At 70.8% G+C, this 57,671-nt stretch carries 38 protein-coding genes, 1 tRNA gene and 1 pseudogene (1 of these 40 cut by a window edge); 19 read left to right on the top strand and 21 right to left on the bottom strand.

The window, feature by feature from the left end; translation table 11 throughout:
• Positions 1 to 174: 174 nt before the first annotated feature.
• From F0344_RS37035 to F0344_RS03330, 5 genes are all read right to left on the bottom strand, one after another.
• A complete protein-coding gene (locus F0344_RS37035) occupies positions 175 to 423 on the bottom strand; it encodes a dihydrofolate reductase family protein (RefSeq protein WP_445585667.1) in 249 nt (82 codons plus the stop codon).
• Positions 383 to 775: a dihydrofolate reductase family protein gene (locus F0344_RS03315; RefSeq protein ID WP_445585668.1), complete on the bottom strand. Its 393-nt coding sequence runs from the start codon at positions 773 to 775 to the stop codon at positions 383 to 385. Before F0344_RS03315 ends, F0344_RS37035 begins: the two co-directional genes overlap by 41 nt.
• Positions 772 to 1,635, bottom strand: coding sequence for a metalloregulator ArsR/SmtB family transcription factor (locus F0344_RS03320; protein WP_185297333.1), 864 nt, complete (start codon positions 1,633 to 1,635; stop codon positions 772 to 774). The genes F0344_RS03315 and F0344_RS03320 overlap by 4 nt, the downstream gene beginning before the upstream one ends.
• Before the next feature lie 90 nt (positions 1,636 to 1,725).
• Entirely contained in the window at positions 1,726 to 2,409 is a 684-nt protein-coding gene (locus F0344_RS03325) for a response regulator (RefSeq protein WP_185297334.1), read from the bottom strand.
• Positions 2,406 to 3,209 (bottom strand): sensor histidine kinase, encoded by an 804-nt coding sequence (locus F0344_RS03330; RefSeq protein ID WP_258049631.1) that lies wholly within the window; start codon positions 3,207 to 3,209, stop codon positions 2,406 to 2,408. The genes F0344_RS03325 and F0344_RS03330 overlap by 4 nt, the downstream gene beginning before the upstream one ends.
• A gap of 28 nt (positions 3,210 to 3,237) precedes the next feature.
• On the opposite strand from F0344_RS03330, the gene F0344_RS35375 reads away from it, so the two are divergent.
• From F0344_RS35375 to F0344_RS03375, 10 genes are all read left to right on the top strand, one after another.
• The gene (locus F0344_RS35375; protein WP_258049633.1) at positions 3,238 to 3,510 is read left to right on the top strand and encodes a hypothetical protein; all 273 of its coding nucleotides are present in this window, start codon (positions 3,238 to 3,240) and stop codon (positions 3,508 to 3,510) included.
• A gap of 475 nt (positions 3,511 to 3,985) precedes the next feature.
• Complete coding sequence (locus tag F0344_RS35380; protein WP_258049635.1) at positions 3,986 to 4,375, top strand: hypothetical protein; 390 nt, start codon at positions 3,986 to 3,988, stop codon at positions 4,373 to 4,375.
• The gene (locus F0344_RS03340) at positions 4,368 to 4,910 is read left to right on the top strand and encodes a hypothetical protein (RefSeq protein WP_258049637.1); all 543 of its coding nucleotides are present in this window, start codon (positions 4,368 to 4,370) and stop codon (positions 4,908 to 4,910) included. Before F0344_RS35380 ends, F0344_RS03340 begins: the two co-directional genes overlap by 8 nt.
• Positions 4,911 to 5,159: 249 nt before the next feature.
• Entirely contained in the window at positions 5,160 to 5,633 is a 474-nt protein-coding gene (locus tag F0344_RS03345) for a hypothetical protein (RefSeq protein ID WP_185297335.1), read from the top strand.
• A 192-nt stretch (positions 5,634 to 5,825) separates the two neighbouring features.
• On the top strand, positions 5,826 to 7,358 hold the full coding sequence (locus F0344_RS03350; RefSeq protein WP_185302494.1) for a TIGR02677 family protein: 1,533 nt from the start codon (positions 5,826 to 5,828) through the stop codon (positions 7,356 to 7,358).
• Complete coding sequence (locus F0344_RS03355; RefSeq protein WP_185297336.1) at positions 7,355 to 8,617, top strand: TIGR02678 family protein; 1,263 nt, start codon at positions 7,355 to 7,357, stop codon at positions 8,615 to 8,617. The genes F0344_RS03350 and F0344_RS03355 overlap by 4 nt, the downstream gene beginning before the upstream one ends.
• Complete coding sequence (locus F0344_RS03360) at positions 8,614 to 12,774, top strand: TIGR02680 family protein (RefSeq protein ID WP_185297337.1); 4,161 nt, start codon at positions 8,614 to 8,616, stop codon at positions 12,772 to 12,774. Before F0344_RS03355 ends, F0344_RS03360 begins: the two co-directional genes overlap by 4 nt.
• Positions 12,771 to 14,033 (top strand): TIGR02679 family protein, encoded by a 1,263-nt coding sequence (locus F0344_RS03365; protein WP_185297338.1) that lies wholly within the window; start codon positions 12,771 to 12,773, stop codon positions 14,031 to 14,033. The genes F0344_RS03360 and F0344_RS03365 overlap by 4 nt, the downstream gene beginning before the upstream one ends.
• Positions 14,034 to 14,037: 4 nt before the next feature.
• Positions 14,038 to 15,075, top strand: coding sequence for a sphingomyelin phosphodiesterase (gene sph / locus F0344_RS03370; RefSeq protein WP_374940060.1), 1,038 nt, complete (start codon positions 14,038 to 14,040; stop codon positions 15,073 to 15,075).
• A 124-nt stretch (positions 15,076 to 15,199) separates the two neighbouring features.
• Positions 15,200 to 15,337 (top strand): hypothetical protein, encoded by a 138-nt coding sequence (locus F0344_RS03375; RefSeq protein WP_185303023.1) that lies wholly within the window; start codon positions 15,200 to 15,202, stop codon positions 15,335 to 15,337.
• 27 nt (positions 15,338 to 15,364) lie between these two features.
• Here F0344_RS03375 and rbsD read toward each other — a convergent pair whose 3' ends face one another.
• The 6 genes and pseudogenes from rbsD to F0344_RS03405 form a co-directional block, all read right to left on the bottom strand.
• Entirely contained in the window at positions 15,365 to 15,754 is a 390-nt protein-coding gene (gene rbsD, locus F0344_RS03380; RefSeq protein WP_185297340.1) for a D-ribose pyranase, read from the bottom strand.
• The gene (locus tag F0344_RS03385) at positions 15,751 to 16,671 is read right to left on the bottom strand and encodes a ribokinase (RefSeq protein ID WP_185297341.1); all 921 of its coding nucleotides are present in this window, start codon (positions 16,669 to 16,671) and stop codon (positions 15,751 to 15,753) included. The genes rbsD and F0344_RS03385 overlap by 4 nt, the downstream gene beginning before the upstream one ends.
• Positions 16,672 to 16,732: 61 nt before the next feature.
• Positions 16,733 to 18,688 carry an ABC transporter permease/substrate-binding protein gene (locus F0344_RS03390; protein WP_185297342.1) on the bottom strand — a complete coding sequence of 652 codons (1,956 nt, stop codon included), beginning with the start codon at positions 18,686 to 18,688 and terminating at the stop codon, positions 16,733 to 16,735.
• Positions 18,678 to 20,219, bottom strand: coding sequence for a sugar ABC transporter ATP-binding protein (locus F0344_RS03395; RefSeq protein ID WP_185297343.1), 1,542 nt, complete (start codon positions 20,217 to 20,219; stop codon positions 18,678 to 18,680). The genes F0344_RS03390 and F0344_RS03395 overlap by 11 nt, the downstream gene beginning before the upstream one ends.
• Positions 20,216 to 21,232: a LacI family DNA-binding transcriptional regulator gene (locus tag F0344_RS03400; protein ID WP_185297344.1), complete on the bottom strand. Its 1,017-nt coding sequence runs from the start codon at positions 21,230 to 21,232 to the stop codon at positions 20,216 to 20,218. The genes F0344_RS03395 and F0344_RS03400 overlap by 4 nt, the downstream gene beginning before the upstream one ends.
• Before the next feature lie 239 nt (positions 21,233 to 21,471).
• Positions 21,472 to 21,708: pseudogene (locus F0344_RS03405) on the bottom strand (MFS transporter); the annotation flags it as partial.
• A 385-nt stretch (positions 21,709 to 22,093) separates the two neighbouring features.
• Here F0344_RS03405 and F0344_RS03410 point away from each other — a divergent pair.
• Positions 22,094 to 23,770, top strand: coding sequence for a hypothetical protein (locus F0344_RS03410; protein ID WP_185297345.1), 1,677 nt, complete (start codon positions 22,094 to 22,096; stop codon positions 23,768 to 23,770).
• Positions 23,771 to 23,866: 96 nt separating this feature from the next.
• On the opposite strand, the gene F0344_RS03415 is transcribed toward F0344_RS03410, so the two are convergent.
• Positions 23,867 to 25,585: an N-6 DNA methylase gene (locus F0344_RS03415; protein WP_185297346.1), complete on the bottom strand. Its 1,719-nt coding sequence runs from the start codon at positions 25,583 to 25,585 to the stop codon at positions 23,867 to 23,869.
• Positions 25,586 to 25,904: 319 nt separating this feature from the next.
• Here F0344_RS03415 and F0344_RS03420 point away from each other — a divergent pair, with 319 nt between their 5' ends.
• Genes F0344_RS03420 through F0344_RS03430 form a run of 3 tightly spaced genes read left to right on the top strand, consistent with a single transcriptional unit; the run spans position 25,905 to position 39,450 of the window.
• On the top strand, positions 25,905 to 32,321 hold the full coding sequence (locus tag F0344_RS03420; RefSeq protein WP_185297347.1) for a protein kinase domain-containing protein: 6,417 nt from the start codon (positions 25,905 to 25,907) through the stop codon (positions 32,319 to 32,321).
• Between the two features lie 44 nt (positions 32,322 to 32,365).
• On the top strand, positions 32,366 to 35,329 hold the full coding sequence (locus tag F0344_RS03425) for a DEAD/DEAH box helicase (protein WP_185297348.1): 2,964 nt from the start codon (positions 32,366 to 32,368) through the stop codon (positions 35,327 to 35,329).
• On the top strand, positions 35,329 to 39,450 hold the full coding sequence (locus F0344_RS03430) for an Eco57I restriction-modification methylase domain-containing protein (RefSeq protein WP_185297349.1): 4,122 nt from the start codon (positions 35,329 to 35,331) through the stop codon (positions 39,448 to 39,450). Before F0344_RS03425 ends, F0344_RS03430 begins: the two co-directional genes overlap by 1 nt.
• An 80-nt stretch (positions 39,451 to 39,530) precedes the next feature.
• On the opposite strand, the gene F0344_RS03435 is transcribed toward F0344_RS03430, so the two are convergent.
• Together F0344_RS03435 and F0344_RS03440 are read right to left on the bottom strand one after the other, a co-directional pair.
• Positions 39,531 to 39,722 carry a DUF397 domain-containing protein gene (locus F0344_RS03435; RefSeq protein ID WP_185297350.1) on the bottom strand — a complete coding sequence of 64 codons (192 nt, stop codon included), beginning with the start codon at positions 39,720 to 39,722 and terminating at the stop codon, positions 39,531 to 39,533.
• Positions 39,719 to 40,621 carry a helix-turn-helix domain-containing protein gene (locus F0344_RS03440; RefSeq protein ID WP_185297351.1) on the bottom strand — a complete coding sequence of 301 codons (903 nt, stop codon included), beginning with the start codon at positions 40,619 to 40,621 and terminating at the stop codon, positions 39,719 to 39,721. Before F0344_RS03440 ends, F0344_RS03435 begins: the two co-directional genes overlap by 4 nt.
• Positions 40,622 to 40,801: 180 nt before the next feature.
• Between F0344_RS03440 and F0344_RS03445 the strand changes: the two genes are divergently transcribed.
• Entirely contained in the window at positions 40,802 to 41,242 is a 441-nt protein-coding gene (locus F0344_RS03445) for an ATP-binding protein (RefSeq protein WP_185297352.1), read from the top strand.
• Between the two features lie 143 nt (positions 41,243 to 41,385).
• Here the strand turns inward: F0344_RS03445 and F0344_RS03450 are convergent, their stop codons facing one another.
• From F0344_RS03450 to F0344_RS03470, 5 genes are all read right to left on the bottom strand, one after another.
• Positions 41,386 to 42,615, bottom strand: coding sequence for a hypothetical protein (locus F0344_RS03450; RefSeq protein WP_185297353.1), 1,230 nt, complete (start codon positions 42,613 to 42,615; stop codon positions 41,386 to 41,388).
• Between the two features lie 70 nt (positions 42,616 to 42,685).
• A complete protein-coding gene (locus F0344_RS03455) occupies positions 42,686 to 43,789 on the bottom strand; it encodes an AAA family ATPase (protein WP_185297354.1) in 1,104 nt (367 codons plus the stop codon).
• Positions 43,786 to 45,681, bottom strand: coding sequence for a DUF1998 domain-containing protein (gene drmB, locus F0344_RS03460; RefSeq protein WP_185297355.1), 1,896 nt, complete (start codon positions 45,679 to 45,681; stop codon positions 43,786 to 43,788). Before drmB ends, F0344_RS03455 begins: the two co-directional genes overlap by 4 nt.
• The gene (locus F0344_RS03465) at positions 45,678 to 48,845 is read right to left on the bottom strand and encodes a helicase-related protein (protein ID WP_185297356.1); all 3,168 of its coding nucleotides are present in this window, start codon (positions 48,843 to 48,845) and stop codon (positions 45,678 to 45,680) included. The genes drmB and F0344_RS03465 overlap by 4 nt, the downstream gene beginning before the upstream one ends.
• Positions 48,846 to 48,930: 85 nt before the next feature.
• Positions 48,931 to 49,809 (bottom strand): sigma-70 family RNA polymerase sigma factor, encoded by an 879-nt coding sequence (locus tag F0344_RS03470; RefSeq protein ID WP_258049643.1) that lies wholly within the window; start codon positions 49,807 to 49,809, stop codon positions 48,931 to 48,933.
• Positions 49,810 to 49,992: 183 nt separating this feature from the next.
• Here F0344_RS03470 and F0344_RS03475 point away from each other — a divergent pair, with 183 nt between their 5' ends.
• The 4 genes from F0344_RS03475 to F0344_RS03490 all read left to right on the top strand — a co-directional run bounded on the left by F0344_RS03475 (position 49,993) and on the right by F0344_RS03490 (position 56,238).
• Complete coding sequence (locus F0344_RS03475; RefSeq protein ID WP_185303024.1) at positions 49,993 to 50,184, top strand: hypothetical protein; 192 nt, start codon at positions 49,993 to 49,995, stop codon at positions 50,182 to 50,184.
• A gap of 778 nt (positions 50,185 to 50,962) precedes the next feature.
• On the top strand, positions 50,963 to 52,741 hold the full coding sequence (locus F0344_RS03480) for a DUF4357 domain-containing protein (protein ID WP_185297358.1): 1,779 nt from the start codon (positions 50,963 to 50,965) through the stop codon (positions 52,739 to 52,741).
• A complete protein-coding gene (locus F0344_RS03485) occupies positions 52,738 to 54,048 on the top strand; it encodes an McrC family protein (protein WP_185297359.1) in 1,311 nt (436 codons plus the stop codon). Before F0344_RS03480 ends, F0344_RS03485 begins: the two co-directional genes overlap by 4 nt.
• Positions 54,049 to 54,096: 48 nt before the next feature.
• On the top strand, positions 54,097 to 56,238 hold the full coding sequence (locus F0344_RS03490) for a UvrD-helicase domain-containing protein (protein ID WP_185297360.1): 2,142 nt from the start codon (positions 54,097 to 54,099) through the stop codon (positions 56,236 to 56,238).
• Between the two features lie 384 nt (positions 56,239 to 56,622).
• Here F0344_RS03490 and F0344_RS03495 read toward each other — a convergent pair.
• Positions 56,623 to 56,707: transfer RNA gene (locus tag F0344_RS03495), tRNA-Leu, on the bottom strand.
• Positions 56,708 to 57,146: 439 nt separating this feature from the next.
• Positions 57,147 to 57,671 carry the 3' portion of a sugar phosphate isomerase/epimerase family protein gene (locus F0344_RS03500; RefSeq protein ID WP_185297361.1) on the bottom strand. Its footprint extends 495 nt past the window's final position, so only the last 525 of its 1,020 coding nucleotides appear in the window; the start codon falls outside the window, past its right edge; it ends in the stop codon at positions 57,147 to 57,149.

Consider the following 57,671-nt stretch of genomic DNA (forward strand, 5'->3'; position numbering starts at 1 on the left):
AGCGTCGGCATTCGCGCAGGAGGTAAGGAGCAGTACGGCACAGAGAGCCGCGAACAGGCGTGTCCAGTGGGCGGAGCGAGTGTTCACCCTTGGCCTCCCCTGACCTCTACGGCGCATGTGCGGTGCACCGGCCATCACTACGTGCACCGGCCATCACTACGTGTGCCGGGCCGCTCAGCGGGCCCGGTCGTAGACCATGGCCATCTCGCCCAGTTCGCCGGTCTGCTGATGGGTGAGCCTCCACTGCGACGGCGGCAGGCCGTCGTCGAAGAGCCGCTGTCCGCCCCCGGCGATCTCGGGAAAGATCATGAGATACAGCCGGTCGAGCAGGTCCGCCGACAGCAGCGCCTTGATCACGCTCGCGCTGCTGTTGACGAGGATGTCACCCCCCGCCGTCGGCCTTGAGTGCGGCGACGACGTCATCGGCGGGGGCGTTCACCACCCGGCTGCGTTCCCAGGGAGCTTCGGTGAGAGTGGTCGAGAAGACCACCTTTTCCGTGCCGACCAGCCACTTCGCATAGCCGCGGTCACGCGGGTCGGCGCTCTCGTCGTCGGCGACCGTCGGCCAGTACGCCAAGAAGCCTTCGGCGTTGACCCGGCCGAGCACCGCCGTCGTCGCTCCCTCCCAGATGCGGGTGAGGTGGTCGCGCGCCACCTCGGTGGTCACGTACGGGGCGAACATCCCGAAGTCGCTCGGCCCGCCCGGACCGTGGTAGCGCCCGTCGAGGGTGAGGGCCAGGTTCGCGGCCACTCGGCGGCCGGTCGGGTCTGTCATTGCGTGCTCCTCGTCCCGGTTCCGTGCGAGCCCGCGGCGAGGGTCGCCGCGAGTTTGTCGAGGCTCTGGCCGAAGCCGGTCTCGATGCCTGCGATGAAGTCCGCGGATTCGACGGTGCTGTCGGTGATCCGCCAGTGGACGTCGAGCTCCGTGCCGGTGCCGGTGGCGGTGCCCGTGCCGGCGGGCCGGAGGCCGTAGGCGACGTGCGCGGTGAAGGCGGGGCCGCCGTCGGGCAGCAGCGGGGAGAGCCGGTAGACGAGGCGCTCTCCCGGGCGTACGTCCTCGACGAATCCCTCCGCGCGCCCGGCGGCCACGTCGGAGCCGTCGGCGTCCTCCACGTCGCGGTACTCGTGGACGATCCGCCCGCCCGGCCGGGCCTCGAAGAGGAGCTCGGAGACGCGCAGATCGTCGGGCGTCCACCACCGAGCCAGCAGCGAGGCTTCGGTCAGGTGGCGCCAGACCAGGTCGGGGCGTCCCGCCAGCGACCGGCGGAACGTGAACGAGCGGCCGTCGGCCCACCCCGGTTCCTCCGCGGCGAGCCGCTCGGCGCGGAGAGCGCTCCCGTACCGGTCATAGGTCGCACGTGGGCCGTCGGGCTGCTCCGCCGTATCGGCGAGACGGCTGAGCACGTCCGCGAGGTCCCGCAGGGGACCGGGCCGGAGAGCGTAGATGCGGCGCTGACCGGTGCGCTGGGAGGTGACGACGCCCGCACGTTCAAGGGTTTGCAGGTGCTTGGTCGTCTGCGGCTGGCGCGCCTCTGCCAGCTGGGCGAGGACGCCGACCGAGCACGGTCGCTCGGCCAGCAGGCTCACGAGCCGCCAACGGGCCGGGTCGGCCAACGCGGTAAGGAGTGCTTCCATGACCCGTACATTCCCCCACAGGAATATTCCTGTCAAGGAATGTTAGAGGACAGGGTGGGAGAGTCACGGAAGCTCCCGGGGGTGCGGTGCCTACCGTGGGAGCCGGTCGGCCAGGCCGCTCCCCCAGGCCCAGGCGGCGATACCCACCCGGTTGCGGGCCTTCAACTTCGCCTGGATGTTAGCGATATGGGTCTTGGCCGTGCCCGCCGAGATGAAGAGCGTCCCGCCGATCTCGGCGTTGGTGAGGCCCTCGGCGACCAGACGCGCGATCTCCTCCTCCCTGGCCGTGAGAGGCGACGGGGCAGCGGGCGCCGAACGGTCCGGGGCAGCGGGGGCGGCGAGGGTCTGGAGCAGGCGGACCGTGATCTGGGGGCTGATGAGGATGTCCCCGGCCATCGCCGCCCTGACCCCCTCGATCAGCAGCCCGGGGCCCGAGCGCTTGAGGAGGAACCCGCAGGCGCCGTCACGCAGTGCGGTGCGTACGTAGTCGTCGTGGTCGAAGGTGGTGACGACGAGGACCCGCGTCGGATCGGGTACGCCGGGGCCGGCGAGGCGACGGGTGAGTTCGAGGCCGTCCAGACCCGGCATACGGATGTCGGCGAGGACCAGGTCCGGCCTCAGCTCGTGGGCGAGGCCGACGGGGATGAGGCCGTCCGCCGCCTCGCCGACCACCGTCATGTCGGGCTGGGAGTCGAGGATCAGACGGAAGCCGCTGCGGACATCGTCCTGCTCGTCGGCGATGAGGATGCGGGTCGGACCTGGGGCGTTCGTCATGGCGTCTCCTTCGGGAGGACGGCCGGCAGGACGGCGGTGAGCCGCCAGCCGCCGTTTCCGTGCGGTCCCGCCGAGAGGGTTCCGCCGAGGGCCTGGGCGTGCTCGGTGAGGGCGGGGAGGCCGAGGCCGCCCTGGGAGGCACGGCGGCGGGCAGGGGCGGGGCGGGCTCCGCGGTCGTTGGTGACCCGGATCTCCACGGTGGTGGCCGTGGGGAAGAGTGCGACGGTGGCGCGGGGCGCGTCGGGTGCGTGCCGTCGGATGTTGGTCAGCGCCTCGACGACGATGCGGTACGCCGCCGCACCCGCCTCGCGGGAGAGAGCTTCCACGGCCGGGGCGGGTAGGTCCAGATGCGCCTCCGTGGCTCCTGCGGACGTGAAATCCGATACGAGAGAAGGGAGTTGGGAGACTCCTGGCAGTGGTTCCGTGGCATGGGCCTCCGGACCGTGCAGCATCCGCACGGTCCGGTCCATCGCGGCCAGGACGTTCAGGCCCGCCTTCTCGATGCGCTCCAGGGCGAGCACCGCCTGGACGGGGTCGGTGGCGGCCACGAAGCGGGCCGCCTGGGCCTGGACGACGATCCCGCTGATGTCATGGGCCACGAAGTCGTGCAGATCGCGGGACAGGTGCAGGCGCTGGGCGCTGCGGGCCTCCGCCACGGCCCGCCCGCGGCGGAGTTCCTGGCTGCGGGGGTAGGCGCCCGCAGCCACCGCGGCGGCTGCGGGAAGGAGCCAGAACGTGGCGATCCCCACGTCCTCGAGGAAGGACTCGCCCGTGACCAGCGGCACGGGCCAGAGGGTCACGGCGAGGACGGCCGGGGGGAGGGCCCACATGAGTGCGCGCAGCGGGGGACCAGCGGGTGACCGCTGCCAGGAAGAGCAGGAGGACGACGGCGTCCCCCAGCTTCCAGCCGGAGTCGATACGGCCCGGGGGTACGACGAAGCTGGTGATCAGGGAGAGAACCGCGCAGGCCGTGGCCGGACCGGCGAGACGGCCGAGCCGCTGACGAACTCCGGCGCGGGGTCGGGCAACCGCCCACAGCAGCGCGCCGACAGCCACGAACGACGGCAGAGCGCCAAGCGCCTCGACGGCCCGGTCGGTTGATTCCCCCATGGTGATCAGCGTACGGGCGGGCGGCCCCGCGGGCTCTCTGCCGAACGGCATAGGAAGGCCGGCCGACGGCGCGGTCTTTGTGCCGATCGGCGGATGGGTGCGCAGGGGTGCCGACGGCGAAGCTTGAGCCGTCCCACCGGTTTCGTGGACAGACACCCGTTCCGTACAAGGGAGTTCCTCATGCGCACCACCGCAGTCGGCGCCACGGCGGCCGTCGCCGTCCTCGCCGGACTCATCGCTGCCGGGCCTGCCCCCGCGGCCCCGCCTTCATCCGCCGGGAGACAGCCCGCGAAGACGGAGAGGACGTCGAACACGGAGAGGACGGAGAGGACCGCGAGCGTGCACGGCACGCATCTCCTACGTCGAGTCGGCCGACGACGTCATCCGCTTCAGCGTCCACGCCGAACAGAAGCCGTTCAGCAGGCCGTTGCCCTCCGTCGCCCCCGAGGGGATGTCCACGGACGCCGTGGGCACACTGAAGTTCTCCCACACCTCCCCTGACGGTGGAGAAACGGGGTGGGCGCAGGCCCGGGTGGACTGTCTGGTCACCAGTCCCCGGATGGCGACCCTGACGGCGGTCGTGACGAGATCGAACGTATCGGAGGCCGGTGCCCGGTTGGGGATCAGCGTCCAGCAGGGGACCAGGGGCGAGCCCGACCGGCTCGGCTTCTCCTGGGGGGTGGTGAACTTCGACCCCGGGAACGTCGATGAGAGCGGCACGCCCGTAGTGCCGCCGGCAGGCACGTGCATGGCCCCCGCCCCCTTCACGACCGTGATCAACGGCGGTTACGAGGTCGTCCACGCGGAGATCAAGAAGTCTCCCGGGTCCCCCGAGGGAGCCGACCGCCGTGACTGACACCCTGACCGCCGAGCCGCCCGTGGCGCACGCGCTCCAGGTCCCCCGCTCCGTCCGCCTGTCGGCGCAGGCCGCCGCGCTGACGCTCGTGCCGTCCGGACTGTGGCGTATCGCGATGGCTCTGGGCTGGGACTCCGGATTCACCGATGAACTCGGGCCGGAGCACTTCCCCGGCAAGGGGTCCTTCTACCTCGTCGGACTCAGTCTGCTCGCCGAGGCGTTCGGGCTGCTCACGCTGGGCCTGATCCACCGCTGGGGCGAGGAGCTCCCGCGCTGGGTACCGGTCCTGGGCGGACGGAACGTTTCCGTATACGCCGCGGTCGTCCCCGCCTCGCTGGGTGCGGCGCTCGTCACCTCCGTCACATGCGCCGGTGCCTTCAGCTGGAACAGTGCGGAGAACATGGGCGCCGCCGGCTCCCCCGACGGCATCCACTACTGGGTGATGACCGCCTGCTACGCACCCCTGCCGGCCTGGGGGCCACTGCTCGCGGTGGTCACGGTGGCCTACTACCGCCGTCGGCGCCGGGTGCGCTGAGAACGCGGTCGGGCATCGGTCAGGAATCACGTGACTGATGTCAGGTGGTGCACCCGCCGGCAAGGGCCGTCCGGAAGGCGCGCGCCGGCTGGGCGGCGCTCCAGTCACAGGGGTTACCCCCCAGACGGTATGGGGGGTAACCCCCCCCAGCGAACTCGGGGATAAACCCGGTCGCTCGGTTGACGACTGATCCGTAGGTTCTGGGGTGGAATCGAAACATCGCTTTCTCACGACCTCCGGAGGACCCCCGTGACCGCCCCCTCGCACACGCCGACGCGCACCGTCCACCCGGTTGTCGCGGCCTTCGTGCGCTTCGTCGTGTGTGGCGGTGGTGTCGGGCTGGCTTCCAGCGGGGTGCTGGTCCTGCTCAACGACCGGATGCCGATGGCGGTCGCCAACGCGCTGGTCACCGTCGTCTCCACCCTGATCGCGACCGAGTTGCACAGCCGGGTGTCCTTCCGGAGCGGGCGGCGCGGCTGGGGGGTCCATCTCCAGTCCGGGCTGACGGTGGCCGTGAGTTACGCGTTCACCACCGGAGCCCTCCTGTGTCTGTACGCGGCACGGCCGGAACCCTCCGCCCTCGTCGAGCAGACCGTCTACCTGTCGGCCTCCGCCCTGGCGGGTGTCGGGCGGTTCGCCCTGCTGCGGGTCGTCGTCTTCGCCGAGCGGACGACGGCCGGTGACGTCGCGCTGGGCAAGGCGTCCGTCGTGATGGCCGCCTGACACGGCCCGCCGGTCCCGCGGCGGATCGCGCTTCCTGACCTGCTATGTCCCTCGTGTCAGTGGCGCCGTCTACTGTTCTTGGCAGGGCGCCGGATCTTCGTCGTCCGCCAAGGGACGTCCGTCCCACCGCATCGGGGCGCAGCAAGGAGCAGGGAGCGAGCAGTGGCAACGGCACACCGGGTCCCGGCCGAGATGTTCCGGTTCACCATGGGCGACAGGGCACCGCTGTACTCGGCGATTCTGCAGACCTTCGGCGATGCCAACGAACGCCTGGTGACGGCGCTGGGGCTCGACGACGTGCGGGAGCAGCTGCGCGGTGTCGGGTGGTTCGGCGCGTTGACGGACGACGACCTCACGGGCGCTTTGAAGGCACTCCGGGAGTGGGAGTTGCTGGACGTCATCCAGAACCACGCGGAGAACTACCGCACCGCTGAGGAGTACGAGCGGCGGAACCTCCAGTATTCGCTGACCCGGCGCGGGGAGGCGGCCTTCGCCGGGGTGCAGCACGCCCTCTCCGTGCTGGTGTCGACCGGCGCGCTGCAGACGGCGGTGCTCGACGCGATCGCGGACCGGCTGGAGGAACTGGACCGGCTGGCGCAGGACGCGGCGTCCGGAGACCGGCGGATATTCGCCACTCTGCAGGAGCTGGAGGGGCACTTGGACGCCCTCCGGGGCAACACGAAGCAGTTCAACGGTGAGCTCCAGCGGCTGCTGCGGACCGACGGTGCCGAGCTGTCCACCTTCCATGAGGTGAAGGGCGCCACGGTCGCCTATCTCCAGGAGTTCCTCACCAATCTCGATCAGCGGGCGCACTCCGTGTCGGCGGCCGTCGCGCGGGTCGAGGAGCACGGTCCGCGGACGCTCTGGGAGCGGGCCCTGCGCGGGGCCGAGCTGCCGCCGGCCGGTGGGGACGATCCGGCAGCCGCGTGGCTGGCCCGCCGTCAGGCGCGCTGGGACGGGCTGCGGGCCTGGTTCCTGCCCGTCGACGGCTCGCCCCCGCGGGTGGAGCAGCTGCACCACGTGGCACGCCGCGCCATCGTCACTCTGCTCCAGGTGCTTGACCGGATCACCGAGTCGCGGCGCAGGTCGACCGGTGCGGTGCAGGATTTCCGGGAGCTGGCCCGCTGGTTCGCCGCCGCCCCCGGCGAGGACGGTCTGCACCGGCTGTGGGCGACGGCCTTCGGGCTCGGACCGTCGCGCCACGCGCATCTCGCGCACGCCGACCCGGAGCTCGTCTCCGCCACCGAGAGCTGGCGTGACGCCCCGCCCGTGGAGGTATCCGCGCTGCTGCGCACCAGTGGCCGTACGGAGAGGTTCACCCGCACCGGGCGGGTGCGGGACGTGGCGGCGCTGAAGGCGGAGCGGGCCGAGCGGGCGAGAGCGGAGCGGGCCGAGCTGGAAGCCGCGTGGAGTCTGCTGCGTACCGAATCTCCGGTTCGCCTCTCCCGGTTCGGGGCGCTCGACCACGAGGTGTTCGAACGGCTCCTCGATCTGCTGGGCCGGGCGCTGGCGGTGCGTCCCGACGCCACTGGGGCGCGCCGCTCGGTGACCGGGGACGGGCGGGTCGAGGTCGTGCTGCGGCCCCCCGCCGATCCGCAGGGGGCGCCCGCTGTCCTGCGGACCGCGCGAGGGGCGCTCAGCTGTCCGGACTACGTCATCGAAGTGCACACGGTGGGCGCTTCCGGAGCCTTCGACGTCATGGACCGGGAGGTGGTGGCCGGATGAGCAACTTCGCCAACCAGCTCGTGGTGGCCGAGCGCGAAGAGATGTCCCGTTGCATCCGAACGCTGCTGGTGCGGCCCCTGCTCACCGAGCGCGCCGACCCGGTGGTGTTCGATCTGGTGCGCCGCCGCCGCGACCCGCTGGCGCACTGGTTCGACTACCACTGCGGCTGGACGCTGGCCGTCGAACCCCGTCTGGGGTACGCCCGGCTGCTGAAGTTCAACGCGGAGGCCGACGCGTCCCGTCCGGCGCGGCGGACCCGGGCGGGCAGGGCGCCGTTCGACCGGCGGCGGTACGTCCTGCTGTGCCTCACCGCCGCCGAGCTGCTGTCCGTCCCGGTCACCACGATCGGGCTGCTGGCCGACCGGGTCGTGCAGGCCGCTTCGGCGGACGAGGCCCTGTCCGCGTTCGACACGGCGCAGCGTGCGGAGCGCGTCGCGTTCGTCGACGTCCTTCGGCTGCTGGAGTCGTACGGGGCCTTGCAGACCGTGGACGGGGCCACGGACAGTTTCGCCGAATCGGTCGAGGCGAAGGTGCTCTACCGGGTCGATTCGAGTGTGCTGATGCGGCTGCTCGCCGCCCCGTGCGGGCCGTCCCGGATCGCGGTGCCGGCAGCCGACATCCCGGCCCGCTTCGAAGAGCTGCTCACCGGACTCGTGGAGGAGCGGCGGTACGGGCTCCCCGTCGGCGGGGACGCGGCGGACGACGCACAGCCGGACACGCCGCTCTCGCCGGTCCGGCGCAATCTGTGGCTGCGGCACTCGGTGCTGCGGCGCCTCTTGGACCAGCCGGTGCTGCACCGCGACGAGCTGTCCGAGGCCGAGCTCGGCTACCTGGCCTCCCCCACCGGTCGTCAGATCCTGCGCCGGGCCGCCGAACAGGCGGGCTTCGTGCTGGAGGAGCGGGCCGAAGGGTTCATGCTGGTCGATCCGGACGCCATCGCCACGGACAGCAAATTCCCCGACGACGCGAACCACGCCAAGGTCGCCGCGCTGCTGCTCCTGGACGTGCTGAACGCCGCGCCCGCCGGGTGCGCCCCCGAGCAGCTGGCGGTCGAGGCGGAACGGATTCTGGACCGGTTCCCGCGCTGGGGCAAGGCGTACCGGACGGAGGGCGGGGCGGCGGCGCTCGCCGACGACGCCGTGCGGGTCCTGGCCGATTTCCGGCTCGTACGGCGCGAAGGCGGCCGGGTCGTGCCCAGACCGGCCGCCGCCCGCTACCGCGTCACCAGTGCCACTCTCAAGGAAGAACACCCCGCATGACGGTCACCGCACTCCCCCTCAGCGCCCCCGGCTCCGCCTCCGGGGGTTCGGGCCCCGGCGAGCGCTGGCAGCCGACCCGGGCCGGCGTGCTCAACGTGTGGCGCTACTACGACGAGGTGTTCACCTTCCACCGCGGGCGCCTGCTGCTGCGCGGGCCCAACGGCACCGGGAAGTCGAAGGCGCTGGAAGTCCTGTTGCCGTTCCTCTTCGACGCGAGCCTGCGCCCCCACCGGCTGTCCACCTTCGGCGGCTCGGAACGCACCATGCACTGGAACCTCATGGGCGAGGGCGCCACAGGGCTCACCCGGGTGGGATACGTGTGGCTCGAGTTCCGGTCGGAGCGTGGCGAAGGTGGTGCGGGCGAAGGTGGTGCGGGCGAAGGTGGTGCCGAGGAGTTCCTCACCATCGGTGCGCGTCTGCAGGCCGGGGAGCGGACCACGACCGTCACCACCGACTTCTTCACCAGCCGCAGCCGGGTCGGTGTGCCCGGCGGCCTCTCCCTCGTCAACGACTCGGGGCAGCCCCTGACGAAGGCGGCGCTCGCGGCCGAGCTGTCCGGGCACGGAGAAGTGCACGCGTCGGCGTCCGACTACCGGGACACCGTGCGCCAAACCCTGTTCCCCGGCCTGAGCGAGCAGCGCTACAACGCCCTGATCACGGCACTGCTCCAGCTGCGCACACCGAAGCTGTCCCAGCGCCTCGACCCCTCACTGCTCTCGGAACTGCTGTCGCGCGCCCTGCCCCCGCTCGACCAGGGTGAGATCTCCGAACTGGCCGACGGTTTCGAACGGCTGGACCGTCGCCGCGAGCACCTGGCCCGGCTGGAGGACGAGGTGCGGGCCGCGCAGGCACTGGGCGCCCGCCAGCGCGCGTACGCCCAGCGGGTGCTGCGTGCCGGGGCCGCCGCCCTGATCTCGGCCACCACCGACATGGACAACCGCACGCGCACGGCCACGGAGTGCGAAGAGGAGTTCCGTGCTGCCGTGGCGGAGCGGGAGAAGGCCGAGGAGGAGCAGCGGGAGACGGAGGCATCGGGCGCCGAACTCGTCGCGAGGATCGAGGTGCTGACGGAGTCCGACGCGTACCGGGAGGGACAGGACCTGGACCAGCGCCGTCAGCGGGCGGCGGAGGCGCACCGGGACGCGGAGGCGCGGCAGCTGGCGGCCGACGCGGCCCGGACGACCGCGGATCAGGACGAGGCCCGTCACGCCCGGGCGCTGGAGTCGGCGGACGCGCAGGCGGAACGGGTCCGCCTCGCCGAAAGCGACTCCTGGCAGGTGGCCCGGCGGGCCGGTATGTCCGCCGCCTGTACGGAGGTGAGCGGCGCACTCGAAGCGGGAAACCCCGACCGGGCCGGGCAGATTCTGCACGGTGCGGTGCGGGGGCGGCGGAGCCAGGTGGAGGACGTGCGCGAGGCACTCGGTGTGCTGCGCGCGGCCCTCGCCGAACGCACGTCGGCCGAAGAGCGCGTGGAGGCTTCCCGCGCCGGGCTCGCCGCGGCGTCCGAGCAGCGTGCACAGGCCGCTGACCGGTATCAGCAGGCGGCCGGGGCGCAGGCCGAGCGGCTGCGGGAATGGGCGCGGCGGTGCGGGGAACTCTCCTTCGACGAGAGCGCCGTGGAGGAACTGGCCGGCCGGGCAGCCGCCGAGACCGAGGTGCTGGCGCTCGTGGACGCCGCCGCCCGCAGGGTCGAGCACGCCCTGACCACGGCCGAGGCGACGGTCACGGCCCGTATCGGCACGGCCCGCACGGAGCGGGAGGCGCTGGCGGCGGAGGCCGGACGGTTGCGGGAGGTCGCTGAACTGCCGCCGCCCACACCGGCGTTCCGTACCGCGGACCGTTCCAGGCTGTCCGGTGCTCCCTTGTGGAAGCTGGTCGGCTTCCACGACGCGGTGCCGGCGGCCACGCGCAGCGCGGTCGAAGCCGCGCTGGAGGCCAGCGGGCTGCTGGACGCGTGGGTGGCGCCGTACGGGGGCGCGTTCGCGCTGGGCCACGACACGTTCGCCGAGGCGGAGTGGGCGGAGCCCGCCCCGGGCCGCCATCTCGGCGAGGTGCTGCGCCCCGAGCCCGGTGCCCCCGTGTCGGCGGAGCGCATCGGCCAGTTGCTGACGGGGATCGCGTACGGGGACACGTTGCCCCCGGAGCACGGCGCCGCGGTCGGTGCGGACGGCACCTGGCGGCTGGCCAGCGCCACGGGAAGCTGGGCCAAGTCCGACGTCGCCTACATCGGGGCCTCGGCACGGGCCAGGTCCCGGGAGCGCCGCATCGCCGAACTGGCGGAGGCCATCGGCGCTGTGGACCACACACTCACCGGGCTGACAGCGGAACTGGCGGCGGTCGCGGCCCGACGGGAGACGCTGGAGTCCGACCGGCGGTGCCGCCCCGGTCACCGGGCCGTCACCGAGGCGGAACGTGACCTCGACCGGGCCCAGTCGGTCACCGAGGCCCGCGACGACGCGGTACGGGACGCCGTCGCGCGGCTCACCAGGTGCGAGTCGGCCGCCCGGGTGGCGCAGGACGGACTCGACCACGTGGCGTCCGAGCACCGGCTGCCTGCCGACGTACAGGCACTGCGCGCGGTGGCGGAGACGGTCCAGGGGCTGCAGGACACCGGAAGTCAGTGGCTCCTGGCCCATGTCCAGCTGGCCTCGGAGCGGCGTACGGCCCTGGAGCTGCGGTCCCGGGCCGAGCGTTCCGGCCGGGCCGCCCAGGAACACGAGGAGGAGGCGGGCCGCGCGGCATCGACGGCGCGGGCGCTCGCCGCGCAGCTGGAGGAGTTCGAGCACACCATCGGGGCGGAGTACGAGGAGACGCTCGCCCGGATCGACGAGATGCGGGAGTCGCACCGGCGCGCACAGTCCCGGCTGCGCGACTGCGCCTCGCTGCTGCGGACGGTCGAGGGGCGCATAGGCGCACTGAACAGTGAGCGCGCCGCCGCCGCGGAGCACCGTGACGCCGCGGTGACCGCACGCGACGCGGCCGCGGACCGGTTCCGGTATCTGCTGCGGCTGGGATTCCCCGCCGACGCGGGCGCCGAGGCCGAGGTGCGGGCGGGTGAGGGGACCAAGGCCACGCTGGAGACCGCGCGCACCCTGGGGGCGCTCTGGCCGTCCGTCCCCTACGAGCCGAAGAACGTCGCGGACGCGCTCGGGCGGCTCAGTGAGACCGTCCACATGAGCCGCCAGGCACTCGGCGAGCGGGCCGACCTCGCGATGGAGACGCACGACGACGTTCAGGTGCTGTCGGCGGCCATGGACGGCGTACGCATGGGCGCGGCGGGTCTGCTCATCGCGCTGACGGCGGAGCGTGACCGGAGCCTGGACGAGATCACCAGCGATGAGCGCGAGCTGTTCGACCGCACTCTCACGGGCAACACCCGCCGCCATCTCGCGGCACGCATCCGGCAGGCCAACGAGCTGGTCGACGCGATGAACGCCCGCCTGGAGCGCGTGCGTACGGCGTCCCGGGTGGCCGTACGTCTGGTGTGGCAGGTCGATCCGGGGCTGCCGCCCGGCACCAGGGCAGCCCGCGACCTGCTGCTGAAGGACCCCGTGCGGATGTCGGACGGGGACCGGGAGGCACTGCACCGATTCTTCCGCGAACGGGTCGAGGAGGCCAAGGCGTCCGACACCGCGAAGAACTGGGAGGAGCAGCTGACGCGGGTGCTGGACTACACGGCCTGGCACCAGTTCGTGGTGAAGCTGGACCGGGCCAACGGTCAGGGCTGGCAGTTGCTGACCAAGAAGCTGCACGGTGCGCTGTCCGGCGGGGAGAAGGCCATCGCCCTGCATCTGCCGCTGTTCGCGGCGGTGGCCGCGCACTACCAGGCGGTGCCGAAGGCGCCCCGGCTGATACTGCTGGACGAGGTCTTCGTCGGGGTCGACTCCACCAACCGGGGCCAGGTCTTCGAGCTGCTGTGCTCGCTCGACCTCGACCTCATGCTCACGTCGGACCACGAGTGGTGCACGTACCAGGAGCTCGACGGCATCGCGGTGCACCAGCTGATCACCGGGGGCGGCGGACCGGACGACGACGCGGTGACCACGGCGCGCTTCGTGTGGAACGGCGCGGAGCTGGTGGCGCAGGAGGCTCCGGAGGCTCTTCCGCGCGGGGAGGAGACTCCGCGCGTGCCGCTGCCGCGCGAGGAGCAGCCGTGACGCACGCGCTCGACCGTCCCGAACTGGCGCCGCTGTGGCAGGCGTTGCACGCGCGCCTGTCCGCCGGGCAGCCGGTCACTCGGGTACGGATCGGCCCGCTGGACGAGGCCGCCAGGAGCGCGCTGGCGGACCTCCTCGGCCTCGACCGGCTTCCCGGTCCGCAGCCCACGGTGGCACTGGCCCGGCTCGACGAGGCGCTTGTCGACAGCTGCGGCCAGGACACCCGGTCCGTGGTCGCCGCGATCGCCGGCCCGCTCGGCGACCGGACGGCGGAGCGGGCATCCGTCGCCGCCGAGCGTGCCGCCCTGTGGGAGTGGTTCGCCACGCACCCGGTCGTCCTGGCGCAGCCGGCGCTCGACGCCTGGGTCGGGCCGGTCCGGCGGGCCGGGGTGATCGGCGGCTCCGTCACCGCCACCCGGCGGACGCTCGACGACGCTCTGCACGTCCTGGCCGGGCTTCCTGCCTGCGGGGAGCCGTTGCCTGTCTTCGCCACCCGGATCCTCGACGACTCCCACGCACTGGACGACGGCACCCGCCTCTCCTCCCTGGTGCTGCGCGCCCTGTCCGCCCTCTACGGCACCGCGGCCCCCGAGACGGCGGCGGACCGGCGCGCGCTGTGGTCGCGCGCCGGACTCGCCGACGACGCGCTGTCCACGACGGTGCTCACCGCGGGTCTGCGCCCGGCAGGCCGAGGTCCGGTGGCCGGCGCCCTGACCGCGCTCTCCGCAGCCGGCCACGCCACCCACCTCACCCTGGCCCAGCTGCGCGACCCCGGCGACCTGCGCTTCCCGCCCACCGCCGTGCACCTCACGGAGAACCCGAGCATCCCTGCCCTGGCCCTTCAACGCTTCGGGCCTGCCTGCCCGCCCCTGGTCTGCACCTCCGGCTGGCCGAACAGCGCGGTGATCCTCCTGCTCGACCGTCTCGCCGAGGCCGGTGCACCGCTGCGCTACCACGGCGACTTCGACGGGGAGGGCCTGCGCATCGCCGCCCACGTCCTGGCCCGGAGCACGGCCACGCTGTGGCGCATGTCCACGTCCGACTTCCTGGCGGCACACGCCCACGCGCCGTCCGGCCCCGCCGCAGGCCGGATCACCGCCGCCCCCTGGGACGCCGAACTGGCTCCGGCCCTCGCGGCCAGGGGAACGGCCGTCCTCGAGGAGCATGTGGCCGAGGACCTGCTGGCCGACCTGGCGCGGTTGTGTACGGATCGACAGATCGGGTCCATCCAAGGTCTACCCGCAAGTAACTCCCGCTGATTGGATGTGTGTCGCCGGTCTACCCCACCCTCAGCATCACCTGGAGACCCTCGTGTCACACTCCTCGCTCCGCCGCCTCCCGGGCATGACGCTGTCCGCCGCGCTCGCCGCGGTGACGCTCGGCGTCGCCGCTCCGCCCGCCTCGGCCGCTTCGGCCGCCGAGACGCCCTCGCTGCGCGTGCTCTCGTACAACACGTTCATCTTCAGCAAGAGCCTCTACCCCAACTGGGGTCAGGACCACCGCGCCGTGGAGATTCCGAAGGCGTCGTTCTTCCGCGGCAATGATGTCGTCGTCATCCAGGAGGCGTTCGACAACGGGGCATCGGAAGCGCTCATGCGGAACGCCTCCGCCGAGTACCCGTACCGCACGCCGGTGGTGGGCCGGAGCACGAGCGGCTGGGACGCGACGGGCGGCGCCTACTCCTCGACGACACCGGAGGACGGCGGCGTCGCCGTCCTGAGCAAGTGGCCGGTCATCCGCAAGGAGCAGCACATCTTCAAGGACGCCTGCGGCGCCGACTGGTGGTCCAACAAGGGCTTCGCCTATGCGGCGCTGAACGTCAACGGCACCCGCGTCCACGTCGTGGGAACGCATGCGCAGTCGACCGACCCGGGATGCAAGGCCGGTGAGGCGGCGCAGAAGCGCAGCCTCCAGTTCAAGCAGATCGACGCGTTCCTCGACGCGAAGAACATCCCGGCATCCGAACAGGTCATCGTCGCAGGTGACTTGAACGTCGACTCGCACTCCGCCGAGTACACCTCCCTCCTCGCCGACGCCGGTCTCGCCGGAACGGACGCCCGGACGGGTCACCTCTACTCGTTCGACACCCAGGACAACTCGATCGCCGCCGAGCGCTACCCGGACGACCCGCGCGAGGACCTCGACTACGTCCTGCACCGCGCCGGGCACGTGAAGCCGTCCGGCTGGGAGAACGAGGTGATCAAGGAACGGAGCGCCCCCTGGTCCGTCTCCAGTTGGGGCACCACGTACACGTACACGAACCTCTCGGATCACTACCCGGTGGTCGCGTCCGGGCAGTAAGACAGCCGGTGGATAGTCGGACACGGTGGGGAATGGGCACAGTGCGCCGCCCCTTCCCCGCCGCTGTCCGCGCCACCCCGCCGCGAGTCACACCGAAGGAACCCCTTTATGGGCCGCCCCGCTGATGATCGAGATCCGGCGCGATGCGTACATGCGGGAGCCAGGGGGCCCGGCCGGTTCCGGCCTGACCGCCCTGGCCGCGGGGCTGGCCGCACTGGTGGACGCGCTGTCCCGGGGCGATCAGCTCATCGAGCGGGCGTGAGGCGGGAGTAGCAGCCATGAACCGGCGTCAGAAGAAGACACCGCAGCGCAGCAGCACATTCGCATAGGGCCGGGCCTCCCCGGACCGCACCACCAGCCGGGCACCCGCGGAGAGCGCCTTCAGCTCCTCGTGCGGAACGAACGCGAGGTCCCGGAACCGTTCCTCCAGGAGCCGTGCGGCCCCGGGGTTGGCCTCCCGTACCTCGTGCGCGGCCGTCGCTCCCTCCACCACGAGTTCGGCGAGCAGCCCGTCGAGCACCTCGGCGAACGACGGTGTCCCGGCCCGGAACGCCAGGTCGACGACCCGCGGGCCACGCGGGATGGACATCCCCACGTCACAGATCAGGACCCCGTCTCCGTGGCCCAGCTCGGCCAGCCCGCCCGACAGATGGCGGTTGAGGATGCCTGACCTCTTCACAGCGCGGACACCTCGTCGGCCGTCGGGAAGGAGTCCTGCGCACCCTTGCGGGTGACCGCCGCCGCGCCCACCTGAACGGCGAACTCCGCAGCCTCCAGAAGCCCTTCGCCCCGGCCGAGCCGCCAGGCCAGGGCTGCGGTGAAGGCGTCACCGGCCCCCGTGGTGTCCACGGCGTCGACCTTCGGACTCGGTACGCGTACGAGGTCACCCGTACGGCTGTCGGCGACGAGCGCGCCCGCCGCCCCCAGCGTGACCACGACCGACCGCGGGCCGAGAGCGAGCAGCCCCCGCGCCCGGTCCTCCGGCGTGTCCCCCGCCGTGCCGCCCAGGATGAACAGCGCCTCGTGCTCGTTCACGACCAGTGGGTCGCAGACCGCGAGCACCTGTTCCGGCAGGGGTGCGGGCGGCGAGGGGTTGAGTACGAACCGGGTGTCCGATGAGACGGTACGAGCCACCTCGGCCACTGTCTCCAGGGGAATCTCCAGTTGTACGGAGACGACCCGCGCCGCTGCCAGCAGGGACCCGGCGGCCCGGACGTCCTGCGGGGTCAGCCGGGCGTTGGCCCCCGGCGACACCACGATGCTGTTGTCGCCCGAGGGGTCCACGGTGATCAGCGCGACTCCGGTGGGCGCCCCGCCGACGAGGACACCGGCGGTGTCCACGCCCGCCGCGCGCTGCGATTCCAGCAGCAGCCGGCCGTGGGCGTCGTCACCGACCCGGGCCAGCAGGGCGGCACCGGCGCCCAGCCGGGCGGCGGCGACCGCCTGGTTCGCGCCCTTGCCGCCCGGGTGGACGGCCAGGTCGGAGCCGAGCACGGTCTCGCCCGGTGCGGGGCGGCGCTCGACGCCGATCACCAGGTCGGCGTTGGCCGACCCCACGACCAACAGGTCGTACCGGCCGTGCTCGTACTCGTGCATCTCTCCTGCTTTCCGTGTATCGCGTGCTCTTCGTGGTCAGGTCCGTTCGCGAGCGAGGCGCTCAGGAGAAGTCGGCGACGTTCTTCTCGGTGACGACCTTGACCGGAACCTTCACCATTCTGTCGACGTCCTTGCCCTGCGCGGCCCTGACCGCGTTCCGGACGGCGATCTTGCCCAGCTCCTTGGGCTGCTGCGCCACGGACGCGTACAGCGTTCCCGCCTCGACCGCCTTGAGACCGTCGGGAGTTCCGTCGAAGCCGACGACGGTGACGGACTTGCCGGCCTTGTTTCCGAGCGCCTTGACGGCGCCGAGCGCCATCTCGTCGTTCTCGGCGAACACTCCGGTGACGTCGGCATGGGACTGGAGCAGGTTGGTCATGACGTCCAGCCCCTTGGTGCGGTCGAAGTCCGCGGGCTGCCGTGCGACGACCTTGATGCCCGGGTACGCCTTGATGCCCTCGGCGAAGCCCGCACCGCGCTCGCGGCTGGCGGAGGTTCCCGCGGTGCCCTGGAGGACCACGATGCTGCCCTTGCCACCGAGCTTGCCGGCCAGCGCCTCGGCGGCGAGCCTGCCGCCGGCCACGTTGTCGGAGGCGACGAGGGTCGCGGTGTCCGCCTTGTTCACGCCCCGGTCCGCGGCGATCACCGGGATACCGGCCTTGTTCGCGGTCCGCACCCCGGGGCCGACCGCGTCCGAGTCCACCGGGTTGACGATGATGGACTTCATCCCCGAGCTGGAGAAGTTCTGGAGCTGGTTGGCCTGCTGGGAGGCGTCGTTCTGCGCGTCGGTGACGGTGAGTTCGATCCCGGCGGCCTTGGCCTCCGCCTGTGCGCCCTCCTTCATCTGGACGAAGAATGGGTTGTTGAGGGTGGAGAGCGACATGCCCACCTTGGTGGTCACCCCGGGCGTACCGGAGTTGAAGAACGACACGGCGGCGACGACGGCCGCCACGCACACGGCACCGATCGCGAGCTTGGCCGCCCCCGGCCCCTTCCGGGCAGGACCGGCCGCACCGGACGCGGGTGCGGTTGCGGAGCCGGCCTTGCGGCGCAGCGTGTCGAGGAGCACCGCGAGGGCGATGACGACGCCGATGACGACCTGCTGCCAGAAGGCGGACACGGACAGCAGGTTGAGGCCGTTGCGCAGCACGGCGAGTATGAGCGCGCCTATCAGGGTGCCGGACGCCTTGCCTACGCCGCCCGCCAGGCTGGCACCGCCGATGACGACCGCGGCGATCGCGTCGAGCTCGTATCCCTGTGCCGCCTGCGGCTGCGCGGAGACGAGACGGGAAGCCAGCACGATGCCCGCGACAGCGGCGAAGAGGCCGGACAGGGCGTAGATGACGAGCTTCTGCCGCTTGACGCGCAGTCCGGAGAGGCGGGCCGCCTCCTCGTTGCCGCCGATCGCGTACATCGAGCGGCCGATGTAGGTGCGGGCCAGGATGAGCGCGGTGACGAGTCCCATGACGATCATCACGAGGACGGGGACCGGCAGCCAGCCGCCGAGCGTGTCACCGAGCACGGAGACCGAGTCGGGGAAGGCGATCGGGCTGCCCTGGGAGATGACCAGGGACAGGCCGCGAGCGACCGAGAGCATGGCCAGCGTCGCGATGAACGGCGGCAGTTTGCCGTACGAGACGAGGGCCCCGTTGACGAAGCCGCAGGCGATGCCGGTGACGACGGCCAGGATGACCGCCAGCCAGACGGGCACCCCCTCGGACGTCGCCGACCATGCCAGGACGGTCGCGGAGAGGGCTGCCACGGAGCCGACAGACAGGTCGATGCCCGCCGAGACGATGACGAAGGTGACGCCGAACGCGAGGATCGCGGTGACGGCGGCCTGCACACCGACGTTCAGCAGGTTCTGCGTGGTCAGGAAGTCTCCGGAGAGCAGCGACATCGCCACGACCAGGACGACCAGGGCGCTCAGCGCGCCGTTGTCGAGCAGGATGCGGCGCCCCGCACGGACGGTGGCGCCACTCGCGCCCGTATCGCTCTTGAGCGTGTCAGTGGCCACGGGGGCCCTCCACTTCGTTCACTGCGGGGTTTGACGTGGGGGTGGGAGCGCTGACCGCGAGGGCCATCACCGCGTCCTGGGTCGCTTCGTGCGCGGGGATCTCCCCGGCGATGCGGCCCTGGGCCATGACCAGCACCCGGTCGCTCATGCCGAGGACCTCTGGCAGGTCGCTGGAGATCATCAGGACCGCGTGCCCGGAGGCCGTCAGTTCGTTGATGAGCTGGTAGATCTCGACCTTGGCACCGACGTCGATACCGCGCGTCGGCTCGTCGAGGATGAGCACCTTGGTGTCGGCGAGCAGCCATTTGCCGATGACGACCTTCTGCTGGTTGCCGCCGGACAGGGTGCGGACGTGCTGGCCGAGCCCGGCCATCCGTACGCCGAGCTGTTCGGCGATCCGGGCTGCCGCGGTGCGCTGCCCCTTGAGGTCCACGAGACCCGAGCGGCTCGCCGAACGCAGCGTGACCAGGCCGAGGTTCTCCTGCACGGACGCGTCGAGGACGAGGCCCTGGCCCTTGCGGTCCTCGGGTACGAGACCGATCCCGGCGTTCATGGCGGCGGTCACGTCGTGCTTGGCCAGGCGTTGGCCGAGTACGTCGACGGTGCCGGCGTCATAGGGGTCGGCACCGAACACGGCGCGGGCGACCTCGGTGCGCCCCGCGCCCACGAGGCCCGCCAGTCCGACGACCTCACCCGCCCGGATCTCGAAGCCGACGTCGTGGAAGACGCCGTGCCGGGTCAGTCCGCGGACGGAGAGCAGGGGCTCCCCCGCCTTCGGCCGTTCCCGCGGATACTGCTGCTCGATGCTGCGTCCCACCATGAGCTGGACGAGTTCCGTCTCGGGTGTCGAGGCCGGCACCTGGTCGATGCTGCGGCCGTCGCGCAGGACGGTGACCCGGTCGCCGAGCGCGGCGATCTCCTCCAGGTGATGGGTGATGAAGACGATCCCCACCCCCTCCTCGCGGAGTTGCCGCACGATGCGGAAGAGTTTCCCGACCTCCTCGGAGGTGAGGACGGCCGTCGGCTCGTCCATGATCAGGACGCGCGCGTCCAGGCTGAGGGCCTTGGCGATCTCCACCATCTGGAGCCGGGCGATGCCGAGTTCGCGCACCTTGGTCTTCGGGGAGACCCGCACACCGACGCGGCGCAGCAGTACCTCGGCGTCCGCCTCCATCCGCTTGCGGTCGATGAGTCCGTAGCGGCGCGGTTGCCTGCCGAGGAAGATGTTCTCCGCCACCGTCAGGTCGGGCACCAGGTTGAACTCCTGGTAGATGGTCGCGATGCCCAACCGCTCGGCGTCCTGCGCGGAGTGGATGCGGACCTCGCGCCCCTGGACGAGTATCCGTCCGCGGTCCGGGCGATGGGCACCGGAGAGCATCTTGATGAGGGTGCTCTTGCCCGCTCCGTTCTCACCGAGCAGGACATGCACTTCGCCGCGCCGGAGGTCGAAGTCGACGCCGTCGAGCGCGACCACGCCGGGGAAGGACTTGCGTACGCCTTCGATGCGCAGCAACTCATCGGGACCGCTCACAAGTTGCTCCTCCGGTTCGATGCGTGCTCGCCGCAGGAACTGCGTACGACAAGGCGGGCGGGCAGGGTGACGGACCGCGGGGAACGTCCCTCGATGAGGTCGACGAGTGCCCGTACGGCGGCACGGCCCAGCTCGCCGGTCGGCTGGGCGATCGCGGTGACGGGCGGATCGGTGTGCACGAACCACGGGATGTCGTCGAAGGCCGCGAGTCCGATGTCCCGCGGGACGCGCAGCCCGCGTGCGCGGATCGCGTCCAGCGCGCCGAGCGCCATCAGGTTGTCGGCTGCGAACACGACCTCGGGCGGTTCGGGAAGCGCGAGGAAGCCCTCGGTGGCCCGGCGGCCGCTGTCGGCCTGGAAGTCGCCCTGGCCGATGTACGCGTCGGGCAGCGCGAGTCCGTGTGCGCTCAGCGCCTCACGGAACGCCTCCACACGCTCGTTGCCCGTGGTGGTGGCCGCGGGGCCCGCGATGATCGCGAGCCGGCGGTGGCCGAGACCGTGCAGGTGGGCGACCAGGTCGCGGATGGCGTCGCGGCCGTCGGCGCGCACCACGGGGACGTCGAGGCCCGGGATCCACCGGTCCACCAGGACCATCGGCGTACCGCTGCGGGCGACGTCCAGCATGAGCGGGGTGCCACCGTCCGCGGGGGAGACGAGAAGTCCGTCGATGCGGCGGTCGAGGAGCGTGCGTACGTGGTGGTCCTGCAGTTCGGGCCGCTCGTCGGCGTTTCCGATGATGACGCTGTAGCCGTGTGCGCGGGCCTCTTCCTCGACGAAGCGGGCCAGTTCGGTGAAGTACGGATTGAGTACGTCACTGATGACCAGGCCGAGGGTGCGCGTCTGGTCGGTGCGCAGCGACCTGGCCACGGCGTTGGGCCGGTAGCCGAGGGCGTCGACTGCGGCGAGGACGCGTCCGCGCGCGTCGGGGCTGACGGAGGGATGGCTGTTCAGGACCCGGGAGACCGTGGCGACAGACACTCCCGCCTGGGCCGCGACATCCTTGATGCTCACCATTTCCGGACCACCTCCTTGTGGTTTCCGTGAGCCTCAAAACCAGCGGCCGAGGGCCGTGGAATCGATTACACGGATGATTGGAATCGATTACATGGCCGAAAACAAGACCTCTCCGCACGTCCGAGATCGGATCGTGACGAAGGGGCGGGACTGCCGGCACCGCCGCGGCCGGTCCGCTCGGGCTCGAAGGGAGGACCGGGACGGCAGACGAAAGCGGGGCCTGGCAGATGTCAACTGCCGGGCCCCGCCTGCGAGGAGGCGTACATCGCGAAGCCGACCAGCACCGAGGCCGCGTCGGTCATGAGGATCTGGGGGCGCCTGGCCACCCGACGATCGACCAGTGGCTCGTCGCTGCGCAGTTCCCACCACGCCCAGGCCGGCAGCACGACGGCCGCGACGGCGAACAGCCCGAGCGTGGTGCCACTCGCCCAGCCCCAGTCGGAGCCCTTCGACACGGCGAGCAGCAGGGAGACGAGCCCGACGCCAGGCTGGACGCCGACCGAAAGGAGTACACCCAGGGCCTGAGCAGGGTTCTGGAGGAGCGGACACCGGAGGAAGCAGCCACCTTCGCCGGCTGCCGCAAGCGCTTCAACAGCGACATCGAGCCCCTGGACGGGCATGTCTGGCCGCGCCCCTGAGCGGCCGCCTGCCCTCCTGCGCGCACGGTGTGCCGAACAGGCCACGAACCGCTGCCCCGCGACTCCGTGGAGACCCCGCAGAGACAGCCGGAAGAGCCGCCACGCATTCCATCACTTCCGTCACGGCTCGACCGAAGTGCTCAGCGGAGGAGATGGCATGCGAAACAGAAACGTACGGCGCGTGGCGGACAGAGGGCGGTGGAGACGGTTATGGGCGTGGTGTGTGCCCGTCGCCCTGGCGGTCACCGCCTCCGCGCTGATGACGGCACCGACCGCGTCGGCCGCTCCGGCCTCCCCCGGGTCCGGGGCGCGGGCCGTACAGGCGGCACCGTGTCCCACGCTGCCGTGTCAGGGTTCGGATCCCGGCAGCGTCACGGCGTGGCACACGGGTGGCGCGCCGAAGGTACTCAAGGAGGCGGTCCTCGCCTCAGGATCGCGGCTCAGGCTGTATACGGGTAAGCCCGCCTGGGACACTTCGGGGACGATCTACTCCTGGGCCGAGGTGACCCTCACCGGCACGTCGCAGGGGCGCGGCTGGCTGCGGACCGAGGACAACCTCGGTGACGGCATCAACATCAGGACAACCCTGGAGCACCCGCGTTCCTACCGCGTCACCAGCGGTACCACGGGCATGTTCCTGCACGACACGACCAGGTTCGGGGTCGTGTACGCCAACGGGGCGTGCGTCACGGACGGCAAGGAGACCGGTTGCGTCAACGCCACCTACTCCTCGGTCGTACCCAACGGACCGTGCACCGGCTGGTGTTCCGAAGCCGATCCGGATGCGATCGCCGCCTCCGACTGGGCCTACGTCGACCGCTCCGACCTCGACCGCGTGACGCTGCCCTCCGGCGCCTCTGTCCAGAAGGTCGACGGGCGGCTGAAGCAGGGAAGCTACCTCGGCTGGGCCGAGGGCCAACTGACGTCCGCCGGCGGCAGGTTCTGGCTCGAGGCATGGCAGGGCGCCGGCCGCTGGGGCGACGTGTACACCGAGTTCACGCCGGAGGGAGCCTCGCGCACCACCTCCGGCTCCACCCGCGCCTACTCCTGGCTCCCTGAGTTGCGCGCCTGCGTCAGCGACAGCAGCGGAACCGCGTGCACCCGCGACCCGGACGCCACGACGACCGCGCCGACCCAGGCACCCTGCGCCACGCTTCCCTGCGAGGGCGTCGACTCGTCGACCGTCACCGAGTGGATGCCGAACTACGGGCCCGACCTCGTCGAGGACGCCAACATCTATCAGGGCGGCCGGCTGCGGATCTGGCAGGGCCGTCCGGCCTGGGACCCCCACCACATGTACTACTGGGGCGAAGCCGAGCTCCCGACCGGCAGCACGGGCGTCTTCGCCACCCTGATGACACACAGCAAGTCCGGTGCGGACTCCCGCGCCCAGCGGCCGGTCCCCGTCCCGGGGACCCGGCTCACTACCACGGGCAGAACGAAGATGATCGCCCTCGACCCGCTGACCGACAAGAAGATCGCCGGACTGGTCGTGGACGGCAGGAACTGGGCGTTCGCCACGCAGCAGGACGACAACATGTCCCTGAGCGACAAGGAGGGGACGATGGGCCCCTGCGCACCCGGCGAGATCTGCGAGGGCGTCGCGCCCTCCACGGTCACGCAGTGGGCGTCGGTCGCCACGGACTGGTCGACGGCCGCGCTACCCGGCGGGCAGCGGGTCACCCTCAGCGGCGGGCGCCCGGCCTGGTCCGTCTCCGACTACTACGCATGGGCGCACACGACGGCCACGGGAACGACGGTGTGGCTGGAGGACAGGGCGCCCGGGGGGGCGTACACGAAGGTCGCCGACGGCAAGGTGATGAAGGCGACGAGCGGGCAGTCGGTACGCGCCTGCATCAGCGACGGCACCACGACGGCCTGCACGAAGCCGCTGCTCTAGCGGGGAGCAGCTGACCGCCGCCCCCCGGCCGGGTGCCCTGTCCCGGCTCCCGGCCGGGCACACCGCCTCCGACGTACGGATGCGCTGGAGGAGTACTCACTCGCCTCCCGGCTCCAGGGCCCCGCTTCCCATGCCTTCTCTGGCCACTTCTGCCATCCGTCGCACCGTTTCGGTCAGGAGCAGCGCTTGGGTCTCCGCTTCGCGCAAGGCGCGGAAGGCGGTTCCGTAGCGGCGCTGAACAGCGGTCTCACGTTGCGGGATGCGTGCGTTCCTGGGGTCGAGGCGGTAGGTGCCACTCTGAGAGGTGGAGCGTCTGACGTTGGGTCCGGCCGTCAGAAAGCCGTCGAGGTAGTCGGGGTCGATCTGGTCGTCGGCGGCTCGGGCGCCACCGCCCTGAAGTTCTACGAGACCTGCCCGGGCGAGCTCCGCGACGGTGACCGTGGCGCCGTCCCACAGGTCGTTACCGTCACCCGCCCGCAGGTCGGGCAGAAGGGTTTCGAGAGTGGCGATCGTGGTGGAGAGTTCGGCGCGCGCTCGTTCGTATTCGGTGGCCAGATCGCGCCGGGCCGTATGCATATGGGCGGCCGGCGTGAGGTCGACGGTGTCGTCCAGAAGGTCGATGAGACGAACGTCGGCGCTCTGGCCCTCTTCGGGGTCCAGTGGACCGTCGGGAGCGTTGGCGGTGAGGTCGACCATGGTGATGGTGTCCGGCCGCTGGTCCGTGTCGTCGGGGCGTCGTAGCAGCCAGAGGTGGACGGGAAGGGCGTGCGCGGAGGCGACGCCGCCGGGCAGAGCGATGATCTTCCGGACGGCTCCGCGCCGGACCAGCTCCGCCCGGATGCGACGCCCGGCCTTGCGGTAGGCGACGGAGGCGGGCATGACCATGAGCACGTGTCCGCCGGGGGCGGCATGCGCGTAGGCGTGCTGCAGCCACGCCAGTTCGGCTTCAGCGCGGGAAGGCGTACCGAATTCCCAGCGGGGGTCGAGGAGGAGGTCTTCACGGCCCCAGTCCACGACCGCGGCAGGCGGGTCGCAGACGACAAGGTCGGCGGAGAGACCGGGCCAGCCGTCGGCGCGCAGCGAGTCGCCGGGCGCGATCCGCGTGTCCTCGTGCCCGGCGAGAACGGAGCGTACGCGAGCGATGCGGACGCAGTCCTCGTCGATGTCCTGGCCGATACGGACCAGGCCGCGCTCGGGGCTCAGTTCGTGCAGAAGTGTGCCGATGCCGCAGGCGGGGTCGAAGACGGTCTGTCCCTGTCGCACGGCAGGAGCGAAGTGCGTCACGGCTCGGACGATGCGGGGAGGGGTGACTACGTCCGAGCCGGAGCGGCGGGCCGAGTCGATCAGTCTGGCCACGAGCGCTTCGACGGCGGCGGCCGGCCCGAGGTCTGCGGCGAGACGGTCCAGAAGGTCCCGGAGCGAGGCGTCGACCGGCTTGTGCGGCGGAAAGCCGGCGGAAGCGTCGGCTGCGGCTCCTCGGCCTTCGACGCCCCCGGCGAGATGTCCGACGGCGGCCGCGACGGCGGCGACGGTGGCGTCACCGTGGTGGGCGCGGAGCGCCTGCCAGGTCTGGACCTCGTGGGAGACCTCCTGGCTCTTGTCCCGGCGGGCGAGCCATTCCTGGACCGCTGCCCAGTGGAAGAGGGGGCTTGAGGCGCTGCCGCCGACAGCGGGGGGGAAGTCCTCGTAACGACGGCGCCAGTTGGAGACGGCGGCACGGGTCACCCCGGCGAGGCGGGCGACCTCGGCTCCGGTGACGAGCGCCGGCGGCGCCTCGTCGTGATGATCCGGGTTGCGCGTGGGGGTGTCCGACATGCTCGCCACCGTACACGGAGCATTCCCCCTACACACGCCCTGGTGAATGTGTTGACATGACTCACGCACCGCGAGGACCGCATGCAGTGGTTCACCGCCTCCCATCCCACCTCCATGCGCTCACCCGGAGCCGCCCCAGGCCTGGACGGTCGAGCCAGGCACCCGCACGGCCCACTCATTCGACACAAGTAAATCTGTTTACATAGTCAACGCGCATACATGGATTCGAAAATGCACGCAGGTGTACTGTTGCTTGCCGGAGGCGCACCTCCCAGGAGCGCCTACGCTCCATAACCGGGAACGACGTGAGGGAGTACCAGTGGATCTGGGGACAGTGGCCGGACGGTTCCGGATCACGGGGGCCGTCGGTCGCGGAAACATGGGGCAGGTCCACCGGGCCCTGGATCTTGAGGCTGTCGACGACGCGGCCGACCGTACGGTCGCGCTGAAGACGATCCTCCGCAGCCGGACCGGCATGGCGATCGACACCGCCCAGGACGCTGACGCTGTCAACCGGTTCCGCCGCGAGGTGGACATCATGCGCCGCCTTTCCCCCCGCCACCCCAACCTCACCCGGCTCATCGCCGGTGGCGTCGACGCCGCCGGAGCCCAGGACGGCGGCGGCCTGCCCTACCTGGCCATGGAACTGCTCGACGGTCACCCTCTCAATGAACTGATCGACGAGGAACCCCAGTTGCCCGTCTCCTGGGCGGCAGCCATCACCGCCCAGATCGCCGCCGGGCTGGCCTCCGCGCACAGCGCGGGTATCGTCCACCGCGATCTCAAGCCCGCGAATCTGATGCTCACCCGGGACGGCACGGTCAAGATCCTCGACTTCGGCGTGGGCCGGATCGTGGACGACGCCGACCGGACCCGCCTCACCAGCACCGGCGTCTCCATCGGCACCGCCCGTTACATGGCGCCGGAGCAGATCCGCGCCGAACAGGTGACCGCCTCCGCCGACCTGTACGCGCTCGGCTGCGTCCTGTACGAACTGCTGATCGGCAAGCCCCCGTTCAACGCCAAGGTCACCTTCGACCTCTTCGAGCAGCACCAGAACCTGGCGCCGCCCTCGCTGACCGTGGTCCGCCCCGACCTGCCCGACACGTTGGTCCTGCTGGTCAACCGGCTCCTGGAGAAGGACCCCGCGAACCGTCCGGAGAACGCCACCCAGGTCCGCGAGGCCCTCGTCCCGCTCGCCCTCGCCCCGGACGACACGGCGTCCCTGCTCTCCCCCGAGTGGGCGGCGATGAATCCGGTGGCCCGTCTGCGCGAGGAGTTCCCGGAGCCGTCCGCGCCGACGCCCGTCCCGGTGCCGCGCCGCGCGACGCGCGTCCCGGACGCGATGGACGTCTTCGGCATCCACCGCGAGCTGGTCGACGAGTACGCGCGCTTCACGCAGGGCGCCACCGTCGTACGCGACGGCCGGATCGCCGGCTTCATCGAGGACGACCTGGCGAGCAAGTCGCAGTGGCCCGACCCGTGGCTGTCGCTGAACCCGTTCTTCGACGACGGGGGCAACGTCCAGGACCTGGTCCGGGACGGGGTCCTGGAGCAGAAGTGCGCCGAGATCTTCCAGGCCGGCAAGAAAGAGGACGCCCGCCGCCCGGCGGGCCGGCCGCTCACCTTCCACCGGCACCAGCGTGAGGCGATCGACGCCGCGCAGGCCGGTGACTCCTACGTCCTGACCACCGGCACGGGCTCGGGCAAGTCCCTCGCCTACATCGTCCCGATCGTGAACCAGGTCCTCAAGGAACGCGCGGCGCTCGGCCCCGGAGCGCCCGACCGGGTGCGGGCGATCATCGTCTACCCGATGAACGCGCTGGCGAACTCGCAGCTCAAGGAGTTGCAGAAGTATCTCCGGCACGGCTTCGGCGCCGGTCGCGAGCCGGTCACCTTCGCCCGCTACACCGGCCAGGAGAGCGAGGAGCGGCGGGCCGAGCTGCGGAAGAACCCGCCGGACATCCTGCTCACCAACTACGTGATGCTGGAGCTGATGCTCACCCGGCCCGACGACCGGAAGAGCCTGATCCGGATGGCCGAGGGCCTGCAGTTCCTGGTCTTCGACGAACTGCACACCTACCGCGGCCGCCAGGGCGCGGACGTCGCCCTGCTGATCCGCCGGGTCCGCGAGGCCTGCCGAGCGGCCGACACGCTCCAGTGCATCGGCACCTCCGCGACGATGTCCACCGAAGGCACCTGGCCGGACCAGCAGCGGGAGATCGCCAAGGTGGCCGGCCGGCTCTTCGGCACCACCGTGCTGCCCAAGCGGGTCATCGGCGAGACGCTCGTACGCGCCACCGACGAGGCTCCGGCAGAGGTGTCCCCCGACCGGTTGCGTGCCGCCGCCGCGCCACTGGCGTACGAGGCACTCACCAAGGACCCCCTGGCGCGCTGGCTGGAGTCGCGGTTCGGCCTGGAGCGGGAGCCGGGCACGGGGCGGCTGCGACGCTGTGCGCCCGGCACGATCGAGGACGCGGCTGCGGATCTCGAAGAGGAGTCCGGTGTTCCCGCCGCCACGGCCGCGGACGCGATCCGCGCCACTCTGGAAGCCGGGTCGCAGGCCAAACACCCGGTGACCGAGCGGCCGTTGTTCGCTTTCCGGTTGCACCAGTTCCTCTCCAAGGGCGACACCGTCTACACGACGCTCCAGGACCCGCTGACCCGCCCGATGACCCGCACCTACCAGCTGGAGCAGCCGGGCAGCGACGGCAAGCCGCTCTTCCCGCTGGCGTTCTGCCGGGAGTGCGGCCAGGAGTACGTCACTGTCTGGCGCACCGAGGACAACGGCACCTTCCGTTACGAGCCGCGCCGTGACACCTCCGCCTCCGGCGGCCGTGAGGGTGAGGGCTACCTCTACATCGGCACTCCCGGCGAGGATTACGAGTGGCCTGCCGACCCGCAGCAGGCCATACAGGACCGGCGGCTGCCGGAGTCGTGGCTGGAGCCGGACGGCCAGGGCGTGAACGTCGTGAAGAAGTCCTATCGGGTACGGGTCCCCAAGCGCGTCGTCGTCGACCCCCGTGGGCAGGAGTCCGGCGCGGGCCTGGTGGCGGCGTTCGTCCCGGCCCCGTTCCTGTTCTGCCTGCACTGCCAGATCTCCTACGAGCAGACCCGCGGCAGGGACTTCGCCAAGCTCGCCACCCTCGATCAGGAAGGCCGCTCCTCGGCGACGTCGGTGGTCTCCGCGTCGATCGTCAAGTCGTTGCGCGCGGTTCCCGAGGACGTGCTGTCGAGGGAGGCCCGCAAGCTGCTCACGTTCGTCGACAACCGGCAGGACGCCTCCTTGCAGGCCGGGCACTTCAACGACTTCGCCCAGGTGACGCAGTTGCGCAGCTCGCTGTACCAGGCGGCGCTGGCGGCCGGTGAGGACGGGCTGCGCCACGACGACCTCACCCAGGCCGTCACCGAGGTGATGGGCCTGAACCCGCGTGCGTACACCGGCAACCCGAAGATGGCCCCCGGCCTGGAGCGCCGGGCCACCAAGGTGTTCCGGGACGTCGTCGGATACCGCCTCTACCGAGACCTGGAGCGTGGCTGGCGCATCACGATGCCCAACCTGGAGCAGTGCGGCCTCCTGCGCATCGAGTACGAGGACCTCGGCTGGCTCGCCGACCAGCACGACCGCTGGCAGTCCGCGCACCTGGCGCTGCGGGACGCCGAGCCCGCGTTGCGCGCCGAAGTGGCTCATACGCTGCTCGACTACATGCGCCGGCACCTCGCCGTCGACGTGCAGTACTTCCGTGACGACTTCGACACCCTGCAACGCGCGAGCGAGGAGCGGCTCGTCGATCCCTGGGTGCTCTCCGAGGGCGACAAGCCCGCCGTCGGCACCGCTTACCCGTACGGGTCCAAGCCCGGCATGGAGCGCTCCGCGCTGTTCCTCTCCGCCCGGGGCAAGTTCGGCAAGTACCTCAGGCGTACGGTGACGACGCTCCGCGACGTCGCCCTGGACGACGTCCAGGCGGTCATCGACGATCTGCTGAGGGTGCTGCGCGAGGCGGACCTGGTCCACGAGGTGCAGGCCGGTCCTGAGCAGTCGGGGCCGGTGTTCCGCCGCCACCGGGTGGAGCAGCGCACCGGTTACCGGGTCTCGGCGGCTTCCCTGATCTGGAAGGCCGGGTCGGGGGAGAGCGGCGCCCAGGACCCGCTGACCCGCACCTACCAGAGCGGCGAGGGCCCCCGCGTCAACCCGTTCTTCAGCCGTCTGTACAAGGAGGCCGCCGCAGGCCTGGCCGGACTGTTCGCCCGTGAGCACACCGCGCAGGTGTCCCCCGAGGACCGCGAGAAGCGCGAGGAGGAGTTCCGTACCGCCGACCTGCCGCTGCTCTACTGCTCGCCGACGATGGAGCTGGGCGTGGACATCTCCTCGCTCAACGCCGTCATGATGCGCAACGTGCCGCCGACACCGGCCAATTACGCCCAGCGTTCCGGCCGCGCCGGCCGGTCCGGGCAGCCCGCCCTCGTCACCACCTACTGCGCCACGGGCAACAGCCACGACCAGTACTACTTCCGCCGCTCCCGGGACATGGTCGCCGGGCAGGTCGCCCCGCCGCGGCTGGACCTCGCCAACGAGGACCTGGTCCGCTCGCACCTCCAGGGCATCTGGCTCGCCGAGACGGGCATGAAACTGGGGCGCGCGGTCCCGGACGTCGTCGACGTCGCCTACGACCCGGACGGTGAGGAGCGCCCGGACCCCGACATGCCGCTCCCCCTCCTCCCCGGCCCCCGCGACCTTTCCCTCGACGAAGGCGCGCGACGCCGTGCGATCACCGCCGCCCGCACCGCCCTGGGCCCGCTGATCCCGGACTTCACCGACACCACCTGGTGGTACGACGACTGGATCGAGGACCAGGTCGCCGACGCCGCCGACAAGTTCGACAAGGCCTTCGACCGCTGGCGGCAGCTCTTCCGCGCAGCCGTCCTCGACCAGTACGAGCAGAACCGCCGCGTCGTCGACCACACGCTGTCCCCGGGCGAGCAGGCCCGTGCCCGCAGCCGCCGCCGCGAGGCGGAGACCCAGACGGCACTGCTCCTGAACCGCTCCTCCGACTCCAAGTCACTGATGAGCGACTTCAACCCGTACCGCTACCTGGCCTCCGAGGGCTTCCTGCCCGGCTACAGCTTCCCGCGCCTTCCGCTGGCCGCCTACATCCCGCGCTCAGGCAACCGCCGCAACGCGGACGGCGACTACCTCCAGCGCCCCCGCTTCCTCGCCATCCGCGAGTTCGGGCCCGGCGCACTGATCTACCACGAGGGCGCCCGCTACCAGGTCACCCGTGTGCAGCTGCCCCCGGACGCCTCCGGCGACCTGGCGACGGCCGAGGCCAAACGCTGCGACGAGTGCGGCTACCACTACGAGGGTTCGGCGGGCGCGGACATCTGCGACATGTGCGGTGAGCCGCTGCGGGGCCGCCGCCAGAACCTGCTGCACCTGCACACCGTGTACACCACCCCGCGCGAGCGGATCTCCTCCGACGAGGAGGAACGCCGCCGGGCCGGCTTCCGCCTGGAGACCTCCTACGCCTTCCAGGACCACGGGGAGCGCAAGGGCCGCCTCACCTCCCACGTCACCGACACGCACGGCGAACCGGTCCTCGATCTGGACTACGGGGACTCCGCGACGGTCCGCATCACCAACCTCGGCCGGGTCCGCGACAAGCAGGGCGAGCCGGACGGCTACTTCCTCGACCTGGGGGACGGCCGCTGGCTCAACGACAAGGCGGCGGCCGAGGCCATCGAGGGCACCGGAATGCCCGTCGTCGACGAGGACGGCAACGAGAAGCGCCGCAAGAAGCGCGTTCTGCCGTACGTCGAGGACCGCCGCAACATTCTCGTCGTCACGCTCGACGAGCCGCAGCCGGAGCCGGTCGCGCTGTCGTTCATGTACGCCCTGGAGCGCGGCATCGAAGCCGCCTTCGAGCTGGAGGACGCCGAGCTGACAGCAGAGCTTCTGCCGCCGGACCACGGCCCGCACCGCCGCTTCCTGTTCACCGAGGCCACGGAGGGCGGCGCAGGTGTGCTGCGCCGCATCCAGCACGACAAGGGCGCGCTGGCCCAGGCCGCCCGTGCCGCCCTGGGCATCTGCCACTTCGACCCGGCGGAGGGCGCCGAGGGCGCCGACCTCGGTGGTCCGAGCCCTGCCGAGAAGTGCGCCCGCGGCTGTTACGAGTGTCTGCTCACCTACGGGAACCAGGGCGTCCACCAGCAGTTGAGCCGCCACGCGGCCCGCCCGCTGCTGCTGCTCCTGGCGCGGGCGACCACACGGAAGAAGGACCGGGGGGAGTCGCGCAGCGAGCAGTTCCTGCGGCTGGCCACCGCAGCGTCGAGGCCGACGGCGCAGGCCTCCACCACTTCGCCGACGCCCCAGCCGGAGTCCTCTACGCCGACGCCCCAGCCGCGCGCGTCCGCGCCGACGCCCGTGGAATCGGATCTGGCGGCCCTCGTCGAGGCGGGCGACCTCCTCGGCTGGCTCAAGGCGAAGGGCTACCGGCTCCCCGACGAGGCGGCGCCGCTCGTCCCGGAGGCCGCGGCCAAGCCGGACTTCGTCTTCCGGCTCTCCGGTGCGAACGTGGCCGTGTTCGTGGACGTACCCGCCCACGAAGACGACCCGTCCCGCGACCGCGAGGCCGCGGAGCGTCTGGAGGACGCCGGCTGGGACGTCCTGCGCTTCACCGCCAATACGGACTGGGACGCCCTCACCGCCGCCAACTCCGGCTATTTCCAAACCCGTTGACCGCAGCTCGCTCCCCGAACCCGTTGAAGGATCCGAGACACTTCATGAGCCTCACGTACTCCGCAGGTTCCCTCGTGGCCGCCCGTGGCCGCGAGTGGGTGGTGCTGCCCGAGAGCGCGCCCGACATGCTGGTGCTGCGCCCGCTAGGTGGCGGCGACGACGACCTCGCCGCCGTCTTCCCCGCCTTCGAGGAGGTACGTCCGGCCGAGTTCGCCGCCCCGGACGCCGACGACCTCGGCGACCAGCACGCCGCCGGCCTGCTGCGGACGGCGCTGCGCGTCGGTTTCCGCTCGGGTGCGGGCCCCTTCCGCTCGCTGGCTTCGATCGCCGTGGAACCGCGCGCCTACCAGCTCGTACCGCTCCTGATGGCCCTGCGCCAGCGCACGGTGAGGCTGCTGATCTCCGACGACGTCGGCATCGGCAAGACCATCGAGGCCGGACTGATCGCCACCGAACTGCTCGCGCAGGGCGAGGCGACCCGGCTGACCGTGCTGTGCTCCCCCTCCCTCGCCGAGCAGTGGCAGGGGGAGCTGCGGGAGAAGTTCGGCATCGACGCCGAGCTCGTCCTGGCCTCCACGGTCTCCCGACTCGAACGCGGCCTGGAACTGGGCCAGTCGCTCTTCGACAAGTACCCGCACACGATCATCTCGACGGACTTCATCAAGTCCACCCGCCACCGCGAGGACTTCGTCCGCCACTGCCCTGACCTGGTCATCGTCGACGAAGCACACACCTGCGTCGCCGCCGACGACGTCCACGCGGGCGGCAGGAAGACCAATACCCACCAGCTGCGTTACGAACTGCTCCAGCGCGTCGCCGCCGACCAGGACCGCCATCTGCTGCTGCTGACCGCCACCCCGCACTCCGGCAAGGAGTCCGCGTTCCGCAACCTGCTCGGCCTGATCAGGCCCGACCTGGCCGAGGTCGACCTGGACTCCCCGACGGGCCGCGCCCAGCTCGCCGAGCACTTCGTCGCCCGCAAGCGCGCCGACGTCCGCCAGTACCTCACCAAGGAGGACGGACTGGCCGACGACTCGCTCGTCGAGCGCACCGCCTTCCCCTCCGACCGCTGGACCAAGGACGAGCCCTACAAGCTCACCCCCGAGTACCGCGCCCTCCTCGACGACGCCATCGCGTACGCCGCCGACCGGGTGCGGACCGCCGACGGCCAGGGCAAACGCGAGGCGCGGATCGCCTGGTGGTCGGTGATCGCCCTGCTGCGCTCGATGGTCTCCTCCCCCGCTGCCGCCGCCCAGACCCTGAAGACCCGCTCCACGGCGGCCGTCGCCCGCAGCGCGGAGGAGGCCGACGTGCTCGGCGCTCCCCTCACCCAGGACTCCGCCGACGCCGACACCCTGGAGGGCCTGGACGTCGCCCCCGGCGCGAGCGAGGGCGAGGACGCCGGCGCCCGTCTGCTCGAACTGTCCGAGCGGGCCGCCGCCCTGTCCGGCCAGCAGAGTGACGCGAAGCTGAAGGCCCTGGTCAAGCACCTCAAGGCGCTGCTCGCCGACGGCTACAACCCCATCGTCTTCTGCCGTTACATCCCCACCGCCGAATACCTCGCGGCGGAGCTGGGCGGCACCGAGGGCAAGCCGGGCAAGCTCGGCCGCAAGGCCCATGTCGCGGCCGTCACCGGCACCCTCTCCCCGCAGCAGCGTCTGGAGCGGATCGAGGAGCTCGGCGCGCAGGGCGCCGACGACCCGGCCGCCCGCCGCGTCCTGATCGCCACCGACTGCCTCTCCGAGGGCGTCAACCTCCAGCACCACTTCGACGCCGTGATCCACTACGACCTCGCCTGGAACCCCACCCGTCACGACCAGCGCGAGGGCCGTGTCGACCGGTACGGGCAAAAGCGCGACCAGGTCCGCGTCATCACGATGTTCGGCGGGGACAACGGCATCGACGGCAAGGTCCTGGAAGTCCTCTTCGCGAAGCACCGCCAGATCCAGAAGGACCTCGGCATCTCCGTCTCCGTCCCCGACGAGACCGCCTCGGGCGTCACCGACGCCATCGTCGAATGGCTCCTTCTGCACGGCCGCCAGGGCAGCCAGGAGACCCTGTTCGAGATGCCGGGCACGCAGGCGACCCTCGACCGTGTTGAGCGCGACTGGAACTCGGCGGCCGAGCGGGAGAAGGCCTCCCGTTCCAAGTACGCGCAGCGCTCCATCCACCCGCAGGACGTCGCCCGCGAGGTCGCCGAGGTACGGGCCGCGCTCGGCGGCGGCGACGAGGTACGCGACTTCGCCCTGGCCGCCCTCCAGGGCCTGGAAGCCCTGGTCCGCGACCCCCGCGACGGCTCCGGCGACTTCACCGCGCAGGTCGGCGGCACCCCGGCCGGTCTGCGCGACGCACTCGCCGCGACCCTGGGCGGCCGGCTGGTCGAGGAGGACCGCCAGATCCCCTTCCGTACGACTCCGGCGATCGCCCGCGGTGAGGCCGCCCTGGTCCGCACCGACCCGGCCGTCGGCGCGCTCGCCTCGTACGTCCTCAACTCGGCTCTGGACAGCGGCACTCCGGGCCCCCGCCCGGCCCGCCGCTGCGGCGTCGTCACCACCGACGCGGTGACCACCCGTACGACCCTCCTCCTGGTCCGCTACCGCTTCCACCTCACCCTGCCGTCCCGCACCGGCGAGAAGCAGCTCGTCGCCGAGGACGCCCGGCTGCTCGCCTTCGAGGGCATGCCGCAGCGCGCCCGCTGGCTCGACGACGACGCGACGGCCGCACTCCTCGCCGCCCGCGCCTCCGCGAACACCAACCCGCAGATGGCCCGCAACCAGATCACCCGCAACCTCGACAACCTGCGCGAACTCACCTCCCATCTGGAGGAGTACGGGGAACAGCTCGCCGCCGCGCTCGACACCTCGCACCGCCGGGTCCGCAAGGCCAACGACGAGATCGTCCGCGGCCTGAAGGTCGTCCCCCAGAAGCCCGCCGACATCCTCGGCGCGTACGTCTACCTCCCCGCCGCCCCGGCCGCCGCCGTGACCCCCGCTGGAGCTGAAGCCTGATGTCCGCCGCCACCCGCACCGCTCCGGCCTTCACCTCCATCACCACCCTCGGCGGCCTGCTCCCCGCCGACATGCTGCTGCGCATCGCCGAGGCGAAGACCGTGCCGGGCACCAAGCCCGCCGACTACGGCCTGCCCGCCTCCGTGCCCGTACGCGACGAGGCCGAGCGCGCCTGGGAGTACCTCAAGCCGCTCTGGCGCGAGCTGCGCACCGCGCTGCCCTCCGACCCGGTCACCGGCGCCCCGGCCGCCGACCCGACCGGCCGTGCCTCCACGGACTGGCTGGCCCAGCTCTTCCGCAAGCTGGACTTCGGCGCCCTCACCCCGGTCGGCCCGCCCGGGATCCCCGCCGACTCCGACCCGTCCGTCGCCTTCCCCGTCTCCCACCGGCACGGCCCGGCCCTCCTCCACCTCATCCCGTGGAACCAGGAACCCGACAAGCGGCCCGCCCCCGGCCAGGTCCCCGCCCAGTCCCTCCTCCAGGACTGCCTCAACCGCACCGAGGCCCACCTCTGGGCGATCCTCACCAACGGCCGCCGCCTTCGTCTGCTGCGCGACTCCTCGGCCATGTCCACGGCCGCGTACGTCGAGTTCGACCTCGAAGCGATCTTCGACGGTGAGCTCTTCAGCGAGTTCGTCCTGCTGTACGCGGTCCTGCACGCGTCCCGCTTCGAGGTACCGGAGGGGTCGGCGGCCTCGGCGTGCTGGCTGGAGAGGTGGCGTACGGAAGCCGTCAACTCCGGCGCCCGCGCGCTCGACCAGCTCCGCCTGGGCGTCCAGCACGCCCTGACCGTCCTCGGCACCGGCTTTCTGCGCCACCCGGCCAACACCGCTCTGCGCGAGGACGTCGACCCCAAGGCCCTGCGCGAGGCCCTGCTGCGCCTGGTCTACCGCCTCCTGTTCGTCTTCGTCGCCGAGGACCGCGAGGCGCTGCTCAGCCCCGACGCCACCGACCGGCAGCGCGAGACGTACGCGAAGTACTTCTCCTCGGCCCGGCTGCGCATACACGCCCGCCGCCGCCAGGGCACGGGCCACGGCGACCTGTACGAGGCCCTACGCCTCGTCCTCGACGCGCTGGGCAGGGAGGGCGGCCGGCCGGAACTGGGCCTGCCGGGCCTCGGCGGCCTGTTCTCCCCCAACGACGCCGACAAGCCTCTGACCAGCCTGAAGCTGTCCAACGAAGCACTTCTCACGGCCGTACGTCACCTGGCCCAGGTCCGCGACCCCGGCGCCCGCCGCTGGCGCTCCGTCGACTACCGCCACCTGGACGCGGAGGAACTGGGCTCGGTCTACGAATCCCTCCTTGAGCTGGAGCCGAAGCACTCCGCCACCGACCGCAGCTTCGAACTCGTCGAGGTCGCGGGCAACAGTCGCAAGACAACGGGCAGTTACTACACCCCGTCCTCCCTCATCGAGTGCCTGCTCGACACCACTCTCGACCCGGTCATCGACGACGCGGTCAAGCGCGGCGAACAGCGCGCATCGGCCGCCGGCCACCCCGACCCGACCGACGACATCGCCGCCGAACTGCTGTCGCTGACGGTCTGCGACCCGGCCTGCGGCTCCGGCCACTTCCTGGTCGCCTCCGCCCGCCGCATCGCCAAGCGGCTGGCGTCGGTGCGCGAGCGCAACCCCGAGCCGACGACGGACGCGGTACGGCACGCACTGCACGAGGTCATCGCGCGGTGCATCTACGGTGTGGACCTCAACCCGATGGCGGTGGAGCTGGCGAAGGTGTCGCTGTGGCTGGAGGCACTGGAGCCGGGGAAGCCGCTGGGGTTCCTGGACGCTCATGTCAAGCGGGGCAACGGCCTGATCGGCGCGACGCCGAAGCTGCTGGCGGGTGGGGTACCGGACGACGCGTTCAAGCCCATCGAGGGCGACGACCGGAAGTACGCCTCGGGCCTGGTCAAGCGCAACAAGGCCCAGCGCGGGGGCCAGGACGAGCTCCTCTTCGGCGGGGGCACTCTGCCCAGCAACACCCGTTACGCCGCCGAGCTCGCCCGTATCGTCTCCGCTCCGGCCGACTCATTGGGGCAGGTTCACGCGCAGGAGTCCGCGTACCTCAGGTACATGGATTCGAGCGACTACGTCCAGGACCTGCACGCGGCCGACGCGTGGTGCGCGGCCTTCGTCTGGCCCAAGCAAGCGGGCGCCCCGGAGGCCCCGACGGACCAGGTCTTCCGCGCGCTGCGGGAGCGGGACCAGTCCGCCGTTCCGGACGCCACGCATGCCGAGATCCTGACCCTGCGCGACCAGTACCACTTCTTCCACTGGCACCTGGAGTTCCCGGATGTTTTCGCGGTCCCGGAGTCGGGGACGGGCGTACAGCCGGGGACGGGCTGGGCGGGCGGGTTCGACGCGGTGGTGGGGAATCCGCCGTGGGAGCGCGTCAAGCTCCAGGAGCAGGAGTTCTTCGCCCAGCGTGACGAGCGCATCGCGACCGCCAAGAACGCGGCGGCCCGCAAGCGCATGATCACCGCCCTGCGCGAGGACCGCGACGGCGCGCTACTGTACGCCGACTTCGAGGCCGCCAAGCGGCGCGCGGAAGGTGAGAGCCACTTCCTGCGCGTGAGTGACCGATTCCCGCTGACAGGGCGCGGCGACATCAACACGTACGCCGTCTTCGCGGAGACGGACCGGACACTGACGGGGCCTCGGGGACGGACTGGGGTGATTGTCCCGACGGGGATCGCCACGGATGCGACGACGCAGTTCTTCTTCAAGGAAATTGTGATGCAAGGGCAGTTGGCGGCCCTCTACGACTTCGAGAATGAGGACAAGGTCTTCCCGGGCGTCCACAACCAGCTGCGGTTCTGCCTCTTCATGCTGCGAAGTTCCGGAAGCCTTGACGAGCCTGCCCGTGTGGTCTTCAAGGTCCGCCAGGCGGAACAGATCCCCGAGAGGGCTTACCAGCTCACAGCAGCCGACATTCTCCGGATGAATCCGAACACCGGCACCTGCCCGGTGTTCAGCAGCCGTCGTGACGCCGAGATCACCCTCGACATCTACCGTCGCGTACCGGTTTTGGTGGACGAGAACAAGCCCGACGGCAACCCGTGGGGCGTGTCGTTCATGACCATGTTCCACATGTCCAACGACTCCCACCTCTTCCGCCCCAGCGCCGAGCACAACGAGACCTTCGAGGACCTCCTGAAGGACGGCTGGGAGTTGGAGGGCAACATCCTCGTCCGCAACGACGAGCGGCTCCTCCCGCTCTACGAGGCGAAGATGCTCCATCACTACGACCATCGCTTCTCCACCTACGAAGACGCCACCGAGAAGCAGCTCAACAAGGGCACTCTCCCCCGCTTCACCCCGGACCAGCACCAGGACGCCTCGGCTGTTCCCATGCCGCGTTACTGGGTCCCGGAGCAGGACGTCCCGACCGGCGAGGTGGACAAGCACGGGAAGCCAGTCATGACTCCCGGCGTACGGAGTCGCCTGGCAGCGAAGGGTTGGGACCGGGAATGGGTTATGGGGTGGCGGGACATCGGCCGGACCAGCGACGAGCGGACGATGATCAGTTCAGCGGTACCAGCGCACGGCTTTGGCCACCCGTTTCCCCTCGCCCTGCCCAGCGCTTCAGGCCAAGCGCCACTTCTCCTTGCCGTTCTCTCCGCCATGGCATTCGACTACGCCGTACGCCAGAAGATCGGCGGCACCCACCTCACCTACGGATACGTGGAACAGTTCCCTGTTCCGACCCCTGACACCCTGAGCCGCTATACGGACTTCATTCAACCCCGCCTGCGCGAACTCACCTATACGGCCGACGACATGGCGGGCTTCGCCCGCGACCTCGGCGACACCGGCTCCCCCTTCCGCTGGAACCCCGACCGCCGCGCTGCCATCCGCGCCGAGTTGGAAGCCCTCTTCTTCCACCTCTACGGCATCTCTCGCGACGACACCGCCTACATCCTCGACACCTTCAACGTCACCCGCGACAACGACATCAAGGCCCACGGCGAGTACCGCACCAAGAATCTGATCCTCGCCGAGTACGACCGCATGGCCGCCGCCGGCCTCACCCTCGAAACCCCCCTCGACGAGTCCGAGACCGGCACCTACCGCTCCACCCTCACCCCACCCCCCGGCCACGGCCCCCGCCATCCGGCCTGACCGGTTCCATCCCCGACGAACGAGAAAGCCGCCCACCACCGGAATCCCGGTGGTGGGCGGCTCCAGTCTGGTCGAGCCGCTCAGCGCCCCGCCGTGAACCGTACGAACCGCCCCCACCCTTCACGGCCCACCGCGAAGGCGGCCCGCTCCAGGTCCTTGGAGTCCCTTACGTGGACGGCCTGTTCGGCGAACGCGACCTCTACGCAACTGTCACCCTGGGTGCCGCTGTAGCTGGACTTGAACCAGGCAAGTTCCGTCGTACCGCTGCTCATAGCTCTCCTCGCACTCGCTCCAGCAGGTCCCGCGATTCCTTGGGGTTGAGGGCCTGCGAGCGCAGTGTGTCATAGCGACGGCAGAGCAGACTGACCTCTTTCGGATCACCGATCAGACGCCCGTTCTGCTGGCCCTCGGAGTAGCCGAGCCGCCGTCCCTCCACGGTCTCCAGCAACTGCACAGGCCCATCCAGGCACCCGTGGAACTCCAGTTTTGTCGGCACTACTTGCAGCGTCACATTGCGTGGTGCAGTCAGCTCAAGCACGTGGTCCAACATGTCCGCCTGCACCTGGTCCCCGCCCAACCCCCGCCGGAAGACCGACTCCTCCACGATGAAACCAAAGGGCACGGTCGGCCTGTCCCGCATCATCGCCGCCCGCTCCATTCGCGCGGTGAGCTGAGCCTCGGTCTGCGCGTCCGTCAGCAGCGGAATGCTGTTGTCGAACACCGCCCGCGCATACGCCTCCGACTGCAACAGCCCCGGCACCAGCCGACATTCATACGTACACAGACTCACCGCCTCCCGCTCCAGCCGCGCCCACTGCCGGAACCAAGCCGCCAGCCCCACCTCCCCCCGGCTGAGATGCCGGGCCGACTTCCGCAGCGCCCCCGTGTTCCCCAGCGGCTCCTCCGCCCGCTCGACGAACGCCTCGTCCGGCATCCGCCGCCCCAACTCCACCGACTCCACCGTGTGCTTGGAGTACCGAACCAGCTCGGCGAACTCCGCCCGGCTCAGCCCCGCGTGCTCGCGCAGCGCCTGAAGGACCGCCCCGAACGTCCGCAGGCTGTCCGACGGATGCGGCTCCCGCTCCCACTCGCCCGCCGGCACCGCCCGCGCACCGGCTTCCCCGACCGCCGCACCCTCACCGCTGTCCCCGACCTCCTCGACGATGCCCATCCGCCGTCCCTCTCTGCCGTGCCGCACTCCGTACTGTCCGGGGCCCGCCCACCGCTCGCACCCCATCCACTCAGAGTGACCACACATCTTCGTACTGTCCACCCCGCGTGCCCGTACGCTCACTCCGCGTACGGGGTGTGCCTCTCGCGGCCGCTCACCTCGGACCACCACGCTGGCCTCATGAACCAGACCGCCCCCCAACTGCGCACATCCGTACAGTTGTTCTCTCAGCAGCTGTCATCAACCCGTCGCGGCGCCCGCCTCGCCCGCCTGCTCGCCGTGGCCGAACTGCTCTCCTGGGGCGCCCCGCCCGACCTCACGGAGCGTGCCGAACTCGTCGTCGCCGAACTCGCCGCCAACGCCGTACTCCACGGCCACACCCCCGGCCGCGACTTCCGTATCGCCCTCGCCTACGACCCGCCGACCGACCGCCTCCGTATCGAAGTCACCGACTCCCGGGGCGACCGCCTCCCGAAGATCCCCCCGGCGGCCCCCGCACCCGACACCGGCGGACGCGGCCTGCGTCTCGTCGCCGCCCTCGCCGACCACTGGGACAGCGTTCCCTACCCGCCCAGCGGCAAGACCGTCCGCGCTCTGCTCTCCGAACCGGTCGGCCCCTGACCTCGCCGCGCCCCACCCCCGGCACGCCGCGAACTCATGACAGGCCATGCCCTGTCCGCCGGACAACGGCCCGGCCTCGGCGACCACACGCGCCGACTCCGTGATGCGCGGGAAGCACGGGAAGCACGGGCCGGCGGGGCGATTCACTCGCTCTCTTCGCCGCCCTCCTGCTCAGACGACTGCGCAGCGCGGATCGCCAGGACTCCCACGGCCACGACCGCGACACCCACCCCCGCAGCCGCCGCTTTGCGTCCCGCCTCTGCGGCCGCGTTCTTCAACTGTTTCGCGTCCTTGGCCGCGTCCCACCAGCGGGTCCCCTCCGTCGAGCGTCGACCGGACTCGATTCCGAGCGGCCTGTGGAAGTCATCGACGGTCTTGCCGGCCTGGTTGACCGAGGCCACCACGGCCCGGTGGACGGACAAGTGGAGGAGCACATTGGAGCGGGCCGTGTCGGCAGCCGTGTCCATCCGCGCCATCAGGTGCTCGACAGCCTCCGAGATGAGCTCCCGCCGCCTCTGCCTGTCCTCCTTGAGCGCGAGCCGACGTCCGTCCAGCTTGTCCGGGGACTCGTACAGCACCCGCTCCAGTCGCAGCAGGTCGAGCGCGTTCTGCAGCTCGTAGCACCGAGCCACAACGGGGAGGAGATCCTGGAGTTTGGCGTCCACTTCCCTGGCGGACTCGGCCAGGTCGCCGACCTTGGTCGCACTCTCCATCCGCTTCGCGAGTGCGTCGAGTCGGCGCAGCGCCCACCCCAGAGCGTCCGTGATCGTGTGGGTCCTGGCCTGCACCGTCGACCACGTGTCATCGTCGACCCGGCCCTCCAGTCGCAGGACGGTCATGGCGGACTCGATGTCGAAGCCCGCTCCGACCACCTTCCCCAGTTCGACGTCCTCCTGTGCGCGGATCACGTCGTCGATCTTCTTGTCGATCGTCGCGAGATAGCTCTTGATCTCGCTCATCTCCTGCTGTCTGGAGAGCTGCGCCATGATTCCCGCGACACCGGCGAGGTTCGCCGGGTTGACCAAGAAGGAGCCGGCTCCCTTCTCCGCCTGGAGCCACGACTTGATCAGCCCAGGCTGCCCCACCATCACATGGCTGACGCCTGGCGTTCCGGTCTCCATCAGCCCGTGTTCCTTGACGAGGCGCGCGGACTCCTTCGTCAACTTCAGCCAGCACGCCGAGTTGGCGGACATCTCGGAGCCTGTCTGTGCGACCGCGGCCCCGAAACGGAGCAGAGCTCCCAGCCTTCGCCCGCTGATCTCCGTCGCCAGCGACAACAGCCGTTCGGAGGCGAGGAAATGCTCGACATCCTTCTGACTGCCGAGGACCGTGATCCCGTCGCCGTCGCTGATCAACTGAATCTTCTTGTCCATGGTCCACTCCTGAAACGGCGCCGTGCAGCGGGTAGTAGTTGGGGAGCGGCGGGATGCCCTCCGCCACGTTTCATTTCATCGTCGCCCAGCCCCGCAGCCCTTCCAGGTGACCGGGCAGCCGATTGCCCTGCCAGCCCAGGACGAGGCGCTGACGGGCGCGGGTGATCATGACGTAGTAGGCCATGCGCAGTGCGGCGGACGTCGGGTCGGTGGCCGCGTCGGTCTCGGTGTCGGCGATGACGACGGTGTCGAAGTCGAGCCCCTTGGCGCTCTCGCGGTGGACGAGGACGACGCCGGGGCGGGCCAGGTCGAGGTCGCGGTAGCGGCCGGTGCTCGCCGCCGAGCTGTAGAGCTGCGGTTCGGCGGGGAGGCCGGCCCTTTCGAGGCGGCGTAGGAGGTCGGCACCCGTACGCAGCGACGCCACGATCACCCCGACCCGGTCGCGCGGGTTCCGCAGGGACAGCGTGGCGATCTCTTCGGAGATCTCCTTGGTACCGGAGAAGTGGCGGACGACGGGCAGGGAACCGCTGCGGAGCGGGATCTCTGGGCGGGTGCCGCCGGTGCGGAAGAACTCGGCGAGGGAGGCGATCTCGCGGGTGTTGCGGTGGTTGCCGCCGATCTCGGTCCGTCCCGTCGAGCGGCCGAGGGTTTGGGTGATCTCGGCGAGGGTGGAGTTGGTTTCGGTGAGGCGCTGGCACTCGTCGGCGAAGACCGTGACCGAGGCTGCGGAGAGACGGGCCAGCCCGTAGAAGCCCGGTGACAGGTCCTGGCCTTCGTCGATGACGAGGTGGGGCGCTCCCGAGTCGTCCTCGCCGAAGGTGGCTGCGGCACGGTGGATGAGGGCCGTCCAGTCGAACCAGCCGTCCCCGGTGCGTGGGGCGTCGGCGCCGAAGCGGCGGTTGATCCAGCCATGGACTGTGGCGGTCTCGACGGGGGCCGCGGGGATCGCGAGGTCCTTGAGGGTGTCCCGCAGGAGTTGGCTGAGCAGCCTGGAACGGGACAGCAGCACGGTGGGGCGGCCGGTGAGGGCGAGGTGGACGGCGCGGTGGGCGGCGAGCAGGCTCTTGCCGCTGCCGGGCGGGCCGCTGACGAGGTGGTGTCCGCTCAGGGGCAGGTCGTCCAGGCAGAGGCGTTGGGCTGGAGTGAGGTCGGTGTGGAGCACGGGGGTTTTCACAGCGGGCGTCCCAGGGCGGTAGCGGTGGCGGCTGCGGCCTCGCGGCTCGCGGTGAGGACGTCGCTGAAGTAGCCGGGGACCTGGGCGGAGCCGACGACCAGGGCCCGGTCCAGGAGGGTGTTGCCGGTCTGGCAGCTCGTCTCGGGGAGCAGGGTGCAGGCGTGGCAGGCGGCCCGGTTGAGGTTTCCGAAGCCCTGGCCGGTGTGCTCCGCGCACAGGGGGTCGGCGGAGCACCAGGCAGCCGCCTCCAGCATCCGGACGAGGGTCTCGGCGAAGTGCGGTGCCTCGCCCTGGCGGACGAGTCCGCCGAGGGTGCCTTCGGCGTCGCCGGCTGCCGTGTAGACGAGCAGACCGTGCTGGCCGTACTCGGGGCGGCCGTAGACCCGCTCGCGCAAGGAAGCGGTGGTGTAGCCGGAGTCGAAGGAGAGCTGACGGATCAGCAGGTGGGCGAGGGTGTGCAGGAGTACGAAGCGGGGGGAGAGTTCGGCGCCGGCGGTCTCGGCGAGCTGCTCGGCGCGGAACGAGGCGTCGAGGTCGTCGCGGACGCGGTGCACGTGCGCCCGTACGCGGGGGTCGCGTTCCCAGTCGGCGAGGCGCTGCTCGTCGAGGCTGAGGACGAGCCCCTCGCCGTAGACCTCCGTCGCGGGAAGCCAGCGCAGGCGGCCGCTGGTGTCGGCGGGGACGAGGAGGCCGTGCGGGGCGTAGCGGCGGAAGCCGGTCAGGGCCCGTACCTCGCGGAGGCGGTCGACGAGGAGGACACCGCCGACGTGGGCGTCGAGGGCGGCCCAGGGCTCCTCCGTGTCGCCGTCCAGGCCGAGGTTGCCGCGGCGTACCGCGAACTCCTTGGTGGGTTCCGGGAACTGCTCGGCGGCGAAGGCGTCCCACTCGTCGCGGCTGAGGTCGAGCTTCTCCGGTGCCGGCCGGGTGGCGGGCACCGGTGCGGGGGTTCCGGTTGCCTCGGCGAGGAGCTGGTCCATGAGGCTGTCGGAGGCCCCGGTGTCTTCCTGGATCATGCCGCGGAAGAGGTCCGCCCGGGGTGTGCCGGCCACGGCGAGCAGGTTCTCCCAGTACCCGTGGTCGCGTACGGATTCGGCCGTGTCGGATTCCTGCGCCGTCTGCTTCGGCTCCGTGGTCTGCGGGATGTCGAGCGCCGAGTACACGACCGGGTGGTAGACGTTGCCGGCGGTGCGCTGCACGACGTGCACCTGCTGGCCGCAGGTGACGTCGGGATTCCGGCGCTGCCAGGGGTTGCGGGCCGAGCAGCGTCCGGGCTGGGGGCCGAGGACGTCGAGCAGGTCGCGTGTGGCTCCGCACGGCCGGCCGGCCCGGGTCCCTCCGCAGCGGATCGAGAGCGCTTCGAGTCCGGAGGCCCGGTCGGCGACAAGGAAGCTGAGACGACCGGCCTTCCACGCGTGCGGTGCCTCGGAGCACGCGTCGCGCTGCTCGGCCGGGAGCTTGGAGTGGGCCCAGTACCACCAGTCGACGTCGTCGAGGTGCCCGTCCGGGCAGATACGGACGAACCGCATCGGGGCGAGGCGGGGTGCTGCGGCGCAGGCCTTGCAGAGCGGCGGTTCGCCGGGCTTCTCGTCCTCGCGCAGGAAGCGGACCATCGTCCGGCAGGCCCCGCAGAACAACCAGCCGGGGAAGCGCACATAGGGGACGCCGGGGCGGTCGGTCCGGTCGTAGAGGTCGTTGAGTGTGTGCGGGGCAGCGTGGAATGCGGTGACGCCCAGGCGGGCGGCGAGCCGCTCGGAAGGCACGGGTGTCCTGCCCTGTTGCGGCCACATCTCGATTCCGGCGGCGACGAACGACTCGCCCTGGACGTCGAGGACGGCGCCGACACCGAACGGCAGTACCGTCTGCGCCTGACGGACCCGGAGTTTCCGCTTCACTTTCCTGCTCCCGTCACGGTGATCTGGCATTCGCGGTCGACGCTGCGCATGGAGTTGAGGGCCTCCCACAGGCCGTAGCGCTGCTCGAAGGCTTTGAGCAGGTTGTGCTGGCCCTTGCCCTGGCTTCGGTAGTAGAGGTCCTTGCCCTCCGCCGCAGCCGCCTCGGCCTGCCGGCACCAGTCGTCCAGGTGGTAGCCGAGTTCCCGGCGGACGTCGGCCCGTACGGTCTTGGCGCGTACGGTGTCGCCGCCCTTGCGTACGGCTCCGCCCTCGGCGATCGCCGCGCGGTCGGCGAGGGCGTCGGCGATCCGGTCGGCTTCGGCCCGGTGGCCGGTGATCCGCCCGGCCTGGTTCTCCGCCGCCAGGCCGAGCCGGTGGCGTACGAGGACGACGAGTGCGGCGTGCAGCGCGCGGCGGCGGGCGGGCAGCGACCAAGGCGTGATGCTGGCGGGCTCGACGTAGCGGTAGAGGGCGCTGTGGTAGTCGATGAAGGTCTCGTAGTGGGAGCGGTCGCGCGGACGGGTGGCGTTGAAGTAGGTGACGACGAGTCCGGGCACGCGGTGACGGCCGACGCGGCTGGTGGCCTGGATGTACTCACCAGTGGTCTTGGGCTGCCCCTGCATGAGGAGGTAGGCCAGCCGCTTCACGTCGACGCCTACGGAGAGCATGTTCGTACACGGCAGGAACGAGACCGACCGGGGATCTGTCCAGGGCTTCTCAAGTCGGTCGAGAAGGATGGGCTGTTCGGCACGCGGCAGGTTGCTCGTGAGTTCCTGGACCTCGCCGTCATTCAGCCCGCGTACGCCCGCCCCCTCGTCGAGACCGCGGATCTGGGCGGGGATGTCGTCGCCGGCCGCGGTGACGGTGCGGCCCAGTTCGCGCAGGCTGTGGTGGTAGGCGACGAGCGTCCAGTAGTCGTCACGGTGGTCCTCGGGGAGCTGGTGGACGCCTTGGAGCATGGCGGCGGTGGTGGCGACGGCGCCACGGCCCGCAGTGTGCCCCTGGGCCATGACGCCGAGGTAGAGGCGGCCGGGGCGACTGTCGTCGGGTACGGCGAAGAAGCTGTCGTGGGCGTCGATTCCGGATGGTGGGAAGAGCTGCACGTCCTGGTTGTGCAGGGCGCGGACCTGCTCGGCGGAGCGGCGAATGGTGGCGGTGGCCGCGACGATCTTCGGCGGGCGGCCGTCCGGGCCCGTGCACAGTTCGAGCACGGCCGACTCGTAGAGGCCGACGGTGGTTCCCAGCGGTCCGGTGAGCAGGTGCAGCTCGTCCTGGATGATCAGGGACGGGGCCGGGTTCGCCGTTCCGGCGCCGAAGAGCCGTCCGGAGAGGGGTTCCCACGCGAGCCGGGCGAACTTGTCGACGGTACCCAGGACGAAGGTGGGGGGCTCCTGGTAGAGGTGCTGATCGACCACGGCCACCGGCAGGACGTCGTGGAACGCACACTCGTCGCGGGTGCAGAAGAAGGAGAACCGGCCGCTCTCCGCCCGGACTCCGTAGTCGGCGCGGACGGTGGAGCGGGTCGGCGGCAGGACACGGGTCCCGCACCAGGGGCAGCGGTCGAGGATGAAGACGTCCTCGGGGTGGGACGCCTGGCGTTGCTGGTCGAAGGCGTCCTTGGCCGCCTGGAAACTGTTGGGGGTCGTCGACTCGCCGACCCACAGGCCAATAGTGATCGCCTCGTCGCCGAGGCCCAGTTCCGGTTCACTGCGGCGCAGGTGCTCCATGGCGCAGATCGTGGTGGCGGCGCGCTGGAACTGCTGGGTGGTGAGCAGGCTGAGGGTGTACCGGCTCAGTACGGTCGTCCCGCCGCCCTCGCCGCGGATCCGGCGCAGGGCGATGGTGAAGGCGGCGAGCAGCAGGTACGCCTCCGTCTTGCCGCCGCCGGTGGGGAACCAGATCAGGTCGGTCGTCTCCCGGTCGCGATGCCCGGGGTCGGCGACTCCGTCGAGGGCGAGCAGGAAGAAGGCGAGCTGGAACGGCCGCCAGGTCGCCTGGTCGTCGACCGGCGGGTCGACGGCCGCCGGATCCGTACGACGACGACGTTCCCCGGCCTGGTCGGGCGCGGAGTGCCGCATCTGTAGCAGCATGACGCGCTGGGCGATGCGGAAGGCCGCGAGCAGCTCGGGGTACTTCGGGTCGAAGAGGGTGCGCACACCCGATTCGATGCGGGTGACGGCCTGGCCGATGCGGTCGAGGATCCGGTCGGCGGCCTCCCGCCCCCAGGCCGGGACCTCGACGGAGCGGAGTCCGGCGTACCAGCCGTGGTAGGCGGACACGAACTCAACGAGCTCTTCACGGAGTTGGGCGTCGCTGGTCCTGGGGTCGGCGAGGTGGGCGAGCCTGAGCGCGGGAGCGTGGAGAGGCCCTCCGGCCCTGGTGGCCGGGACTTCCGCGCGCGGCAGGATCTCGCAGGCGAGGAGTTCGACCCAGCCGCCCGGTCCGCGGTCCTCGCGGACGGCGCAGCCGTGTCCGACGGCGTGGGTGACAACGTGCCTGTACTGGAGGCGCAGTTCGCGCTCCTCGGGGTCGCGGCTGGCGAGCCGGACGCTGGGGTAGGGCAGGACGGGGCCACCGAGGGGGCGCACGCTCAGTCCGCACTGGAACAGCATGTCGTCCCAGTTCGGCGGCTTGCTGTCACCGGAGTCGTGGCGGGCCGTGTTGACCAGCGCCACAGTGATCAGGGTGCCGTCGCCGTAGGTGCGTCGGCGCAGCCGGATCTCCGCGCGGCCACCGAGGACGGGCACGGCGTCCGGGCCGTCCGGGCCGATGACATGCGTCTCGGCGGGGAGGGGGCTCCGACGCCAGCGGCGCCCGTGCCCGGGTCCGCCCTTCAGCGTCTCGTAGCGTGCAGCGGTACAGGTCACCTCGACGCGGGCCGTGCCGGCGTAGAAGCTGAGGCCGAGGGAGGCGGGGAGCCAACTGTTGGTCTCGGGCACCGGGTCGGTCGCCGGGGAGACGTCCGGGGCGTCCTGTTCCACGCCGGGCGCCTCGGGGTCGTCCCCCGCACGGGCGAGCTGCCGCTGGAGGTCCGCCTGCTGCGGATAGAGGGTGCCCATGAGGTACTGCCGGTCGGGCGGCGCGTCGAGTACCTCGTCAACGCCGTGGGCGGGGCCGACGAGCTGGCGAGTGAGGTAGTCGACGAGTTCCTGGCGGGGATCCATGCGCGAGGTTCCTTAGGGGAAGGGCCGGCGGGCGAGGCGGTGCCGGGAGGTGGGACGGCGACGTGAGCGCCGGGCCGTGTACGGGTCAGCGGTGGGACGGCGCCAGGTCGTGCTGGATGGCGTGGCCCAGGAACTTCGCCTTGGCCTTGGGCTCAAGCTGGCGAATGCGCTCGCGGGTGACGCCGAAGACGACGCCAATCTCCTCCAGGGTTGACGGGTCGTCACCGTCGAGGCCCGTACGGCGGACGAGGATGTACCGGTCACGCTCGCAGAGGTGCTCCAGGAGGACGTGCCGTACACGTGCCTGGAGTTCCTTGCGGATCAGCACGGCCGGGGGACCGGGCAGTCGGCAGGGCCCCAGGATCAGGTCCCCGAGCACGAGGTTGTCGCCGATGATCCGGTCCAGGGAGTCGGTGGGACGGCTGATCCTGCGCAGCTTCTCCACCTCGGCGAAGGTGAAGCCGGTGGCGATGGCGACGTTCTCGACCGTCCTGGGGCGGCCTTCGCCCAGCAGCACACGCTCGGCCGCGGCGACCTTGCTGACCTTCTCGTGGACGTGCACGGGCAGCCGGATCATGGTGCCTTCGTCGGCGATGGCGCGCGTGATCGCCTGCTTGATCCACCACGTCGCATAGGTGGAAAACTTGAATCCCTTGGTGACGTCGAATTTGCGCACCGCGCGCAGCAGTCCGAAGGTTCCGTGCTGCGCCAGGTCCTCGACATCAAGACCTCGCCCTTGGTGTTTCAGCGCGATGCTCCACACGAGCCGCAGATTGTGCAGTACCAGGCACTCGTAAGCGCGCCACGGTTCGCCCACGCGCGGCAGCGCCTTGATCTCCTCCTCCGGAACGTCGCGGCTGAGGTCGGAGGTACCGCCGCGCAGGAGGACCGCGAGGCCCACCTCCTCGTCGGCCTTCAGCAGAACCTCACTCGCCTTCTTACGCCACCGGTCCTTTTCCAGCACGGCTCGTGCCACCCGGACGGCCTCTGCCAGCCCTCCGTCCGTACTCGGGGAAGTGGTACGGGTACGGGGTGCGACGCGCCGGGTCTCACGGGGTTTCGCCGGACTGGCGGATGCGCGGGCCGGGAGAGGCCGGGTGACAGGGAAGTCAGCGGTCAGTTCCCGCGCACCGGCGACGCTGATCCCATGGAGTCGAGCGACCCCGTCAAGGGCCAGCTTGCTGACGGCGCCGTCGGTGTCGGCGTAACGCGCGAGCATCCGCCGGGCCTGAGCGAGGCGCTTCGCCGCCTCGGAAACGGCTGTGTCGCCCCGATCGCCCGCACCGTCTATTCGCGGAACGTAACCAACCGTCGCTTTCGCCTCGGTCGCCCGGGGTGATGGACGAGGTGCTCGGGGCTGCGGCAGGTTCGATAACAGCGCACTCGGCAACTGCACTTCGGGGAACTGCGACCGGGGCTCCAAGCGGAGCGCACCATGCTCCTGCCGCTCCTCCCGACGCCGCTCCCGCACACGAATACCAACGGAGGCGAGTCCCTGGCGGAGCCGTCGACGCTGCTCGTCGGTGGTGAGCCCCAGCCGGGCAGCCTCTGAGGTGAATGCCTGGTCGCTGACCACCCCTGAGCGGGAGGCGCAGCCTTTCAACCTCTTGATGACGGACGGCAACTCCGCAGCGATTGTCTGCCGCTGCGCTCTTGTCCCCGGATCCCCACCCATACCGAACTCCCACCCACTGAGAAGAAGTGCGCACGCCGCTCGAATAGTCGAGCTGACACGCCCCACCTTAAAACTATTCTGTTTACAACGTCAACAGGTTCACCACATCCCTCTCACCCCGCCTCGCCCACCACGACCCCGAGGGGCGACGGGCACACCCTGACGGCAAGGCGACGAGTCAGACTCACCATGACGGGACCTCACTGAACCCCCACCGGTTCCCGCCCCCTCAATCGCGCATCAGTTCGCATTGACACGGCTAACGCCCGCCCCTGGGGCGGGCAATCGACATACGGGCAGCCTTCAAGGTGACGGCCATGCCGGTCGCACAAGCACCATGCGACCGACGCGGACCCCTTGCGCCACATCATCAATGCACCATTGACAGTGTCAACAGGTAGAGTCGCTGGCAGCACCTATCGCCGCCCGGAAGGCCATCTGCATGCCGCTCGCCGACAGCCCCGAATTCCGCCTCCCACTCCCCGGCGGGAACGGCGTCGCCACCGGGCGGTTGCTGTCCACTGTCGGAAACAACGGATCGCTGATGTTCCGGATCGACCAGGGGTCCGCGGTGGCGGCCGAGCAGCAGCCGGGCATCGGGGACCACGCACGGCGGCTGCGCGCCGAACTGCGCGGCAATGGAACTCTGGTCGACTCGCCCCGGTGGCCGGGCCAGTGGGAAAGCACCGCGGACCTGGACTGCAATTCACCCTCGTCAGCGGCAGCCATCGTGCTCGGGTACAACGGCAGCGGGCCGGCGTTGTGGCGCACCGCCGAAGGACATCCACTCGCCGACTTCCTGCCCACCAATTGGCGTGCCCCGCACAAGGCTTGGCTGGTACGAGGGGCCAACGTCTCCGGCCGGGATCTCGTGCGGCGCCTGTGGCTCCCCGAGAGTTTCGTTTCCCTCTCCGGAGCCCAGATGCCACGGCTGGAAGACCCGGACCCGACCAAGAGCACCCTGCGGCGCTACGTCGAGGAGGGGTACGAGGGCACCACCTCGTACCACCAGAAGCGCGGCCTGGTCGACGAACTGCACGCGTTCCTGACCCAGATGCGGGTGGGCGACACCGTCGCGACCCTCTCTGACGGGATGCTCCACCTGGGCGAGATCACCGGCGAGGCTATACAGACCGAGTCCCCCGGCGGGCTGTCGAACCTGCGGCGGTCCGTGGCCTGGCAACAGACCGGGCACCCTTACGAGGAACTTTCGGAGGAGTTGCAGCAGCGGCTCTCCCTCCAGCACGACGTCATCGACCTGACGAACATCATGGACAGCCTGACCCTGCTCGGCGCCCCCGGCCCGGCCGCCGCGGAGGAGACCGAGGAGCTGCCGGCCGAGACCGCGCCCCGCGAACTGGCCCTCCCTCCCATCCCTCCCGCTCTCGCCGAGGAACTGCTCGTACACGACCCCGCCTGGCTGGACGAGTTGCGCGAACTACTTTGGGACGAGAACCAGTTGGTGCTCTACGGGCCGCCCGGCACCGGCAAGACCTATCTGGCGATGAAGCTGGCCGAGCACTTCGGCGGTGGCCCGGAGCAGGTCACGCTCGTGCAGTTCCACCCGTCGTACGCCTACGAGGACTTCTTCGAGGGCTTCCGTCCGGAGGCCGACCCCGACTCCGGGGAGGTCGCCTTCCGGCTGAAGGCGGGACCGCTGCGCGAACTGGCAGACCTGGCCTCCCGCGAGGGCAACCAGCACATCCCGCACTTCCTGGTAATCGACGAGCTCAACCGGGCCAACCTCGCCAAGGTCTTCGGGGAGCTGTACTTCCTCCTTGAGTACCGCAAGCGGTCCGTCCGGCTCACCTACTCCGGGGACGACTTCCGGCTGCCGCCCAACCTGTTCGTCATAGGCACGATGAATACCGCGGACCGGTCGATCGCCCTGGTCGACGCGGCCATGCGCCGCCGCTTCGCCTTCGTCGAACTGTCGCCGCGTACGGAACCGACCCGTGGCCTGCTCTCCCGCTGGCTGCACCGGAACGACAAGGACCAGGAACCCGCGCACCTCCTCGACGCGCTCAACGAACGCATCGGGGATCCCGAGTTCGCCATCGGCCCGTCCTACCTGATGAAGCCCGGCGTCTACCGCGAGGGCGGCCTGGAGCGCACCTGGCGGACGAAGATCCTGCCGCTCCTGGAGGAGCACCACTACGGCGAGGGCATCGACGCCGTGTCCCGCTACGGGCTCGCCGAGCTGCGGAAGTCCCTCCCGTGACCCACGCGGTCCACCCGCCCGGCGACGCCCACCTCACGCCCGAGATCAGTCTGCGTGAGCACGACCCCGCCGTGTCCACCCTCCTGGACCCGGCCACCGGCCGAGCCCTGGCGGCCTCCGGGGTCCTGGAGAGCGCCACCCCCGACCCTCACCGGCCGGAACGCTGGCTGCTGCGGGCCGGCAGCCGGGTCGGGGCCGTACGGGTCCCGGTGCCCTGCCTGCCAGGGCCGGGAGTGGTCCTGCGCGTCTTCCCCAAGACGCCCGTCCGGCGCCTCTTCTTCCTCCTCGGCTTCAGCCTCGACCCCCGATCCGCCTGGCAGCGCGGCGACCACGGCGCCACCATCGACACCGGTGAGCACGACGACATCGTCCCCGCGCTCGCCCACGCCGTCGAGCGGCAGATCGACGCGGCACTGCGCCAAGGCATCGTCCAGGGCTACCGCCGTGTCGAGGAGACGGCAATGGTGGTACGCGGCCGGATCCGCGAGGCCGACCAGGTCCGGCTCCACTTCGGCCGCACCCCGCCCCTGGAGATCGCCTACGACGCCTACACCCCGGACACGGCCGAGAACCGCATCCTGCGTGCTGCGGTCGAGGCCTTGCTACGGGTCCCCGACGTTCCCGGTCCCGTACGACGCGCTCTCGCCCACCAGCGAGTACGACTCGCGGAGGTGACGCCTCTGGTACGCGGACAGCAGCTCCCCCGCTGGACACCGTCCCGGCTCAACGCCCGCTACCAGCCCGCCCTGCGGCTCGCCGAAGCCGTGCTGCGGGGCACGACTCCCGAGCACCGGCCAGGTCAACTTCCTCTCGACGGCTTCCTCTTCGACATGAACGTGCTCTTCGAGGACTTCGTCACCGGCGCTCTGCGCGAGGCGGTACGCGAACACGGACTCGTCGGCCGGCTCCAGGATGCGCACCGCCTCGACACCGCCGGACGCATCCGGATCGTTCCCGACCTGGTCGTGCACGGACCCGGCGGCCGCTCCCCGCTCGCGGTCGTCGACGCCAAGTACAAGAAGGAGAAGGCGGGCGCGTACCCGAACGCGGACCTGTACCAGATGCTTGCGTACTGCACCGCCCTCGGGCTGGGCGAGGGACACCTCGTGTACGCCGCCGGGCAGAGCGGCGGGCGCGTCCACGACGTACGCGGCAGCCGCCGGCCGGACTCCGAAGCAGGCGAACCGTACGGCGGGGGCGTACGGCTGCACCAGCACGTCCTGGACCTGGACCGCGAACCGGCGGCCCTGCTCGGCGCGCTCCGAGAGCTGGCCGCCCTGCTCACGTCCGGTCACCACAGCACATGATCGCCACGTGCACGTTCCTGCACGCACTACGCACGGAAGGGATATCCGATGCCCCGGCTCGCGTTCACCCACACCTTCTGGGACGGCTTCGACAGTCTGGAGAAGCCGATCCGCGCCGGCGTGCGCAAGGCGATGGTCAAGTTCCAGGCCCTGACCGTTGCCGAACTCAACGCCGACAAAGGGCTCCACCTCGAATCCGTCGAGAAGGCCCGCGATCCTCGCATGCGGACCATCCGAATCACCGACTTCTGGCGCGGCGTCGTTCTCGCCCCCGACGACGGAAGCGACGTATTCCTGCTGGTCAACGTTCTGCCGCACGACGATGCCTACACCTGGGCCGCCAAGCGCCTCTACAGCGCGAACACGGCGACCCGCGCCCTGGAGGTCCGCAACGCGGTCGCGCTCGACCAGCTGACACCCCTGTACGAGGAGACCGCGCGCACGGCGCCGAAGCTGCTCTTCTCGAAGGTGTCGGACGGGACACTGCGCGAACTCGGCATCGACGACCAGGTCCTGCGTGCCGTCCGTTCCCTCGCGGACAGGGCGCAGTTGGAAGCGTTCGCGACGCTCCTGCCCGAGGACCAGCTCGAAGTGCTGCAGCACCTTGCCGAAGGGTTCAGCCCGGAGGAGGTCTACCGCGACATCGTCGCTGAGCGGCGCCCCGTGGACGCGCCTGCGGAGCCGGTCGAGGACCTCGCAACGGTCATCGCCAACACCTCCGCCCGGATCCGGCTCGTGACCGGTCCGCAGGAACTGGAGGAGGCCCTGGCCAAACCGTTCGCCGCGTGGCGCGTATTCCTCCACCCCTCTCAGCGCCGTGTCGCCTACCGCATCTCCTACGGCGGCCCGGTGCAGGTCACGGGCGGCCCGGGGACAGGCAAGACGGTCGCGGCGTTGCACCGCGTCAAATACCTGCTCGGCCGGGAAGACGACAGCCGCATTCTGCTGACGACGTTCACCAACGCCCTGGCCGCCGGGCTGCGCGAGAGTCTGGCCTTGCTCCTCGACGACGACGAGGAACTACTCAAGCGCGTCGATGTCACGACGGTCGACGCGTTCGCGAACTCGGTCGTACGCGAACATGACGCGCACACCCCGGCCCCGGCCGGCGACCGTGAGCAACTGCGGCTGTGGGGCACCGTCGTCAAGCGCCTCGGATCGCCGTTCAACGAGCAGTTCCTCGCACAGGAGTACCGCCACATCGTCCTCGGACAGAACCTGACCGACCTCGACTCCTACCTCACGGCCTCGCGTCGCGGCCGCGCCAAGGCCCTCGGGTCGGGGCGCCGGACCCTGGTGTGGCAGGCGGTCGAGCTGTTCGAACGGCTGCTGCGGGAACGTGGGGAGACGACCTACCCGGGCATCTGCATCCGTGCCGCCGACTTGCTGCGCGAGCACGGCCCGTCGTACCGGCACGTCGTCGTCGACGAGGCGCAGGATCTGCACCCCGCGCAGTGGCGTGTCCTGCGCGCCGCCGTCGCGACGGGCCCGGACGACCTCTTCCTCACCGGGGACCCGCACCAGCGCATCTACGACTCCCGGGTCACCCTCGGCTCGCTCGGCGTGCAGACGGTCGGCCGCAGCTTCCGCCTACGCGTCAACTACCGCTCCACGGAGGAGATCCTCACCTGGTCGGCCCGTCTGCTTGCACCGGTGACCGTCGACGCATTGGACGGCGAAGGCACGGACTCGCTCGCCGGCTACCGCTCTCTGCTGCACGGCCGCCGCCCGGAGGCCGTCGGCTGCGCGTCCCAGCAGGACGAGGTGTCGGCACTGGTCGAGTGGGTCCAGCAGCAGATCGAGAACGGCATCTCACCCGACGAGATCGGGGTGTGCAGCCGGTTCAATCTGACCCTGGACAAGGCCGGGGATTGGCTCATGGCTGCTGGCATTCCCGTCGTACGGATCAAGGGACAGATCGCGGGCGGGAAGAACGGCGTGCGGCTGGCGACGATGCACGCGATGAAGGGGCTGGAGTTCCGCGCGGTCGCCGTACTCGGTGTGTCAGCGGGCGCGGTGCCGTTCACCCGGGAGGTCACTCCGGCCGAGGTGGACCGACTCCAACACGAGGCCGACCTGCTTCGGGAGCGCTGCTTGCTGTTCGTGGCCTGCACACGAGCGCGCGAGGCGCTCCGGGTGTCGTGGAGCGGCAAAGCCAGCGAGTTCGTTCCGGTGCCTACGCTCGAATAGTGCGGCACTCACACGCTGCTCCATGGCCACGCGATGCGCGCACACGAAGGCCCCTGGAAACCTCCCTGCGAACAGGGGTTTTCGATCGTGCCCGAGGGGAGTCGCACCGCGGGCCCGCAGATTCCGGCACTCACCACGCCGCCGACTCTGTGTTTCCGAGCCGGATGCGGCGAGCCGACGTTCGTCAGCGCAACGCCATTCGCGAGGAAACGCTGATCGAGCCGTGATCGAGGCCATGGCAACATGAGCGATCGTCTCCCGACCGCCGAACCCGAGCGGAAGCGGCGCTCTACGCCAATTTCGCCATCCAGCTCACCAACCACACAAAAAACACGGACTGTGACCATGCGGTCACAACCCGTGTCTCACGTGTGCGTAATTGAGTGTCCGAGGGGGGACTTGAACCCCCACGCCCGATAAAGGGCACTAGCACCTCAAGCTAGCGCGTCTGCCATTCCGCCACCCGGACAAGGTGTCTGTCGTTCGCGGTCTGCTTCCCCGCGGCGACAAAGAGAACAATACCAGGGGTTTGGGGTGCCCCTCACCTGCGTTTTCGGTGGTCAGTGGCGCGCGGAGGGTGCGGGGAGACCCGTCGGCGCCCGATCCGCATGCGATGCGTACCGGTATGTTCCGACGCGCGTACGATCCGTCGCCTGCCGTGTACCACGCGTGGTCGCAGCCGATGTCGGGTGAGCGGACGAGGGGCGCGAGAGTTCGCTGCCGCACGTCGGACATCGACGAGGACGACCCACTGACCTGGTTCGGTGAGGACCCCAGCACCACGTGCATCGCGATACACGTCGAAGACCTCAAGGACGGACGCGGGCTCCGGGGCTGAGGGGCAGGACTGAGGGCGGCCCCGGGGGCGTTGGCTCCCCGGGGCCGGTCACGCGGCAGCCGACGGACCGCTACTCGCCGCACCTCTCGCGCAGTGAGTGGAGGTGCTCGCTGGACTTGCGGGCGAACGCGAAGGACTCGGCCGGGTTGTCGTGCTCGGTCTGCCAGTGGTGGTAGGCACGGCCGTTGGGAGTGCGGGCGGTGACACGGCTGAGGAACTTCTTGTAGTCGATGTCACCGTCGCCGACGTCGGACATGCGGTATCCGTCGCGCGCGGTGTCGTCCCGGATGCCGTCCTTGACGTGGAAGAGCGGATAGCGGCCGGGCTGCCTGAGCACGTAGTCGACCGGGTCGAAGGGGGCCGGTGTGCCGTCCGCCTTCCTGCCGAACCGGAACTGGGCGGCGTAGGCCCAGTAGATGTCCATCTCCAGATACACCAGATCGGGGTCGGTCTCGGCGAGCAGGACGTCGTAGAGGCGTACACCCGGGTGGTCGGTGGCGAAGGAGAACTCCTCCGCGTGGTTGTGCTGGTAGAACTTCATCCCGCGCTTGCGGGCCGCCGCGCCGTAGGTGTTGAAGTCCTCGGCGGCACGCTT

It is taken from the genome of Streptomyces finlayi, assembly GCF_014216315.1.
Lineage (GTDB): Bacteria > Actinomycetota > Actinomycetes > Streptomycetales > Streptomycetaceae > Streptomyces > Streptomyces finlayi_A.

Bases quoted from the DNA above. Each gene is read 5' to 3' on its own strand.
- F0344_RS37035 (WP_445585667.1), bottom strand. From the start codon at position 423: ATGACGTCGTCGCCGCACTCAAGGCCGACGGCGGGGGGTGACATCCTC.
- F0344_RS03315 (WP_445585668.1), bottom strand. From the start codon at position 775: ATGACAGACCCGACCGGCCGCCGAGTGGCCGCGAACCTGGCCCTCACC.
- F0344_RS03320 (WP_185297333.1), bottom strand. From the start codon at position 1,635: ATGGAAGCACTCCTTACCGCGTTGGCCGACCCGGCCCGTTGGCGGCTC.
- F0344_RS03325 (WP_185297334.1), bottom strand. From the start codon at position 2,409: ATGACGAACGCCCCAGGTCCGACCCGCATCCTCATCGCCGACGAGCAG.
- F0344_RS35375 (WP_258049633.1), top strand. From the start codon at position 3,238: ATGAGTGCGCGCAGCGGGGGACCAGCGGGTGACCGCTGCCAGGAAGAG.
- F0344_RS03350 (WP_185302494.1), top strand. From the start codon at position 5,826: ATGTTCCGGTTCACCATGGGCGACAGGGCACCGCTGTACTCGGCGATT.
- F0344_RS03355 (WP_185297336.1), top strand. From the start codon at position 7,355: ATGAGCAACTTCGCCAACCAGCTCGTGGTGGCCGAGCGCGAAGAGATG.
- F0344_RS03360 (WP_185297337.1), top strand. From the start codon at position 8,614: ATGACGGTCACCGCACTCCCCCTCAGCGCCCCCGGCTCCGCCTCCGGG.
- sph (WP_374940060.1), top strand. From the start codon at position 14,038: ATGTGTGTCGCCGGTCTACCCCACCCTCAGCATCACCTGGAGACCCTC.
- F0344_RS03375 (WP_185303023.1), top strand. From the start codon at position 15,200: ATGATCGAGATCCGGCGCGATGCGTACATGCGGGAGCCAGGGGGCCCG.
- F0344_RS03385 (WP_185297341.1), bottom strand. From the start codon at position 16,671: ATGCACGAGTACGAGCACGGCCGGTACGACCTGTTGGTCGTGGGGTCG.
- F0344_RS03400 (WP_185297344.1), bottom strand. From the start codon at position 21,232: ATGGTGAGCATCAAGGATGTCGCGGCCCAGGCGGGAGTGTCTGTCGCC.
- F0344_RS03415 (WP_185297346.1), bottom strand. From the start codon at position 25,585: ATGTCGGACACCCCCACGCGCAACCCGGATCATCACGACGAGGCGCCG.
- F0344_RS03425 (WP_185297348.1), top strand. From the start codon at position 32,366: ATGAGCCTCACGTACTCCGCAGGTTCCCTCGTGGCCGCCCGTGGCCGC.
- F0344_RS03430 (WP_185297349.1), top strand. From the start codon at position 35,329: ATGTCCGCCGCCACCCGCACCGCTCCGGCCTTCACCTCCATCACCACC.
- F0344_RS03435 (WP_185297350.1), bottom strand. From the start codon at position 39,722: ATGAGCAGCGGTACGACGGAACTTGCCTGGTTCAAGTCCAGCTACAGC.
- F0344_RS03440 (WP_185297351.1), bottom strand. From the start codon at position 40,621: ATGGGCATCGTCGAGGAGGTCGGGGACAGCGGTGAGGGTGCGGCGGTC.
- F0344_RS03445 (WP_185297352.1), top strand. From the start codon at position 40,802: ATGAACCAGACCGCCCCCCAACTGCGCACATCCGTACAGTTGTTCTCT.
- F0344_RS03450 (WP_185297353.1), bottom strand. From the start codon at position 42,615: ATGGACAAGAAGATTCAGTTGATCAGCGACGGCGACGGGATCACGGTC.
- F0344_RS03465 (WP_185297356.1), bottom strand. From the start codon at position 48,845: ATGGATCCCCGCCAGGAACTCGTCGACTACCTCACTCGCCAGCTCGTC.
- F0344_RS03475 (WP_185303024.1), top strand. From the start codon at position 49,993: ATGGAGTCGAGCGACCCCGTCAAGGGCCAGCTTGCTGACGGCGCCGTC.
- F0344_RS03480 (WP_185297358.1), top strand. From the start codon at position 50,963: ATGCCGCTCGCCGACAGCCCCGAATTCCGCCTCCCACTCCCCGGCGGG.
- F0344_RS03490 (WP_185297360.1), top strand. From the start codon at position 54,097: ATGCCCCGGCTCGCGTTCACCCACACCTTCTGGGACGGCTTCGACAGT.